Origin of the sequence: Oceanobacillus caeni (assembly GCF_019037185.1) — a bacterium.
In the GTDB taxonomy this organism is placed as follows: Bacteria; Bacillota; Bacilli; order Bacillales; family Amphibacillaceae; genus Oceanobacillus; species Oceanobacillus caeni.
This window is the reverse complement of record NZ_JAHHXM010000002.1, coordinates 173,014-216,775: the sequence shown is the minus strand read 5'-3', so window position 1 is coordinate 216,775 and position 43,762 is coordinate 173,014. Positions and strand designations below refer to the sequence as shown.

Annotated in this window: 44 protein-coding genes (1 of these 44 cut by a window edge); 39 read left to right on the top strand and 5 right to left on the bottom strand. The window is 33.9% G+C overall.

What is annotated here, in order from left to right; all coding sequences use genetic code 11:
- Positions 1-266: 266 nt before the first annotated feature.
- From KM885_RS02490 to KM885_RS02470, 5 genes are all read left to right on the top strand, one after another.
- Positions 267-890 (top strand): DUF2953 domain-containing protein, encoded by a 624-nt coding sequence (locus tag KM885_RS02490; RefSeq protein ID WP_128723426.1) that lies wholly within the window; start codon positions 267-269, stop codon positions 888-890.
- A gap of 13 nt (positions 891-903) precedes the next feature.
- Positions 904-1,422 carry a GerW family sporulation protein gene (ytfJ, locus tag KM885_RS02485; protein ID WP_047185410.1) on the top strand — a complete coding sequence of 173 codons (519 nt, stop codon included), beginning with the start codon at positions 904-906 and terminating at the stop codon, positions 1,420-1,422.
- A 93-nt stretch (positions 1,423-1,515) separates the two neighbouring features.
- Positions 1,516-2,016 carry a thiol peroxidase gene (tpx, locus tag KM885_RS02480; RefSeq protein ID WP_047185409.1) on the top strand — a complete coding sequence of 167 codons (501 nt, stop codon included), beginning with the start codon at positions 1,516-1,518 and terminating at the stop codon, positions 2,014-2,016.
- Positions 2,017-2,181: 165 nt separating this feature from the next.
- Complete coding sequence (locus tag KM885_RS02475; RefSeq protein ID WP_047185408.1) at positions 2,182-3,168, top strand: class I SAM-dependent methyltransferase; 987 nt, start codon at positions 2,182-2,184, stop codon at positions 3,166-3,168.
- Between the two features lie 26 nt (positions 3,169-3,194).
- A complete protein-coding gene (locus KM885_RS02470) occupies positions 3,195-4,382 on the top strand; it encodes an acetate kinase (RefSeq protein ID WP_047185407.1) in 1,188 nt (395 codons plus the stop codon).
- A gap of 76 nt (positions 4,383-4,458) precedes the next feature.
- On the opposite strand, the gene KM885_RS02465 is transcribed toward KM885_RS02470, so the two are convergent.
- Positions 4,459-4,887 carry a universal stress protein gene (locus KM885_RS02465; protein ID WP_083452507.1) on the bottom strand — a complete coding sequence of 143 codons (429 nt, stop codon included), beginning with the start codon at positions 4,885-4,887 and terminating at the stop codon, positions 4,459-4,461.
- A 126-nt stretch (positions 4,888-5,013) separates the two neighbouring features.
- Between KM885_RS02465 and KM885_RS02460 the strand changes: the two genes are divergently transcribed.
- The 10 genes from KM885_RS02460 (at position 5,014) to KM885_RS02415 (ending at position 12,711) form a co-directional block, all read left to right on the top strand.
- Positions 5,014-5,202, top strand: coding sequence for a hypothetical protein (locus KM885_RS02460; protein ID WP_047185406.1), 189 nt, complete (start codon positions 5,014-5,016; stop codon positions 5,200-5,202).
- 174 nt (positions 5,203-5,376) lie between these two features.
- Entirely contained in the window at positions 5,377-5,895 is a 519-nt protein-coding gene (locus KM885_RS02455) for a DUF4178 domain-containing protein (RefSeq protein WP_047185405.1), read from the top strand.
- 13 nt (positions 5,896-5,908) lie between these two features.
- Entirely contained in the window at positions 5,909-6,574 is a 666-nt protein-coding gene (locus KM885_RS02450) for a PspA/IM30 family protein (RefSeq protein ID WP_047185404.1), read from the top strand.
- A gap of 54 nt (positions 6,575-6,628) precedes the next feature.
- On the top strand, positions 6,629-7,300 hold the full coding sequence (locus KM885_RS02445; RefSeq protein ID WP_047185403.1) for a DUF4247 domain-containing protein: 672 nt from the start codon (positions 6,629-6,631) through the stop codon (positions 7,298-7,300).
- 14 nt (positions 7,301-7,314) lie between these two features.
- Positions 7,315-7,710: a DUF350 domain-containing protein gene (locus KM885_RS02440; protein ID WP_047185402.1), complete on the top strand. Its 396-nt coding sequence runs from the start codon at positions 7,315-7,317 to the stop codon at positions 7,708-7,710.
- A gap of 87 nt (positions 7,711-7,797) precedes the next feature.
- Entirely contained in the window at positions 7,798-9,354 is a 1,557-nt protein-coding gene (locus KM885_RS02435) for a polyamine aminopropyltransferase (protein ID WP_244986881.1), read from the top strand.
- Positions 9,355-9,420: 66 nt separating this feature from the next.
- Positions 9,421-10,101, top strand: coding sequence for a metal-dependent hydrolase (locus tag KM885_RS02430; protein ID WP_047185400.1), 681 nt, complete (start codon positions 9,421-9,423; stop codon positions 10,099-10,101).
- Positions 10,102-10,208: 107 nt separating this feature from the next.
- Positions 10,209-10,964 carry a prepilin peptidase gene (locus tag KM885_RS02425; protein WP_047185399.1) on the top strand — a complete coding sequence of 252 codons (756 nt, stop codon included), beginning with the start codon at positions 10,209-10,211 and terminating at the stop codon, positions 10,962-10,964.
- Positions 10,965-11,105: 141 nt separating this feature from the next.
- Entirely contained in the window at positions 11,106-11,333 is a 228-nt protein-coding gene (locus tag KM885_RS02420; protein WP_047185398.1) for a hypothetical protein, read from the top strand.
- 70 nt (positions 11,334-11,403) lie between these two features.
- A complete protein-coding gene (locus KM885_RS02415; RefSeq protein WP_047185397.1) occupies positions 11,404-12,711 on the top strand; it encodes a DRTGG domain-containing protein in 1,308 nt (435 codons plus the stop codon).
- A 45-nt stretch (positions 12,712-12,756) separates the two neighbouring features.
- On the opposite strand, the gene KM885_RS02410 is transcribed toward KM885_RS02415, so the two are convergent.
- Positions 12,757-13,053: a YtpI family protein gene (locus KM885_RS02410; RefSeq protein WP_047185396.1), complete on the bottom strand. Its 297-nt coding sequence runs from the start codon at positions 13,051-13,053 to the stop codon at positions 12,757-12,759.
- 101 nt (positions 13,054-13,154) lie between these two features.
- Between KM885_RS02410 and KM885_RS02405 the strand changes: the two genes are divergently transcribed.
- Positions 13,155-14,108 (top strand): DHH family phosphoesterase, encoded by a 954-nt coding sequence (locus KM885_RS02405; protein ID WP_047185395.1) that lies wholly within the window; start codon positions 13,155-13,157, stop codon positions 14,106-14,108.
- 24 nt (positions 14,109-14,132) lie between these two features.
- Here the strand turns inward: KM885_RS02405 and ytrI are convergent, their stop codons facing one another.
- Positions 14,133-14,636, bottom strand: coding sequence for a sporulation membrane protein YtrI (gene ytrI / locus KM885_RS02400; RefSeq protein ID WP_047185394.1), 504 nt, complete (start codon positions 14,634-14,636; stop codon positions 14,133-14,135).
- Positions 14,636-14,968 carry a sporulation membrane protein YtrH gene (ytrH, locus tag KM885_RS02395; RefSeq protein ID WP_047185393.1) on the bottom strand — a complete coding sequence of 111 codons (333 nt, stop codon included), beginning with the start codon at positions 14,966-14,968 and terminating at the stop codon, positions 14,636-14,638. Before ytrH ends, ytrI begins: the two co-directional genes overlap by 1 nt.
- 149 nt (positions 14,969-15,117) lie before the next feature.
- On the opposite strand from ytrH, the gene dnaE reads away from it, so the two are divergent.
- The 8 genes from dnaE (at position 15,118) to KM885_RS02355 (ending at position 26,058) form a co-directional block, all read left to right on the top strand.
- Positions 15,118-18,459, top strand: coding sequence for a DNA polymerase III subunit alpha (gene dnaE, locus KM885_RS02390; RefSeq protein WP_204797700.1), 3,342 nt, complete (start codon positions 15,118-15,120; stop codon positions 18,457-18,459).
- A 157-nt stretch (positions 18,460-18,616) separates the two neighbouring features.
- Positions 18,617-19,846, top strand: a complete 1,230-nt coding sequence (gene ystJ / locus KM885_RS02385; protein WP_047185391.1) for an NADP-dependent malic enzyme — start codon at positions 18,617-18,619, stop codon at positions 19,844-19,846.
- Between the two features lie 43 nt (positions 19,847-19,889).
- Positions 19,890-20,501 carry a FadR/GntR family transcriptional regulator gene (locus KM885_RS02380; RefSeq protein ID WP_225344046.1) on the top strand — a complete coding sequence of 204 codons (612 nt, stop codon included), beginning with the start codon at positions 19,890-19,892 and terminating at the stop codon, positions 20,499-20,501.
- 295 nt (positions 20,502-20,796) lie between these two features.
- Positions 20,797-21,654, top strand: coding sequence for an acetyl-CoA carboxylase, carboxyltransferase subunit beta (gene accD, locus KM885_RS02375; protein ID WP_047185389.1), 858 nt, complete (start codon positions 20,797-20,799; stop codon positions 21,652-21,654).
- Position 21,655: 1 nt separating this feature from the next.
- Positions 21,656-22,612 carry an acetyl-CoA carboxylase carboxyl transferase subunit alpha gene (gene accA / locus KM885_RS02370; protein WP_047185388.1) on the top strand — a complete coding sequence of 319 codons (957 nt, stop codon included), beginning with the start codon at positions 21,656-21,658 and terminating at the stop codon, positions 22,610-22,612.
- A gap of 212 nt (positions 22,613-22,824) precedes the next feature.
- Positions 22,825-23,787, top strand: a complete 963-nt coding sequence (gene pfkA / locus KM885_RS02365) for a 6-phosphofructokinase (protein WP_047185387.1) — start codon at positions 22,825-22,827, stop codon at positions 23,785-23,787.
- Between the two features lie 24 nt (positions 23,788-23,811).
- Positions 23,812-25,572, top strand: coding sequence for a pyruvate kinase (gene pyk / locus KM885_RS02360; protein WP_047185386.1), 1,761 nt, complete (start codon positions 23,812-23,814; stop codon positions 25,570-25,572).
- Positions 25,573-25,668: 96 nt separating this feature from the next.
- Positions 25,669-26,058, top strand: coding sequence for an FxsA family protein (locus tag KM885_RS02355; protein WP_047185385.1), 390 nt, complete (start codon positions 25,669-25,671; stop codon positions 26,056-26,058).
- A 5-nt stretch (positions 26,059-26,063) separates the two neighbouring features.
- Here KM885_RS02355 and ytvI read toward each other — a convergent pair whose 3' ends face one another.
- Positions 26,064-27,170 (bottom strand): sporulation integral membrane protein YtvI, encoded by a 1,107-nt coding sequence (ytvI, locus tag KM885_RS02350; protein ID WP_047185384.1) that lies wholly within the window; start codon positions 27,168-27,170, stop codon positions 26,064-26,066.
- A gap of 307 nt (positions 27,171-27,477) precedes the next feature.
- Here ytvI and citZ point away from each other — a divergent pair, with 307 nt between their 5' ends.
- The 15 genes from citZ to ytxC all read left to right on the top strand — a co-directional run.
- A complete protein-coding gene (gene citZ / locus KM885_RS02345; RefSeq protein ID WP_047185383.1) occupies positions 27,478-28,599 on the top strand; it encodes a citrate synthase in 1,122 nt (373 codons plus the stop codon).
- A gap of 127 nt (positions 28,600-28,726) precedes the next feature.
- Entirely contained in the window at positions 28,727-29,998 is a 1,272-nt protein-coding gene (icd, locus tag KM885_RS02340) for an NADP-dependent isocitrate dehydrogenase (protein ID WP_047185382.1), read from the top strand.
- Positions 29,999-30,111: 113 nt separating this feature from the next.
- Complete coding sequence (gene mdh / locus KM885_RS02335) at positions 30,112-31,050, top strand: malate dehydrogenase (RefSeq protein ID WP_047185381.1); 939 nt, start codon at positions 30,112-30,114, stop codon at positions 31,048-31,050.
- A gap of 334 nt (positions 31,051-31,384) precedes the next feature.
- Positions 31,385-32,083, top strand: a complete 699-nt coding sequence (locus KM885_RS02330; RefSeq protein ID WP_047185380.1) for a response regulator transcription factor — start codon at positions 31,385-31,387, stop codon at positions 32,081-32,083.
- Positions 32,080-33,447, top strand: coding sequence for a two-component system histidine kinase PnpS (pnpS, locus tag KM885_RS02325; protein WP_047185379.1), 1,368 nt, complete (start codon positions 32,080-32,082; stop codon positions 33,445-33,447). The genes KM885_RS02330 and pnpS overlap by 4 nt, the downstream gene beginning before the upstream one ends.
- A gap of 116 nt (positions 33,448-33,563) precedes the next feature.
- On the top strand, positions 33,564-36,203 hold the full coding sequence (gene polA / locus KM885_RS02320) for a DNA polymerase I (RefSeq protein ID WP_047185378.1): 2,640 nt from the start codon (positions 33,564-33,566) through the stop codon (positions 36,201-36,203).
- A 12-nt stretch (positions 36,204-36,215) separates the two neighbouring features.
- Positions 36,216-37,043, top strand: coding sequence for a DNA-formamidopyrimidine glycosylase (gene mutM / locus KM885_RS02315; protein ID WP_047185377.1), 828 nt, complete (start codon positions 36,216-36,218; stop codon positions 37,041-37,043).
- 12 nt (positions 37,044-37,055) lie between these two features.
- Positions 37,056-37,655, top strand: a complete 600-nt coding sequence (gene coaE / locus KM885_RS02310; RefSeq protein WP_047185376.1) for a dephospho-CoA kinase — start codon at positions 37,056-37,058, stop codon at positions 37,653-37,655.
- Positions 37,656-37,818: 163 nt separating this feature from the next.
- Positions 37,819-38,844: a glyceraldehyde-3-phosphate dehydrogenase gene (locus KM885_RS02305; protein ID WP_204797699.1), complete on the top strand. Its 1,026-nt coding sequence runs from the start codon at positions 37,819-37,821 to the stop codon at positions 38,842-38,844.
- Positions 38,845-39,051: 207 nt separating this feature from the next.
- A complete protein-coding gene (speD, locus tag KM885_RS02300) occupies positions 39,052-39,432 on the top strand; it encodes an adenosylmethionine decarboxylase (protein WP_047185374.1) in 381 nt (126 codons plus the stop codon).
- A 161-nt stretch (positions 39,433-39,593) separates the two neighbouring features.
- Entirely contained in the window at positions 39,594-39,971 is a 378-nt protein-coding gene (locus KM885_RS02295) for a hypothetical protein (RefSeq protein ID WP_047185373.1), read from the top strand.
- 38 nt (positions 39,972-40,009) lie between these two features.
- Positions 40,010-40,477 (top strand): transcriptional regulator NrdR, encoded by a 468-nt coding sequence (gene nrdR, locus KM885_RS02290; protein WP_047185372.1) that lies wholly within the window; start codon positions 40,010-40,012, stop codon positions 40,475-40,477.
- A gap of 30 nt (positions 40,478-40,507) precedes the next feature.
- Positions 40,508-41,863 carry a replication initiation and membrane attachment family protein gene (locus KM885_RS02285; RefSeq protein ID WP_047185371.1) on the top strand — a complete coding sequence of 452 codons (1,356 nt, stop codon included), beginning with the start codon at positions 40,508-40,510 and terminating at the stop codon, positions 41,861-41,863.
- A gap of 17 nt (positions 41,864-41,880) precedes the next feature.
- A complete protein-coding gene (gene dnaI, locus KM885_RS02280; RefSeq protein WP_047185370.1) occupies positions 41,881-42,807 on the top strand; it encodes a primosomal protein DnaI in 927 nt (308 codons plus the stop codon).
- Between the two features lie 135 nt (positions 42,808-42,942).
- A protein-coding gene (gene ytxC / locus KM885_RS02275; protein ID WP_047185369.1) for a sporulation protein YtxC crosses the window boundary here: on the top strand, positions 42,943-43,762 show its 5' portion. It continues 38 nt past the right edge of the window; only the first 820 of its 858 coding nucleotides appear in the window; it begins with the start codon at positions 42,943-42,945; its stop codon lies off the right edge, out of view.

The following is a 43,762-nucleotide window of genomic DNA, read 5'->3' as shown; positions in this document are numbered from 1 at the left end:
AAAATTCCTATTATTAATAATATTGACACAAAAGGTTTCGCTTGACTTTTTCCTGAAAACTTTATGCAACACTAGTGGTTTATTTACTAATTCAAATAAGGGTTCCAGTTTATTAACAATTTCTTCGCATTTATGATAGTAAAAATGAATATTATTCCTCTTCGTCATTTTTCATCCTCCAGTTTGTATGTAAAAGGTTTATCCGTACATCTATACTATCATGCTTCTATATGCTTGTCCTAAACGATGAAAAATCATGAGTAAAATTGGAAAAGAGTAGCAAAATAAAAAGAAAGGCAAAATTAGAGGTGCGTATTATGTTGCTGCTTATAGCTGGAATAGTGCTAGTCCTTTTATTCTTGATCGTCTTCCTTATTTGGTTTTTAAGAATTTATATTACGATTCATTATTCCTATGAAGGAAAAGAACAACTGTTTCATATATCATTATCATTAGCCAAAATTAAATTAATAAATAAAGATTTTCCCCTAGAGGATTTAGATAAATTACCAATTACAAAAGATCTTGAGCCTATGTTAGAAGACCCAAAAATAGATTCGATTTTAAAAACAATTAGAAAAGGATTAGAAGTAGTACAATCTATTTTACATAATACGACGCTTCACCAACTTAATTGGACAACCAACATAGGGACGGGAGAGGCCAGCACTACAGGAGTAATGAGTGGAGTTCTTTGGTCAATTAAAGGAACTATAATGGGGTATTTTGCCGAAAAGCTTATTCTTATGTGTAATCCCGATATTCAAGTTCTTCCAAAGTTTCAACAGGAATTTTTTGAAACCAACTTGAATTGCATGGTTTCCATTAGAATAGGTAAAGCTATACAAGGAATTATTAAACTTACACGCATATACAAATCTAAATATTAGGAGGTTATTACTTATGGAAGAGCATCCAATACAAGGTTTAATGACAACAGCAATGGAAAACTTAAAAGATATGGTTGAGGCCAATACAATTGTAGGGGATCCAGTAGAATCACCCGATGGAAGTATTATTATACCAGTTTCAAAAGTAGGGTTTGGATTTGCAGCAGGAGGAAGTGAATTTAACTCAGGTGGTGGCGAGGATTCCCAACTCCCATTTGGTGGCGGTAGCGGTGGTGGTGTATCGATTACACCAATTGCATTTTTAGTGTTAGGTAAAAATGGAATTAAAATGGTGCATTTGGATCAACAAACACATCTGTATGAGAAATTATTAAATAATGCCCCACAAGTCTTTCAGAAAATTCAAGAGATGTTGAAAGAATCTGGATTAAGTTTACCAAAACAAAAAGATCATAAGAAACACCATCAAGAAGAGAAGCCAAAGAGTGAATATAGGACGGAAACAGCCGAGGAATCAGAGCATGAAGAGAAAAAGGGGAAAAAAGAAGAAAATATAAATTATGATATATAATAACATTTTATGAATAAACTACCTTTTCATTGGACACAAGTAGGGGTTATATTCATAATAAGGTTGAAGGAATAATTAGAGAGGGGTTATCATATGGCAAATGTAACATTCTCGCAAGAACCGGTTACTTTAGTAGGAAATGAAGTGAAAGTCGGAGATAAGGCTCCTAATTTCACTGTATTATCTAATGAACTTAAAGAAGTAACATTGGATAACTACGAAGGAAAAGTAAAATTAATTACAGCAGTCCCTTCTGTAGATACAGGGGTATGTGCTGCTGAAACTAGACGTTTTAATGAAGAAGCAGCTAAGATGGAAAATGTACAAGTACTAACAATCAGTATGGATTTACCTTTTGCTCAAGCGCGCTGGTGTGCTGCAGAAGGGATCGAAAACGTAGATACATTATCAGATCACAAAGATGCATCTTTTGGTGAAAGTTACGGTGTACTAATGAAAGAAAATCGTTTACTAGCAAGAGCTATTTTTGTTGTAGATTCAAATAATCAAGTTACTTATGTTGAATATGTACCAGAAGTTACTGATCACCCAAATTATGAAGCTGCAATTGAAGCTGCTAAAAATGCAAAATAACTAGTGATGGCCCCCAATTTTATTGGGAGGCCATTCTTGTGTTAAAACCTTTTTCGTCTTCCCAACATTTTTAGCAATTATTATTACTTATGAAATCTTTTTACATAATTGTACTTTATTGTTACAATAAGTTAGTTGTCGAGGAAGCGATTGGAGGATTTTGTCATGGAAAAGGTGAATGTTGAAAAACTTTTTAGCTGGTTAGATCAGACAGCGTTGACCATTCAACAATATTTAAATGAACCATATCTAGATAGTTTAGCTGATACAATGGATTTATTATTCTACGAAGAAGTACATGAGGATATGGATCAACATATAACAAAGACATTACAAAATGCTTTAAATGATATAGATCTTTCAACTTTTTCAACGATTGAGATTAGAAAAGCCGTACAACTAGCTATATTAAAAGGTATGAAAGACTCTACACAACAACAGCATTTAATTACACCTGAGACAGTATCTATGATTGTTGGGTATTTAGCAGATAAGTTAATGGAGAAAAAGGAACACATTCGTTTATTTGACCCAGCAGGTGGGACAGCCAACTTGTTGACAACAGTACTCGAACATTTGAAACAACAAGTTGATGCCTATGCTAGTGAAGTGGATCCGACACTAATTCATTTAGCTGTATCCAATGCAAATTTGCAAAAGAAGCAAATTGAGTTTTTTCAACAAGATAGTTTACGACCGTTTTTGCTAGATCCAGTAGATTTGGTTGTTTCTGATTTACCAGTAGGATATTATCCTGATGATATACAAGCAAGCAAATATGAATTAGAAGCCGATAATGGACATTCATATGCGCATCACTTATTTATAGAGCAAAGTATAATGTACACAAAGGAAGCTGGATATTTAATTTTTATCATACCTGAGTTCTTGTTTGACAGTGATCAGTCAGATAAACTTAATCAATTCCTTCATAAACATACCCATATTATTGGAGTTATACGTTTGCCAGAAACTGCCTTTAAGTCAAAAAACAACACAAAAAGTATTTTGATTTTACAAAAGAAAGGTAGTCATACGAAAGAAGTAAAACAACCCTTACTCGTGCAATTACCTTCATTTAAAAACGCAAACGCGATGGCTGATATTTTAGGTCAAATGAATGTATGGTTTAAAAAGTATCATACTAAATAATGAAATGAATAGTAGGAGTGACATCAATGAGTAACGTATTAGCAGTAAATGCTGGGAGTTCATCTTTAAAGTTTCAATTGATTAAAATGCCAGAGGAATCAGTGACTGCAATCGGCTTAGTAGAAAGAATTGGCTTAAACGATTCTATTTTTTCGATTGAGGTAAATGGTAATAAAGAAGAAAAAGTAGGAGATATTCCCGATCATGGAATAGCGGTTAAAATGTTATTAGATTCCCTAATTTCTACAGGAGTTATGAAATCATTTGACGAGATTGATGCAGTTGGACACCGTGTTGTACATGGTGGTGAATATTTTAATGACTCCGTATTAATTACAGATGAAGTGATTGAAAATATCGAGAAGGTTTCAGAACTTGCACCATTGCATAATCCAGCAAACTTAACTGGTATTCATGCGTTTAAAGATATTTTACCAAATGTACCTATGGTAGCAGTATTTGACACAGCGTTCCATCAAACAATGCCACCATCATCCTATTTGTATAGCTTACCTTATGAATATTATGAAAAATATGGCATTCGTAAATATGGTTTCCACGGTACATCGCATAAATATGTTACACATCGTGCGTCAGAAATGATGGGAGTTCCTTTAGAAAATCTGCGCCTATTATCTTGTCATATTGGAAATGGGGCTAGTATAACAGCAGTACGAGGTGGAAAATCTATAGATACTTCCATGGGATTCACACCACTTGCTGGTGTAACAATGGGAACTCGTTCAGGTAATATTGACCCTGCATTAATTCCTTACATTATGGAAAAAACAGGTCAAACTGCAGAAGAAGTTGTTGATGTTTTAAATAAGAGAAGTGGACTACTTGCTTTATCTGGCTTTTCAAGTGATATACGTGATATTGAAGCTGCTGGAGCCGAAAATGAACGTGGTCAACTAGCATTAGACGTATTTGCGGGAAGAATCCATAAATATATTGGGTCTTACGCTGCGAAAATGTCAGGTGTTGATGCAATTATCTTCACAGCAGGTGTCGGAGAAAACAGTATTACGATGCGTGAAAAGATTCTAACTGGATTAGAATTCATGGGCGTTTATTGGGATCCAAGCCGCAATAATGTAAGAGGAAAAGAACAGTTTATAAACTATCCACATTCCCCTGTAAAAGTCATTGTTATTCCAACAAATGAGGAAGTAATGATTGCAAGAGATACAGTACGTCTAGCGAATATGTAATGTTAAAAAAGGTTTTGTTTACTTAAACAAAACCTTTTTTAAACATAATTAAGTTGTGATAAAAGGGATATAGAAATTAACGAACAACTAAAACATCACATGTTGAATGTCTAGTTATACTTTCGGATACACTTCCAATAATAAAGCGTTCAACAGCATTTAGGCCAGTTGCACCACAAATAATTAAATCTGCATGATAATTTTTCGCTATTGATTTTGAAATTTTTATTTTCGGGGAACCATATTCAATACATTGTATTACTTTAGAAACTCCTGAAGCTTTAGCGTCATTCGCGTAATTATTTAATAAATCTTTAGCATACTCTTCAGCCCGCTCAGCTAAAGAACGATCATAAGTTTCAGCGGTAGCAAAAGTGCGTGAATCTACGACATGCGCAAGAATTAGACGAGCATCATTTCGGATTGCTATCTCGATAGACTTCTTAAAAGCTTTTTCCGCCGCATCTGAACCATCAACTGCAACTACAATATTTTTATATTCCATTTGGATCTCCCCTTTCACTTCTCATTATAAACCCATAAAGTAAGCGCTACAATATATTGTTGGTAAAGAATGTTACAACATTAGTACAAAATATTGGGACATACTAATCATACGGAGGTGATTGTGGTGACAAAAGTAAATAAAAATAACATCGATACTCAAATGATCAATAATCAAAAACGTGTATTTATTGAAGATAAAGATGGTATTCAAGCTGTACAGAATCAACTGATGGAAAGCTATCAAAGTGGCGTCGTAGAAGATGAATTGGAAAATAATATTGGGATTCATCATTTTAATAACCGAAAAGCATGAAATGAAAAAGGAAGCCTTAAGTAGGTTTCCTTTTTTATTTAAAAAACAACACTCGACTTGCCATACAGCACTTTCTGTATGGTAAAATAAAAAGAAGAAAAAATTTTGAAACCTTTTTAAGACAGTACCGTATTACTTATTAAAGAAGATATGAAAATGAATTGAGGTGAACTTGTGGGATTATTTTCAAGACTTTTTTCTACTAAAAAAGTCGATAAAGCAGAGCCGAAAGAGAGAAATGCTTTAAACATACAAATTGGTGATATTATTACTTACGATCTAAAAGATTATGAAGTGGTAGGAAAATTAACATACCGTGATGGTGGCTATGAGTGGTTAAGCTATCAATTGCTTGAGGAAGGTGGACATCAGACAATCTGGCTAGCTGCTGAAATGGATGATGAGTTAGAACTAGGTATTTATAAAAGAGTTCAAGTTCCAATATCTAAACCATACCCTCAACAGATAACATATGAAAATAAAGCATATTATAAAGAGGAAGAAGGAACAGCAAGGGTGCTTGGTGAAGGAAGAAGTTCTAACCTTCAAGGAATGGAAACCCATTATGCGGACTATGTTGATGGGGAAGAGAAAAGTTATTTAAGTGTTGAATCATGGGGGACCGAGATTGAAGTTAGCTTTGGTTATTCGATTGAACCCTATGAATTAAAAATTATAGCAGGATCATATTAAGGAGGAAAAATAGATGTTTAAATTTTTCAAACGTGTTAAAACAGTTGTTAGTTCAGAGTTGAATTCAGTACTTGAAAAAGCGGAAGATCCAGTGAAAATGCTTGATCAATATATGCGTGATATGGCAGAGGACATTCGCGAAGTTGAAGCCGCAGTTGCCAAACAAATTGCCAATGAAAAAATGTTAAAACGTAAAGCGAATGATGCAAATGCAATGGTAGAAAAAAGACAGGAACAAGCTGTAAAAGCTATTGAAGTGGGTAATGATGAATTAGCACGTCGGGCATTACAAGATAAAAAAGACCATGAAGCAACTGCTCAAAGTTTAAACGAATCTTGGGAGCGTGCAAAACAGGATGCAGACATGCTTCGTGATAAGTTAGACGAAATGAAAAAAGAATATAATGAAATGAAACTGAAGAAGGATTCCTTAAAAGCTCGTGCAGAATCGGCAAAAACTAGAACGAAAATTAACCGTACTATGTCTTCCATAGGAAATGATGAATCTAAACAAGGATTTGAACGCATGGAAGAGAAAGTATTACGTTACGAAGCAGAAGCTGAGACAAGTGAAGATTTATCAAGAGAAAGTCGTTCCCTTGATGATGAATTTAAGGAATTAGAAACAAACGATATTGACGATGAATTAGCGGCACTAAAAGAAAAGCTTGGGAAATAATAGAATGGAGCAGTTTTTTCTGCTCCTTTCCTTTTAGTCAAGGGGGGACTACTTTTGTATAAAAAGTGGATAGTTTGGATTGGACTTATTTTGTTTTTATTACTTATTACAGCATGTTCATCCCCTATGCCAGATAGTTCGAACCGTGGAATGGAAGAAAATATGGAGATAACAGCTGAAGATATTCCAGAAGAACCATCGAAGGAAAATATTATCAACAACCTTAAAGAGAGTCCTAGTAATCAAATAGATGCACTTATTGCTTCCAACTTTCCTCAAGTAGATGTCGTAATGGAAGATGATAGTATGGCTGAAATTTATGCTACAAAACAATTTCAATTAAATGAATTAAGTTCATTGTTAACTGAAAAAGTGAAACCAAATGAGGAAAGTGAAGTTGTAGACGATTCACAAATGTTTATTTATCCTGATTACTTTATCACACTAAAACAAAGTGAAATTGATCGTGATGTTTTATTAATTGAGGTAGCTAGTGAAACATTCGTTAAGAGGAATTATTCGCCAAGTTTTTTAAGTACATATTTTACGATACGAATGCTAGACAGTTTATTTGGGAATAATTGGAGTTCAAGAAGATCCCAAGACTGTGTAAATGAAGGTTGTTATGGTGGTTACAAAGGTGGATATTATGGCGGTTCCACGTCTAGCCCACCTAAACGCGGAAACTCCACTTACCGTGGTGGTGGACCAGGAGCTGGTAAATAAGAGGAGGTTTATAAATGAACACGTTTATAGCAACAATTTTGTATTTTTTTATTTCGATAGTAATCGTACTAATTGGTTTATTTATTTTTGAAAATATTACTCGGAAATATAAAGATTATGAAGAAATTAAAAATGGGAATGTTGCAGTTGCTTTATCTGTAGCTGGAAAAATACTAGGAATTTGTTTAATTCTTGCTTTTGCGATTTATAATAGTGCACATATTTATGACACAATCATTTGGGGACTTGTTGGGGTTGTTTTACAAATGGCTGTATATGTTATTGTGGAACTATTAACACGTACATTTTCGATGGAGGAACAGTTAAAAAACAATAATATAGCTGTTGGTATATTGTCTATGAGTGTTTCGATTGGACTTGGTTTCGTAGTGGGTGCATCAATTACATAGTATCATTGGTAATGGCCAGGCAAACGCTTGGTCTTCTTTATTCGTTGATTAGTTAAAATAGTATTTTGGTTTCGGAGTGAAATAATAATGAATTATGAGGCAACAAGAAAAAGTAATATTATTTATTGGTCTAGTGGGATTGTTTCTATTTGTGGAATTATTTTTGAGGTATTATTTGGTGCATTAGGTTCATATATTTTAGGGGATGGGGTAAAACAATATACCTTAACAATCTCCTTATTTTTAACTGGGATGGGAATTGGAGCTAGTCTCAGTGAAAAGGTAATGAAAAACTTAATTTTAGCGTTCATTTGGATAGAACTTTCAGTAGGATTAATTGGTGGTTTTTCTAGCTTTATGATGTTCGGAATGACCGCATTTGCACCAGAGGGAACGGACGCCTTTTTCTTATATGCAATTACTATAATTATCGGTGCATTAACAGGGTTTGAATTACCTATTCTAATTCGTAAGGCTAACGAAATTGGTGTGCAGTTAAATCGTAGTACAGCAAGGGTTTTATTTTCCGATTATGCAGGTGGGTTAATTGGTGGTTTACTCTTCGTCTTTTTACTCCGCCCACAATTTGGTTTAGTAAAATCTGCCTTTTTAGTTGGTTGCATTAATGTAATTATTGCACTCGGTGTCCTATGGCTATTCCGTAATGAAATAAAAAGGTTTAGTATTCATATATTCTTTGGAATAGTTATCTTGGTTGCTCTCATTATTGGTATATTTTTTGGAGAAGAAGCGGCCTTTCATTTTGAACAGAAATTATATAAGGATCCGATTATACATATGGAAGAGAGTAGTTATCAAAAAATTATTCTTACCCAAGATTACCATACAAATGATGTACGTCTTTTTTTAAATGGTTCTCTACAATTTAGTTCCGCTGACGAACATCGATATCATGAGGTATTAGTCCATCCACCAATGTCTTACGTTAAACATCCAAAAAATATTCTTATTCTAGGTGGGGGGGATGGAATCGCTGCGAAAGAATTACTAAAATATGATGAGGTGGAAAAGATTACCCTCGTAGATTTAGATCCTGCAGTTATTGATTTAGCGAATACCAATCGTCTAGTTTTAGAACTAAATGAGGGTTCACTTAAAAATGAAAAAGTTGAGGTGGTAAACACCGATGCTTTTCAGTTTCTCGAAAATAGTAATGTCATATATGATGTCATTATTGTGGATTTACCGGATCCAAATGATGAAAGTTTAAATAAGCTGTATACGTGGGAGTTTTATTCATTGGTAAGGAATCATTTATCACCGGACGGGGCGGCAATGGTTCAAAGTACAAGTCCTGTATTTGCACCAGGAGTATATTGGACGATTTCAGAAACTATTGCTTCAACAGGATTACATGTAGAAAATTTCCATGTAGACATACCTAGCTTTGGTAATTGGGGGTTTGTCATGGCCTCCAGGCAGAAAATAGATGTAGATGAAATCGACATCCATGTTCCAACGCAATTTTTGACGACTGATTTATTACCTAGTTTAACCTATTTTGGAAAAGATGAAGATCAAGAGATTGAATCTACAAATGGAGAAATCGTCGAGCTTAAACCAAATACTCTAATTGATCCACATTTAATTGGTATTTATGAGAGTTCCTGGCAAAACTATTAAATATTGGAAGAATTAGTAATCTTCTAGTAGAATTAAAATATACATTCTTAAAGGAGTTGAACAAACATGAAAGTTTCTTATCATGGACATTCAGTTGTAAAAGTTGAAACAGCGAATCATACAATTTTATTTGACCCATTTATATCTGGAAACGAAGCATGTGATTTGGATGCAAATACGATTAAAGCTGACGTTATTTTATTAACTCATGCACATAACGATCATGTTGGAGACACCTTTGAAATAGCAAAACGTAATGATGCATTAGTAGTTGCGCCAAATGAATTAGCTAATTATCTGTCTTCTAAAGGTTTAAATGCACATCCGATGCATATTGGAGGTTCCCGTGAATTTGACTTTGGAAAAGTAAAATTCTCACAAGCGTTTCACGGTTCTTCATACACAGAAGAAGACGGTAATGTCGTTTACGGCGGTATGCCCGCAGGAATTTTACTAACGGTAGAAGGTAAAACCATTTATCATGTTGGTGATACGGCATTGTTTACAGACCTAAAAATGTACGGTGAAATGAATGATATTGATGTTGCCTTTATTCCAATAGGTGATAACTTTACGATGGGGCCGGAAGATGCATTGGTAGCAGCCGACTGGATAAATGCGAAGATTGTTGTTCCTGTACATTATAATACGTTCCCAGTTATTGAGCAGGATCCGGATGATTTTGTAAGTAAGGTAAGGACTGGGGAAGGAAAAGCATTGAAGATTGGAGAAGGAATAGAATTGTAAAAAAACGTGAGCTGATTAGCTCACGTTTTTAATTTCTCTTCTATTAAAAAAGTTGGTATAATGACCTAGAACTAAATTCTCATGATTATAAAATAAGGAGCAATCGAATGGACACGATGATAACCATTTTCTTTTTTGTATTCGGAATAACTTTTGGTTCTTTTTTTAATGTAGTAGGACTACGCCTACCTAAAAATGAAACATTTGCTAATGACCGTTCCTACTGTCCATCATGTAAGAAGCAACTACAGTGGTATGAATTGATTCCTGTTTTTTCTTTCTTATTTCAAGGGGGAAAGTGTCGAAATTGTAAAGCGAATATTTCTTTTATTTATCCGGTAGTTGAATTATTTACTGGATTCCTTTTTGCGTTTAGTTATTTTAGGATAGGTTTGCAAACGGAATTAATTACTGCTATTTTACTAGTTTCTATGCTTAATATTATTTTAGTTTCTGATATAACCTACATGCTCATTCCAAATAAAGTGTTATTATTTTTCCTACCGTTCTTTCTTATAATGCGTATGGTTCATCCGCTTGATCCATGGTGGTCACCGATTATTGGTTCGATTGTCGGATTTGGTATTATCGCTATTATTATTCTTTTTAGTCGCGGGGGTATGGGCGCTGGGGATATGAAATTGTTCGGTGTACTTGGGATTATACTTGGAACGCAGAAAGTACTGCTTGCATTTTTTTTAGCATGTCTTATTGGCGCAATTATAGGAATGCTATTCATGATATTTAAAGTAATTGCTCGAAAACAGCCTGTTCCTTTTGGTCCTTCTATCATTCTAGCTGCACTTATTTCATATTTTTATGGTGATATGTTGATTAACTGGTATTTACGTTTTTTATTATAGAAATTAATACGGGATTAGTAGAGTTTTATTATGAAAAAACTATTTTATTCTAAGTCTGCCAAAGACGAATACCAAGTTTTTATACAACTAAGTTCTAAAGAGTCATGATTTTCATAATTATAGAATAGAAAGGGGGATTTTATGAAAAACTATGCAATTTTACGTTTACTATTGGCTGCCTTTTTCCTTTATGTAGCATGGCCATATTTTCCTTATGCTGTAACAACGTTAGAACAAGTATTTTGGGGGAGCTGGCTCGTATTTCTATTCCTTGTGATAGGGGCTAATTTAGCTACACTTTTACAAATGACCAAACCACCTGTAATGGAACAGAAGGAGCTGACATCAAGGCAAGTAGATATGCATTGAGATTCTGTTGCTTCAACTGTATAATAAGATTTAAAAGTTGAGATAGTACAGTTGAAAGCTGGTGATGTAAATGGTAACAACAAAACATGAGCAAATCATTCAACATATCATTTCATTAGATGTTGGCCATAAGATTTCTGTACGGCAAATTGCCAAACAATTAAATGTAAGCGATGGAACTGCATATCGAGCGATTAAAGATGCTGAAAATCAAGGACTCGTTAGTACGATAGAACGTGTAGGGACGATTCGTATTGAGCGTAAGAAGAAAGAAAACTTTGAGAAGTTAACGTTTGCTGAAGTCGTTAATATTATTGATGGACAAGTGTTAGGTGGTAGTAATGGGCTTCATAAAACGTTAAGTAAGTTTGTTATTGGAGCAATGCAACTTGAAGCTATGATGCGTTATACGGAAGCCGGTTCATTGCTTATTGTTGGGAACCGCATCAAAGCGCATGAGTTAGCTTTAAATGAAGGGGCTGCTGTTTTAATTACTGGTGGCTTTGATACAGAAGGACATATTAAAAAATTAGCGGATGACAAAGAATTGCCAATTATATCCACAAGTTACGACACGTTTACTGTTGCAGCTATGATTAACCGTGCAATTTATGACCAATTAATTAAGAAAGAAATTATTTTTGTTGGGGATATTGCCACTACATTGGAAGAAACAAGTTATTTAAAAACAAAGGATACGGTTGGAAAATGGTATGAGCTTAATGAAAAATCGGGACATTCTCGTTTTCCGATTGTAGATGAAAAATTACGTGTAATTGGAATGGTTTCTTCAAAAGATATCGTAGGAAAAGATAAAAATATCCCTATTGACCGAGTGATGAGTAAGAAACCTTTAGTTGTAAAATCCAAAACATCTCTTGCTTCGGTTTCTCATACAATGGTTTGGGAAGGAATAGAAGTAGTGCCAGTAGTTGATAATTCCGGAATTTTAAAAGGGGTTGTCTCTAGACAAGATGTCTTAAAGGCACTTCAGCAAATACAAAGACAACCGCAAGTAGGAGAAACGATTGATGATATCGTTTCACGTAACTTGCAATTTTCAGCGGATGAAGAGGTATATACGACAGAAGTAATTCCGCAAATGACAAACCAGTTAGGAACATTATCAAATGGTGTCTTCACAGCGCTTATGACAGAGGCTAGTTCTAGATTATTACAAAAAGACAGAAAAGCGGATATTACAATAGAAAATATAACCGTTTATTTTAATAAGCCTGTGCAGATTGAAAGTATATTAACCATTAAACCGACTGTATTAGATGCAGGACGATTATACGCAAAGATAGATGTTGAAGTATTTAGTGAAAATAAATTAGTCGGAAAAGGATTAATCATGGCCCAACTCATCCATCGTTAAAATGTATGCTAAAAAAGTAAAAACCAAGCTGAATTTCAGCTTGGTTTATTCATTTGGATTTAATTTTTTCCACTCATTACGGTAATGTTTATCTTGTTTGAACCCATCATACATTTGATATAACCCAAGTAATACAAAAATAATTCCAATAAATAAAGAAATACGAGTTAAATAGAAAAAGTATTGATTAATCCCGAAACAAAAAACAAAACTTCCAAGACAGATTTTCGATCTCGCATTAAAGTAATGTTGAGTAAGTCCATCTTTACTCTTAATGATGGCAACCTTATAATAAACATAGAGTACAAGTGATAAAACAATAAGAATTGGTAAAATAATCATGATATCTCTCCTAGGTAAAATGGGATCAGTCTTATTGTATCTTTTTTTTATCTAGGATGCTAGATTTTAACAATGAATTTACTGAAAAGAGGGGGATTTACATGTCTATCAAGAAAATAATTGAATCGATCCAATCCTATGAAACCATCATTATTCACCGTCACATTCGTCCCGATCCAGATGCAATAGGTTCTCAAGGTGGATTAAAAGAAATAATAAAAGCATCTTTTCCCGAAAAAAAAGTTTATGCTGTTGGTGAAGATGATCCTGATTTAACTTTTTTAAATCGAATGGATAGGGTTGACGATTCCAATTATGAAAATGCTCTAGTTATTGTGTGTGATACAGCAAACTCGCCTCGTATTGACGATCAACGATACAACATGGGTCAAAGGTTAATTAAGATTGATCATCACCCAGTTGTAGATAAATATGGTGACATTCGCTGGGAAAATACAGATGCAAGTTCAGTAAGTGAAATGATTTATGAATTTTATAAACAAGGTAAGGAATATGGTTTGAAATTAAATTCTGATGCTGCAAGACTATTGTTTGCTGGAATAGTTGGCGATACAGGGAGATTTATGTTTCCCAATACAACTGAAAAAACATTTCAATACGCTGCAGAACTAATTACATATGATTTTAATAGAACAAAACTATTTACGGATTTATATAGCGTAAAAGATAATATTTCAAGATTAAAAGGATATATACTACAAGAATTTAATTTATATTCATCAGGATTATGTGTTATTAAGTTAACAAAAGAAATCCTGGACAAATTCGGTGTCACTGCTTCCGAAACTGGGCAGATGGTTAATGTGATTAGTGATGTAGAAGGAATACAGGCTTGGGTGTTTTTTATTGAGGAAGAAGAACAAATACGTGTTAGATTACGTTCAAAAGGACCTATCATTAATACCGTAGCGGCAAAATATAATGGTGGAGGCCATCCATTAGCATCCGGTGCAACGATTTATTCATGGGATGAAGCAGAAGCAGTAATTCGTGACTTAGATGAGGTATGTAAGAATCAACATAAAATGGAGTAAAAGGAGATGTATTTCCATCTCCTTTTACTCCGTTAATTTAGCTTTTAACGTTAATTTTAATGTTTCTGAAATAGTCATTTTAGAAATGTTAAAATAATACGTAACGTCATTCATTTTATAACTCTTATTTTCAATGGCTCGTTCTAAAAGAAAATCACTTTCGGCAATATTGGAAACTTTTTCTCCAATTAAATGTTTAATTTCTTCTTTAACTAATTCTTCGAGTTCATATACGGTTAATCGATCCATTTTATATTTTTCCCAGTTATCAATATTTATTTCAATACTCTCAATAGTAGGAGCTTTATTTGTCTTTTCGTTAAGATCTTCGTTACTTTTTGTTAATGCATCGTTCTGTAAAGTTAATTCACTAATCTTAGACTTTAATTGTTGATTTTCTTCTAATAACGATTCATACATCGATCCATACATATAAATTAGAATTATATATGCAATGATTCCACCGAATACTGCACCAACAAAAAAACGTTGCCATGAGGGTTTCTTATGATAAGGGGGAATATGCATTACGAAATTTCTCCTTGGATAAGCCATTCTAATAGTAAGGTTGCTGATTTTACCCCTCCCATAGCAGAGAGTATTAATAGAACTTGTTTGAATAAGTCAAATGTTGATCCATCAAGCAATCCCTTTTGAAAATTTTCTATTGCGTCAAATGTTCCGCCAATTGCCGCAACAATTGCCCATATTCGTAGATTATTCGCAATTCGAGTAATGGAACTGACTGGTGCATCCCCGACTGCAAATGCTGCAATACTTCCTATTATCGCACCGCCTATAATTACACCAAATGCAATGAAGTAACAATGGATAAAAGTATCAAAAAAACGCTCTTCCATATTTCTCCTCCTTTATCGAGGGTTCTAACATATCTTATGAAAACAAAGGACAAGTTATGATATCCCCCATAGATCAAAATGGAATCCTATCTAATGCATGTTCTTCTTAAATTGGTATAATGGGGTATAGAAAGAAGGCGTGATTTTAAATGGCTTTTACACATTTACATGTTAGAAGTAGCTATAGTTTAATGGATAGTACAATAACGATTGATAAATTAATTGATAAGGCTAAAAAGCTGCAATTTGATGGACTAGCCTTAACGGATGAACATGTTCTTTATGGGGTTATTCCATTTTACAAAGCATGTGTTGAAAATGGTATAAAGCCCATTATTGGTATGACTGTATTTGTAGAACAGAATGAAAATATGTTCGAGTTAGTTTTATTAGCAAAAAATAATAAAGGTTATCAAAGCCTTACTCGATTAAGTTCACAAATACAATTAAATCAACAAAAGGTTATTTCAATAGAGAAGCTATCAGGATTCACTAATGATTTAATAGGAATATTACCAACAAATAATCCGATTTTGGAGAATTTGTTGATACATAAGTCGCATGAAGAAATAAACCAATACCTTAGAAATTGGTTGGGGTTATTCCAAAGAGATGATTTTTATTTAGGAGTTCAACCGGATGAACAACGACTCTTTCTATCATTAAAATCAATTCAAGATTTATCAGGAATTTCCGTTGTTTCTTTATGTGATGTACGGTATTTAGATGAAAAAGATGATATGGCTTTTGATATATTGCAATCCATGAAAAAAGGAAAACAATGGGACATGAAATTGTCCTCACCAAACGTAAAACGAAAACATTTAAGGTCAAGCATGGAAATGGAACAAATTTTCCAAAATGATTGGCCTGAAGTGTTACAAGAAACAGAGATTATAAAAAATAAATGTCATGTATCTTTTGACTTTAATCAGAAGTTATTACCGTCATTTCCTCTTCCTGAAAATATAAAGGCCGATCAATACTTAGAAAAGCTTTGCTGGGAAAATGTGGGGAAGAAATATACTACGGTTACAGATGTTATTTCTCAAAGATTGGCATATGAAATACAAACGATTCAAAAGATGAAATTTAGTGATTACTTCTTAATCGTAGCTGATTTTATATGGTACGCGAAAGAAAATAATATATTGGTTGGACCGGGAAGGGGATCATCTGCCGGATCCCTTGTTGCATATCTTTTAGGTATCACGGACGTTGATCCAATTAAATATAATCTTATATTTGAACGATTTTTAAATCCCGAAAGAAAAACAATGCCCGATATCGATGTGGATTTTTCTGATGAACGTCGTGATGAAGTAATTGAATATGTACGAAATAAATACGGAGTCGAACATGTAGCACAAATTATTACGTTTGGTACATTTGCTCACCGATCATTAATTAGGGAACTTATGAAAACGTTGAATGTGGAACAACAAGATATGTATTATATTTTAAATAAATTACCACAACAGTCATCCAAGAAATTATCCAACATTTTAAAGGAATCAGAGGAATTAAACGAGTATATTAAATCCTCTAAAAAATTAAAGATACTTTTTACAGCAGCAATAAAATTAGAAGGGATACCAAGACATATATCAACTCATGCTGCTGGTGTCGTTATAAGTAATAAACCATTACTAGAACATGTACCACTGACTATTGGTACGAACGAAACAAGATTAACTCAATTTACGATGAATGATTTGGAGTCATTAGGTTTATTAAAAATGGATTTTTTAGGATTACGTAATCTATCCTTTATAGAAAAAATCCTAAGATCTATCCATTTTACTGAACATAAAGAAGTAACTCTTGATCAACTTCCAGAACATGATCAAAAAACGTATTCTTTATTACGTAGTGGGAAAACAAATGGAATCTTTCAACTTGAATCACAGGGAATGAAAAGAGTATTAACAGAATTAAAACCAGATTCCTTTGAAGATATTGTAGCGGTAAATGCGCTTTTTCGTCCTGGTCCAATGGATTTTATTCCTGTTTATATTGCGCGTAAAGAAAAGCGTGAACCGATTCATTATCCACATCCGGACTTAGAACCTATCTTGAAACCAACATATGGTGTATTAGTGTACCAGGAACAAATTATGCAAATTGCTAATAAAATTGCTGGATTTAGTTTAGGAGAAGCGGACATTTTAAGAAGGGCTGTCAGTAAAAAGAAACAACAAGTAATGGAAGAGCAAAAAGAGGCCTTTATAGAAGGGTGTATCAAGAATGGGTATGAAAAAATAGTTGCTAGCGAAATCTTTAGTTGGATTGTTAAATTCTCTAATTATGGTTTTCCTAGAAGTCATGCAGTGGCATATAGTAAAATTTCGTATTATTTAAGTTACTTAAAAGCACATTATCCAGCAAATTTTTTTGCGGAATTATTAAATTCTTTCGGAAATCAGCAGGAAAAATGGAACCTTTACTTGAAAGAAATAAGAGAAATAAATATAACTATTCTCCCACCTTCTATAAATAAAAGTTATGGCAGATATTCCGTTGAAAATGGACAAATTCGCATCGGTCTTGCAGCGATTAAAGGGGTAGGTAATCAAGCGATTAAGGAAATAATAAACGTTAGGAAAAATGGTGCCTTTAAACATTTATACGATTTTTGTTTACGGGTAGACCTGAAACTGGTTAATCGTCAAACGATGGAGAATTTAATTATGGCCGGCGTTTTCGATGATAGTTATTCAAATCGAGCAAGTTTATTAGCATCTTTAGATCGAGCGAGAGAACAAGGAGAGTTATTTAGTGAGTTTTCTAGTCAATCTAGTTTCTTTCAAGATGAACTTTTATTCGAAATGGATTATGTACAAATAGAAGATTTTAGTATAGCGAAAAAACTAGCAGACGAGAAAGAGCTAATCGGGACATTCGTTTCGAGTCACCCATTAAAGGAACTCCGTCCAAGCCTAAGAGGGAATGGCTATATAACTATGCGGGAAGTGCAGAGATTTATTGGGAAACGTCGTATTTCTTCCGCTGTACTTGTTCAATCACTTAAAACAATTAGAACAAAGCGCGGAGATCCGATGGCTTTTCTAGTAATTGGCGATGAGACAGGAGAGGTGGATGCTGTCGTATTCCCAGAACTTTACCGTAACATTAACCAATGGCTTAAAGAGGAGTTAATGATTACTGTTAAAGGAAAAGTAGAATACAGGAATAACAAACTCCAATGGGTTTTAGAAGATGTTCAACCATTTAGTGAAAACCAGTTAGACCAAAAATCTAGTAAAATAATGTTTGTTAAAGTTACACCAAATAAAAGAGATACTGCTTTACAAACGATTCAACAAATTGCGAATAAATACCCAGGGAGTACATCTATCATTATTTATCATGAGGAAACGAAACGAACGTATCAACTTTCTCAGGGTTATAATATCCATGCTAATTATGATAGTTTAAAAGCATTAAGGCATTTTTTTGGTAACGAAAATGTAGTATTGAAAAATAATTAAAAAAAGTACATTTGCAAGTAGTTTTTTTGATAAATTAAATGGGCGTTACTTTACATGATTCATCCATCTGATATAATGTAGGATTATAAGTGGTCAGACCACTAGGGGTTATTATTATTGAATTTTATTTATAAAATCAAAGGGGCGAATAATAAAAATGGCAAGTCTAAAAGACGAATCACTACACATGCATAAAGTAAATCAAGGGAAATTAACGATTCAATCCAAGGTTCCGGTTAGAAATTCAAAAGATTTAAGCTTAGCATATTCACCAGGCGTTGCAGAACCTTGCAAAGAAATACATGATCGAGAAGAATCTGTATATGATTATACAATGAAAGGTAATATGGTAGCTGTAGTGAGTGATGGATCAGCGGTATTGGGTCTTGGTAACATAGGTCCAGAGGCAGCTCTTCCTGTAATGGAAGGTAAATCAGTATTATTTAAAGCATTTGCAGGTGTGGATTCATTCCCAATCTGTTTAGATACGCATGATGTAGATAAAATTGTGGAAACAGTTAAATTAATGGAACCAACCTTTGGTGGTGTTAATTTAGAAGATATTGCCGCTCCTAATTGCTTTATTATTGAAGAACGACTTAAAAATGAAACAAATATACCTATATTCCATGATGATCAACATGGTACAGCAATTGTAACTGTAGCGGGATTAATTAATGCATTGAAACTCGTGGGAAAATCTTTTTCGAATATACGTGTAGTGGCTAATGGTGCAGGAGCTGCTGGTATAGCCATTATTAAGCTACTAAAACATTTTGGTGTGCATGATGTGATTATGTGCGATTCCAAAGGTGCTATATATGAAGGTAGGCCGTATGGAATGAACAGCGTGAAGGAACAAGTAGCAAAATATACAAATAGAAATAAAATAGAAGGTAGTTTGAACGAAGTAATAGAAGGTGCCGATGTATTCATCGGGGTTTCAGTAGCTGGTGCTTTAACAAAAGAAATGATTACAAAAATGAATGATGATCCTATTATTTTTGCAATGGCAAACCCGGATCCAGAAGTAATGCCTGAAGTTGCAAAAGAAGCGGGAGCGAAAGTTATCGGTACAGGGCGTTCTGATTTTCCGAATCAAGTAAACAATGTTTTGGCATTTCCGGGAATCTTCCGTGGTGCTTTAGATGTTCGTGCTACAAGAATTAATGAGGAGATGAAAATCGCCGCTGCAGAGGCTATAGCTTCACTGGTTTCTGAAGAAGAACTTCATGATGATTATGTGATTCCAGCTCCTTTTGATGATCGTGTTGCTCCTACGGTTGCAGCAAGTGTTGCCAAAGCTGCAATGGAAACAGGCGTTGCAAGAATTACATTGAACCCGGAAGAAATTGCTGAAAAAACAAGAAGATTAACAAAAAATTAAAATTCCGTCGAATCCTTTAAAGGAGAAGTTACTGATTGTGTCAATGCTACCAAATCAGAAAGCTTACCATGGTGTACTAGAGCAAATTCGTATTTTTATTCACGAAAATCAATTGAAACCGGGAGACAAGCTCCCATCCGAAAGAGAACTAGCGGAATCTTTAGGAACAGGAAGGTCTTCCGTACGAGAAGCGCTTCGTGCACTTGAACTATTAGGAATTATCGAAACAAGACACGGGGAAGGAACTTTTCTTAGCTCGTATCGTTCTTTTCAAACAGTTAAAATATTAGCATCCTTTATTCTAGGTAATAGTAGTACGAAAGAAAGTATTATTACTACACGCAAATTAATTGAAAAAGAAGCGGCAAAACTAGCTTTACAAAAAGTTGAAGATAAAGATATTACACAATTTAAAAAGATAATTCAGGACTTAATTAATAATCCAAAGCAAATGCACATCGATTTTTTCACTCTTATTTTAAATAAAACAGAGAATGAACTACTGTTGATAATCTGGCAACTGATCTTGGAATTCTCCCAAATATTCGATAAAGGATTTTATGACTCTCCATTCTATCAACAGTTAGTTGATCTTTATGAAAAAGAAGATTATTCACGAATAGAAGATTTATTTATGAAACAGTTTTTCAGTTAAATATATTCTTATACCGGTAAATTATGACAAAATTTTTAAAAGCCCTTTGTTATACTTTAGGAAAATTTATCCCACCTAAACGGGTAGTAAGACTCCCCCTCAAACTTCTAGGGGGGATCAACAGCTCGTAAAGGTCCGATAAGTGCGACTAACCATCAGTGGCGGATGAAGGCCCCCACTAATGGAAGTCTTCTTTAAAGGATTAAAAAATATTATCTCGCTATTTTGACGACAACCTAGTTTTTAATCAACACATAACAAAGGTAAAGATGTGCAGAGCAAAGGAGGAAACATTTTGCAGCTTAAGGAAATTTTTACAAAGCGAAAGAAATATGCAACAATCCCAAATGAAAATAGTAAAATTGATGTTCCACAAGGACTCATGCAAAAATGTAAAAATTGTAACAAAATATATTATCGTAAAGAAATGAAAAAATCTTTAAATGTTTGTCCAAATTGTGGTTATCATCATCCACTTTCAGCTTGGGAACGAATTGAAAGTTTATTTGACGAAGATACCTTTAAAGAATGGGATGCAAATATAACTTCGTCTAACCCTTTAAATTTCCCGGAATATGAAGAAAAAGTATTAAAAGACTGTGAAAAAACCGGACTCAATGAAGGGGTAGTAACTGGTAAAGGAATGATTAATGGGCAAGAAACTGCATTCGCAGTAATGGACTCGTACTTTAGAATGGGGAGTATGGGTTCTGTAGTCGGCGAAAAAATTGCTAGATCAGTTGAAAATGCACGTAAAGAATCTCTTCCTTTTATCATTTTTACAGCTTCAGGTGGAGCAAGAATGCAAGAAGGAATACTTAGCCTAATGCAGATGGCAAAAACCTCTGTAGCTATTAAGAGGTTTAGCGATGATGGTGGTCTAATGATCTCTGTTATGACTCACCCAACAACTGGTGGAGTCTCAGCTAGTTTTGCATCCATTGGGGATTATAACTTTGCAGAGCCAGGAGCATTAATAGGATTTGCTGGAAGAAAAGTAATTGAACAAACCATTCGGGAAAAACTTCCTAAAGATTTCCAAACATCGGAGTTCTTAATGGAACATGGACAGTTAGACAAGATTATTCACAGACATGAAATGAAAAACCTTCTTACTACGATTCTAGAGATGCATCAAAAGGAGGTTAATTGACGTGAAGCAAATCCTTGAATTTGAAAAACCAATTATTAATTTGAAGGATAAAATTGCTGAATTAAAGAAGTTTACAGCAGATAGTGAAATTGATTTAACCGAAGAAATAAATAAATTGGAAGATAGGTTGGAACAATTAGAAGACGACATATATGGTAATTTAAAACCATGGGATCGGGTTCAAATGGCAAGGCATTCTGAACGACCAACAACTCTAGATTATATCCACCAATTATTTACCAACTTTATTGAATTTCATGGCGACCGTCGTTATGGAGATGATCAAGCTATTGTGGCAGGAATTGCCTATTATAAGGACAAACCTGTAACAGTTATAGGACACCAACGAGGAAAAGACACAAAAGAAAATATTAAACGTAATTTTGGTATGCCACATCCAGAAGGCTATCGTAAAGCTTTACGTCACATGGAACAAGCTCAAAAGTTCAATCGCCCAATCATTACATTTATTGATACAAAAGGTGCATATCCTGGAAGAGCGGCTGAAGAGCGGGGGCAAAGTGAGGCTATTGCCAAAAACCTTATGGAGATGGCTGGATTTACTGTTCCTATTGTATGTATTGTGATAGGTGAAGGTGGTAGCGGAGGGGCTCTAGGTTTAGGTATTGGTGATCATATCCATATGTTAGAGAATTCTACATATTCCGTTATTTCACCAGAAGGAGCAGCTTCTATTTTATGGAAAGATGCTAGCTTAGCTAAAAAAGCAGCAGAATCTATGAAAATCACTGCTAATGATTTGAAAGAACTAAATGTCATTGATCAAGTTATTCCGGAGCCCAAAGGTGGAGCACATCAAGACATAAAAGTACAAGCTGAAAAAATAGATGTCGTTCTCGAACAATCGATTCGAGAATTAAGTAAATATACAACTGATGAATTATTAGAAAAAAGATGGGAAAAATATAAAAATATAGGTGATTATAAACTGTTATAATCAAAATCGATTAAAGACTGATAGAGTATTTATCAGTCTTTCATTTTTCACTTTATTTCAAAAAAATATTTTTCGACCTTTTTCAATGATATTTGTTGATATTTGTGGAGTTTTAATTTATCTTAAACATATATCGATTATATGAAACAGCTGTTTAAAATGAATTAGTACAGCTTTTATAAATTAAATTTAAGTCTACTGAGGTGGAAAAAATGCTTAAAAAAATCGGTGTATTAACGAGTGGTGGAGATGCACCCGGTATGAATGCTGCAATTCGTGCTGTAGTTAGAAAAGCAATATACCATAATATTGAAGTATACGGAATTAGATATGGTTATCAAGGATTAATGGAAGGTAACATTAAAAAGATGGATCTAGGTTCTGTTGGTGATATTATTCACCGTGGTGGTACTATATTAGCTACGGCCAGAAGTCAGGAATTCAAAACAGAAGAAGGACAACAAAGGGCTATCGAGCAACTAAATAAATGGGGTATCGAAGGTCTTGTTGTTATTGGTGGAGACGGTAGCTTCCGTGGTGCACAGAAATTAACAAGTAGAGGATTTCCTTGTATCGGGGTTCCAGGAACTATTGATAACGATATACCAGGAACTGATTTTACCATTGGGTTTGATACGTCTTTAAATACAGTCTTAGAAGCAATTGATAAAGTTCGTGACACAGCAACATCTCATGAGCGTACATATATTATTGAGACTATGGGAAGAAACGCTGGTGATTTAGCATTATGGGCTGGATTAGCTGGTGGTGCAGAAAGTATTATAATTCCAGAGGTAGATGAAGAATTTTCGAATATAATTCATCGGTTGGAACGTAGTCGCGAAAGAGGTAAAAGACATAGCATTATCGTATTAGCGGAAGGTGTTGGTAATGCTTTTGAATTTAGTGAACGGATAAAGAAAGAAACTGGAATAGAAACAAGAGTTACTGTTTTAGGGTATATTCAACGTGGAGGTTCTCCGACTGCTCAAGATAGAGTTTTAGCAAGTCGTCTCGGTGCTAGGGCTGTAGAACTTTTAATTGAAAATAAATCCGACCGAATGGTTGGAATACGAAATAACGAAATAGTGGATAATGACATCGATGATATTTTATCGGGTAAACACCATTTAAATAAGGGAATGTATAATTTATCCAAAGAATTATCGATTTAATTACCGCTTAGGAGGAATACAATAATGAGAAATACTAAAATCGTTTGTACAATTGGACCTGCTTCAGAGTCTGTTGAAACATTGGAAAAGCTAATCGATGCTGGAATGAATGTGGCTCGATTAAATTTTTCACATGGGGATTTTGATGAACATGGTGCTAGAATAAAAAATATCCGTATGGCAGCTGAAAATAAAAAGAAAACAGTAGCGATCCTTTTAGATACGAAAGGTCCAGAAATAAGAACAGGTAGTTTTGTAAATGGTCAAGACGAAATCGTTGCTGGGCAAACAGTATATATTTCTATGAATGAAATGGAAGGAACTGCAGAACGTTTTTCAGTTACATACCCAGGTTTAATTGATGATGTTCACGAAGGATCTAAGATTCTCCTAGATGACGGATTGATTGAATTGGAAGTAACTGCTATAGATAAACATACTAATGAAATTAGAACAACTGCATTAAATAGCGGAACGATAAAAAATAAAAAGGGCGTAAACGTACCAAATGTTTCTGTTAAACTTCCTGGATTAACTGAAAAAGATAAAAAGGACATTGAATTTGGGATTGAACAGGATGTTGATTTTATTGCAGCTTCATTTGTTCGTCGTGCATCTGATGTGTTAGAAATTAAAGAGGTATTAGAAAATAATAACGCAACACATATCAAAATCATCCCTAAGATTGAGAATCAAGAAGGGATTGACAACATCGATCGCATTTTACAAGTTAGTGATGGTTTAATGGTAGCTAGAGGAGATTTAGGTGTTGAAATTCCTGCCGAAGATGTTCCATTAGTACAAAAAGAATTAATTAAAAAATGTAATAATGCAGGAAAGCCAGTTATAACAGCTACACAAATGTTAGATTCTATGCAACGTAACCCACGTCCTACAAGAGCTGAGGCTTCAGACGTAGCGAATGCTATTTTTGATGGGACAGATGCCATTATGTTATCTGGTGAAACAGCAGCGGGTAATTATCCAGTAGAATCGGTTCAAACAATGAATAACATTGCATTAAAAGCAGAATCAGCACTAGACTATCATGCTGTGTTAGAAGAACGCTCCAAAGAGGTAGATATGAACATTGCAGAAGCAATTACACAATCTGTTTCCCATACGGCAATGAACCTAAATATTGATACAATCATTGCCCCTACAGAAAGTGGACATACTCCAAGTATGATCTCCAAATACCGTCCGAAAGCAACTATATTAGCTGTGACAGTTAATGAAAAAGTAAATCGTCAACTTTCACTTGTGTGGGGTGTTCATGCAGTGATGGGAAGACAAACAACTTCTACTGACGAGATGTTAAGTGTTGCCATAGACAAAGGTCTTGAGTCAGGGTTATGTCATCGTGGAAATCGTGTCATTATCGCGGCAGGAGTTCCGGTTGGGGAAAGTGGAACAACCAATTTGATTAAAGTTCATGTCATTGGTGATGTTATTGCTAAAGGTCAAGGAATTGGTAAGCAAAGTGCATATGGAAAAGCAGTAAAAGTGAAAAATGCAGATGAAGCTATTTCAAAAGTTCAACAAGGTGATATTGTTGTTGCCTATGGTACGGATCGAGAAATGATGCAAGCATTAGAAAAAGCGAGCGGAATTGTTACTGTAGAAGGTGGACTAACATCACATGCTGCCGTTGTTGGCTTAAACCTTGGAATTCCAGTAATTGTAGGTGTTGATAATGCATTTGAAATAATTGAAGATGGCCAAGAACTTACAATTGATGGTTCTAAGGGTGATATTTATAAAGGTCATGCTAAAGTACTTTAAGAACTGTACAATACTTTTTGAACGACTTAAATAATATAAACAATAAAAATCGGCTGTTTTGCCGATTTTTATTGTTATAATAGGGGGATTAGGTAAATGCGATGGTTATTACTAGCTTTATTCATTCTTCCAGCTTGTGAAATTGGTGTTTTTGTTTGGATTGGTGGAAAGATTGGCCCATGGTGGGTAGTATTACTAATTTTATTGACAGGGATCATAGGTATAACGATTGCTAAGATACAAGGTACCTATACGTTACAAAAAGCAAGGATATCCATAAATAATGGGCAAGTCCCAACAGAACAAATCATGGATGGAATTTGCATTTTGATAGGTGCAGTATTTTTATTATCTCCAGGTTTTATTACAGATACCATTGGCCTTTTACTTGTTTTACCGATATTGAGAAAGCCGCTAAAAAGGGTTTTGTATCATTTTATAAAAAGAAAAATGAGTAACGGAACTTTTATTTTTCGAAGATGGTAAATGGTTTACCCTTTAACAAATGTTTTAACTAATTTAAATATACCTGTTTGATAACATACATTAATTAGAATAAGAATAAATGGGGTAATAATTAATCCAACTAGTCCCCATATTTTAAATCCAATAAAATAACCAATGAGTGCTAAAAGAGGATGTATCCCCATATTAGATGATAAAATCTTAGGTTCCAAAATTTGCCTGCTAATAATAACAATCATATAAAGGATGGATAAACCGATAGTTAGGGTGTAGTTTCCGCTAACAAATAAATAAACAATCCAAGGAATAAAGATAAAACCAATACCAACAAAAGGAATTAAATCAACAAGAGCACTAAATGCCGCAATGGTTAGGGCTTGGTCAACTTTAAGAATGAGAAGCCCGGTAAAAATGGTTATGCCAGAGATACCGATTAATGTAAACTGCGCCTTCATAAATCCCCCTATTCCTTTTTTAAAATGAATATTAAGTTGTTTGGTGATGGAATTAACTTTATTGGGTATTAATTTAATTATTTTTTTCCTTAACGAATACCATTCATTGGAAATAATAAATGTTCCAATAATAATAAAGATCAAAATGGCAATGGAATTGGGAAGATGGCTTAAGAAATTTGGAATAAAAATAAGAAAATCTTGTAAAAAGGTTGACCCTTTTGATCCAATATGGTTCATTATTTCTTCCAGGGTATTTTTTATGGTAGTTTGTTGTGTCGTGTCTAGTGACAAGAAAATTGATAGTATTTTTTGTTGAATTGGTAAAACAGAAGTATTAAAGAAATCTTTCATATAAATAACCAATTCTTGAAAATAGATTGGCAATTTTTCTGCTAGAAATAATGTTCCTTGATAAATTTCTAAAAACGCTATAAAAAGAATACCAAGTAAACTAAAAATAATGATACAAATACTGATTATTACAGAAAGAGCCCTTGGGAAATTTAGTGTTTTTTGCAAGAAATCTACTAAAGGGTTCATAAGGTATGCTATTAAAAATGCAATAATGATTGGATATATATATGGAAGTGTATTAACAAAGATAAAATAACCAGTCAACAATAAAATCATTAAAAGTAAAATACGAGAAAATTGCATCCAATATCGTTTATACATAGGTATCCCCCAATGAGCTGCATCTACAATCTCCTTTTTACTTTACTTATGCTACTTGGAAGAAAAATAGACATATAAATTACCATACTAATTTGTACTATTTTAATAGGTATTTTACGTTAAATTAAAAAGTTAAACGGTTTCAATTCACTTTCTCTTCGTTTTACTTTATAATTGATTTTGGGGAAGGCAATATTTATATAAAAATAAATGAATATTTCCTAAAAAACGAATTAATGATATACTAAGTAATATAAATATTGTCTGAAAGTTGTAAGTAACATATATAGAAAAGGAGATGTTTCATATGACAACAACTACGAAAGGGCTTGAAGGGGTAGTAGCATCAAGATCACAAATTAGTTCGATCATAGATGATCAACTAACGTATGTTGGGTATACGATTGATGACTTAGCCGAAAATGCTAGTTTTGAAGAAGTAGTTTTTTTATTATGGAATAAAAAATTACCGAATCAAAAAGAACTAGATGCTATTAAAAAAGAGCTGGCGGAGAATATGGAAGTTCCCAATGAGATTTATGAACATTTAAAATCTTACGACATGTCAAAAGTACATCCGATGGCTGCTTTAAGAACTGCTGTATCGATGCTTGCTTTATACGATGACGAAGTAGATGTTATGGAAGCGGATGCAAATAAGCGCAAAGCAATTCGTATTCAAGCTAAAATCGCAACAATTGTAACAGCGTTTTCTAGAATTCGTAAAGGGAAAGAACCGGTTAAACCTAAAAAGGACTTAAGCTATTCAGAAAACTTCTTATATATGTTGAACGGAAAACAAGCAAATTCCATCGAAGTTGAAGCAATTGAAAAAGCATTAGTATTACATGCTGACCATGAATTAAATGCTTCTACATTTACTGCAAGGGTATGTGTTGCTACATTATCTGATGTTTATTCTGGTATCACTGCCGCAATTGGTGCATTAAAAGGACCATTGCATGGTGGAGCTAACGAAGCAGTTATGAAAATGCTATTAGAAATTGGCGAAGAAGAGAATGCAATCCCATATATTGAGAAGAAAATTGCAAATAAAGAAAAAATAATGGGAATGGGACACCGTGTGTATCGTACTGGTGATCCGCGTGCTAAACATTTGAAAGAGATGTCTAAACAATTAACTAAAATAACAGGACAAGAGAAATGGTATAACATGTCTGTTGAAATAGAGGACTATATTAAGAAAAATAAAGGATTGCCTGCAAATGTTGATTTCTATAGTGCTTCTGTTTATCATAGCTTAGGTATAGACTATGATTTATTTACACCTATTTTTGCGGTGAGCCGTACTTCGGGTTGGTTAGCGCATATACTAGAACAGTATGAAGATAATCGTTTAATTCGCCCAAGAGCTGAGTATATTGGCCCACAAAAACAAAAATATATACCTTTATCACAACGTTCATAGTCTAAATATTATTAAAATCATTATTATTTTACCATTTCTTATGAATCTATTAGAATATTGAATAGTAGGTAAAAGCTATTCCTACTATTCAGTTTGTATATTTGTATAATACTAGGAGGTAATTTTTATGACACAAGGAGAAAAAATTGTAGTAGAGAATGGACAAATGAATGTACCGAATAATCCTATTATTCCGTTCATTGAAGGGGATGGAACGGGTCCGGATATTTGGGCAGCTGCGAAAAAAGTAATTGAAGCAGCAGTTGAAAAAGCATATGATGGCTCTAAAAAAATCGATTGGCTAGAAGTGTATGCTGGTGAAAAGGCTTATAATAAATTTGGTGAATGGCTCCCACAAGATACGTTAGATAAAATTAATGAGTATAAAATTGCAATTAAAGGACCTTTAACTACTCCAATCGGTGGGGGAATTCGTTCATTAAACGTTGCGCTTAGACAAGAACTTGATTTATTTACATGTCTTCGCCCAGTTCGTTACTTTGAAGGGGTACCTTCTCCAGTTAAACGTCCTGAAGATGTAGATATGGCAATTTTCCGTGAAAATACAGAAGATATTTATGCTGGTATTGAATGGCAAAAAGGTACAGACGAGGTTAAAAAGGTAATCGAATTTTTACAAAATGAGATGGGTGTACATAAAATCCGTTTCCCAGAAACATCTGGAATTGGTATTAAACCTGTTTCTGAAGAAGGGACAAAACGTCTAGTTCGTTCTGCAATCCAATATGCTTTAGATGAAAATCGTAAGAGTGTTACATTAGTACATAAAGGTAACATCATGAAATTTACAGAAGGTGCATTTAAGCAATGGGGTTATGAAGTTGCTGAAGAAGAGTTCGGTGATAAAGTATTTACATGGTCCGAGTACGATCGAATTGTTGAAAAAGATGGAAAAGATGCTGCTAATAAAGCACAAGATGAAGCATTAGCTCAAGGTAAAATCCTGGTTAAAGATGCTATAGCAGATATTTTCTTACAACAAATTCTAACTCGTCCAAAAGAGTTTGATGTAGTAGCAACCATGAATTTAAATGGTGACTATATTTCTGATGCTTTAGCTGCTCAGGTAGGTGGAATTGGTATTGCTCCTGGAGCTAATATAAACTATGACACTGGACACGCTATTTTCGAAGCTACTCATGGTACAGCACCTAAATATGCTGGACTTGATAAAGTAAACCCATCATCAGTTATCTTATCTGCGTGCTTAATGCTAGATCACTTAGGATGGAGAGAGGCATCACAATTAATTATGAATTCTATGGACAAGACAATTGCATCAAAAGTTGTTACTTATGATTTTGCACGTCTTATGGATAATGCTACAGAAGTTAAATGTTCTGAATTCGCTGATGAGCTAATTAAAAATTTAGGATAATGAATCCTGAAAAATAATGGGTATCACCACGAGTTTTGTGGTGAACCCATCCTTTCTATATGGAAGGAAACCAACTGGAATTTTCAATCAAAACAAAAAGGGGTTAATCTTTTATGGGATTAAAACGTAATAAAATTTCTGTTATCGGTTCTGGATTTACCGGGGCAACTACCGCTCTAATGATTGCACAAAAAGAATTGGGAGATGTTGTATTAGTAGATATTCCAAATATGGAAAACCCTACTAAAGGTAAAGCGCTAGATATGGCTGAAGCAGCTCCAGTACAGGGGTTTGATGCAAGGGTAATAGGTACAGCTGATTATGCGGATACTAAAGATTCCGATCTTGTCATTATTACTGCAGGTATTGCACGTAAGCCAGGTATGAGCCGTGATGACTTAGTAAATACTAATGCTAAGATTATGAAAAATGTTACACAAGAAATCGTCAAGCATTCTCCAGAAACAACAATTGTTGTTTTAACGAATCCTGTTGATGCAATGACTTATACAGTTTATAAGGAATCTGGATTTCCTAAAGAACGTGTTATTGGTCAATCTGGTGTTTTGGATACAGCAAGGTTTAGGTCGTTTGTTGCGGAAGAACTGAATGTATCGGTAAAAGACGTAACTGGCTTTGTTCTTGGAGGACATGGTGACGATATGGTCCCACTCATCCGTTATTCCTATGCAGGTGGCATTCCTTTAGAGAAATTAATTTCCAAAGAGCGCCTTGAAGCGATTGTTCAGCGTACTCGAACTGGTGGAGGGGAGATTGTTAATTTACTTGGAAATGGAAGCGCCTATTATGCTCCAGCAGCATCTTTAACGGTTATGGCAGAGGCTATACTAAAGGATCAACGACGAATTCTTCCATCTATTGCTTACTTAGAGGGAGAATATGGCTACCAGAATATTTATTTAGGTGTTCCAACTATATTAGGTGGAAATGGTATTGAAGAAATTATCGAGTTAGATCTAACCGAAGAAGAGAAAGCTGCACTGGATAAATCAGCCGAATCAGTAAAGAAAGTACTTAACGTTTTAGAATAAGAGATAAATGAACTTCTACTTATATATAAGTAGAAGTTTTTTTGCAGATGGGAAAGTATAAATTCTTTCCCATCTGGCGCTCCAATTATTCGCCTCTACATATTTACAACTAAGGCATACCCCCGAACTAATAGAGGATGCCAAGTTATCTAATAAAGAAAACTGCCATCAATGGGGGAACTTCATCCACCACTGATGGTTAGTCGCACTTACGGAGCAGTTGATCTCCATAATGTAAAGAAAGTGTAAAATTCACCTAACTTTTCCCTGTTTGCTATCATTCAATGGTAATATTAGAATTAAAGAAAACTTTACTTCTATAGGGGGTATTTAGGTGGCGCAAAAAATTCTAATTGTAGATGACGAAAAGTCCATTGTAACATTATTAAATTATAATTTAGAGAAAGCTGGCTATATAACCGATACTGCATTTGATGGAAAAGAAGCTATTCAAAAAATTGAACAAAATAATGATTATAATTTGGTAGTTTTAGATTTAATGCTCCCTGAAATAGATGGGATGGAAGTTTGTAAATATTTGCGCAGTAATAAAAACGATACACCAATCCTCATGTTAACAGCTAAAGATGATGAATTTGATAAAATACTTGGTTTAGAGCTAGGAGCTGATGACTATTTAACGAAGCCTTTTAGCCCGAAAGAAGTTATTGCACGTATTAAAGCAATTTTGCGTAGATCAAATATGACTCCAGCCTCGCAATTTTCTACCATCCGCATAGGTGAGTTAATTATATACCCGGAAAGATATGAAGCGGAAATAAATTCAAATAGTATTACCTTTACAAGAAAGGAATTTGAACTCCTATATTTTCTAGCAACTAATAAAGGAAAGGTCATTTCAAGGGATCAGTTATTAAGCGGTGTTTGGGATTATGATTTTGTTGGCGATACGCGAATTGTTGATGTGCATATAAGCCATTTACGTGAGAAAATCGAACCAAATTCAAAAAAGCCAGTTTATATTAAGACGGTACGTGGTCTTGGTTATAAGCTGGAGGAACCAAGGGTATGAAAAGTCTTATTAAAAAACCACTTTCATATTATATGCTTATCATTTTTGTCCTTTCCGTGATTAATGGATTGCTTTTATTTCCTATTGTAGATAATGTAATTATACTTATTGCTATATTAATTATTAACTTTTGTATATTAACATTATTTCTGCAATTTTTTAACGTTAATCATATGAAGCCGTTGAGTAAAGCAATTACTATTCTCTCTGAAATAAATCAAGGGAACTATCGGGTAAGGTTTCACTTTTCAGGGAACAATATTATTGGAACAATAAGCAAAGAAATAAATTCTTTAGCAAGAAATATGAATGAATATTCTATCCAAGAAAAAATGCAACGGGAACAATTAACTACCATTATAGAAAATACAGAAAATGGATTAGTATTAATTGATGAAAAAGGCTATATTCATTTAGTGAACAGGAAATTTTTAACGATTTACGGTAAAACTATGAAAGAATATAAAGGTTATCTTTATTATGAAGTGCTGGAAGAAGAAGTGTTTCATAAAACGATTCAAAATGCCTTTTTATATGAAGAAAATGTTAAAAATGAATTTACGCATTATGAAGGAACAGAAAAAGTATATTACCAAATCATTGGAGTTCCAATTTTTAACGAAAAAAACCGACTAAAGGGTGCTGTTCTTGTCATTCATGATATAACAGAATTGAAAAAGTTAGAATTAATGCGAAAAGACTTTGTTGCTAATGTTTCTCATGAATTAAGAACCCCAATTACTTCTATACGCGGTTTTGCTGAAACATTATTAGAAGATGATTTAAAAAATAAAGAAGTTGCGAAAGAATTTTTAACCATTATATATAACGAAAGTGATCGAATGCAACTGCTTATTGAAGATTTGCTTACCTTGTCTCGCTTAGAGCAGGAGAATTTTCAGCTCATTGTAAATGAAATTGATGTGGAAGGGTTATTAAAAGACATCATTCCGGCTTATCAAATGAAGGCAAGGAAGAAAAAGATAAGCATTGCTTTTTCTGTGGATGAAAAATTAAAGTTTAAAGCAGATAAGGAAAAAATTAAACAAATTATTATTAATTTATTAGATAATGCCATTCATTATACACAAGAACAAGGTAAAGTCTCTCTAGCGATCAATTCAACCGAAGAATACGTACACATCCATGTTTCAGATACTGGTATGGGAATTGATAAGGCTGTTTTACCGCGTATCTTTGAACGATTCTATCGAGTGGACAAAGCGCGAAGTAGGAACACCGGTGGGACAGGATTAGGGCTTGCAATTGTTAAACACATTGTAGATGTCCATGATGGTAAAATTGAAATAGATAGTGAAATCAATAAAGGTACACATATCCATATTTATCTACCTAGGAAATAACATCTACTGACACAAAGTAGGTGTTTGTTTTTATTTCCTTCAGATTAAATGATAAAATAAGCTTTAAGCGATTGTTCACACGCATTTTAAGTGTAATGATAATTGGAGGATTATACATGACAACAAAAAAACTAGTCTTGATTGATGGAAATAGTATCATCTACCGTGCATTCTTTGCGCTTCCATTATTGAATAATGATAAAGGGGTTTATACAAATGCCGTTTATGGATTTACAACGATGTTATTAAGGATATTACAAGAAGAAAAACCCACCCATCTATTAGTAGCTTTTGATGCCGGAAAGACTACCTTTAGGCATGAAACGTATAAAGAATACAAAGGAGGGCGTCAAAAAACTCCGCCAGAACTTTCCGAACAGTTTCCGGTTTTGAAAGAATTGCTTGATGCCTTTCAGATTAAGCATTACCAATTGGAGCAATATGAGGCCGATGATATCATTGGAACACTTTCTTTACAAGGAAAGGAAAAGGGTTACGATGTAACAGTCATATCGGGTGACAAGGATATGTTGCAACTCGTATCTGATAAAGTTACCGTAAGTGTTACAAAAAAAGGGATAAGCGAAGTGGATCAATATACCCCAGAGTTTTTAATGGAAAAAATGGAGATTACTCCCGAACAAATTATTGATTTGAAAGCCTTAATGGGGGATAGTTCGGATAATATTCCAGGGGTACCCGGAGTAGGACAAAAAACAGCTACTAAACTACTTAAGCAATACCCAACTTTAGAGGAAGTTTACGAACATATCGATGATGTTAGTGGAAAGAAACTAAAAGAAAAATTGGCTACTCATAAAGATGATGCTTTTATGAGTAAAGATTTAGTGACTATTAATCGGGACTCTCCTATAGAAATAAAAATAGACGATATTGTATATGAAGGTTATTCGGAACATGAGGTAAGTACAAAGTTTAAAGAATTGGGATTTTTATCGCTTTTAGATAAAGTATCTGCAGATTCAATAGATAGTGATGCACCAACAGAATTAAAAGAGATTGAATTTACGATAGTTGATGAAGTAAAAGAGGAACTATTTACGAATCAGGATGCATTTATCGTAGAATTGGCTGGAGAAAATTATCATTCTGACGATATTTTAGGATTTAGTATTGTAAATGAAAATAAAAAATTCTTTGTACCTGTTGATGTTGCTTTACATTCAGATGTGTTTAAAAAATGGGCAGAAGATGAAACAAAGGAAAAACAAGTTTTTGACGCTAAAAAGACATTAGTTTCTTTATTACGAAATGAAATTCATATTAAAGGGATTCGTTTTGATATGTTATTAGCTTCTTACTTGTTAAACCCTTCAGAAAATAACCATGATATACCTGCCATTGCAAACCGGATGGGATATAGGGATGTCTTGTTTGATGAAGAAGTATACGGAAAAGGTGCAAAGTGGAAGGTTCCTGAACAGGAAAAACTAGCTGAGCATATTGTTCGGAAGGCAAATACATTATTTCATTTAAAAGATAAAATGGAAGAGAAATTAAAAGAAAATGAACAATTTACCTTATTAAATGAATTGGAAATGCCCATTGCACTCATTTTAGGAGAAATGGAGCATCAGGGAGTACTAATTGATACGAACAAAATTAAAGAAATGGGCGAAGATTTAAAGGCAAGACTAGATACTCTAGAAAAAGAAGTACATGAACTGGCGGGGGAAACATTTAACCTTAATTCTCCAAAACAACTAGGTCCGATTTTATTCGAGAAATTAGGGCTTCCCGTTATTAAGAAAACAAAAACAGGATATTCTACTGCTGCAGATGTTCTGGAACGACTTGTAGATGAGCATGAAATCATCCCGAAATTATTGCTTTATAGACAATTGGGCAAACTCCAATCAACTTATATTGAAGGATTATTAAAGGTAATCAATAAAGAAACAAATAAAGTTCATACCCGTTTTAATCAAGCGTTGACACAAACTGGCAGATTAAGTTCTGTTGATCCTAACTTACAAAATATTCCAATCCGATTAGAGGAAGGTAGAAAGATCCGTAAAGCATTTGTGCCGTCGGAAAAAGATTGGGTCATGTTTGCTGCGGATTATTCTCAAATTGAATTACGTGTTTTGGCCCATATATCAAAGGATGAAAAACTAATTCAAGCATTCCAGAATAATCTAGATATTCATACGCAAACCGCTATGGATGTTTTCCATGTTGAAGCGGACGAAGTGACTGCGAATATGCGTAGGCAAGCAAAAGCAGTAAACTTTGGAATTGTTTATGGAATAAGTGATTTTGGATTATCACAGAATCTAAAAATTTCTAGAAAAGAAGCAAAACAATTTATTGATCGTTATTTTGATATTTATACCGGTGTACAAAACTACATGGAAGAAATTGTTCAAGAAGCAAAATTAAATGGTTATGTAACGACAATTATGAATCGCAGAAGATATCTACCAGAAATAAACAGTAGAAATTTTAATGTGAGAAGTTTTGCTGAACGGACAGCAATGAATTCTCCTATTCAAGGAAGTGCTGCAGATATTATTAAAAAAGCAATGATTGATTTGCATACGAAATTGAAGGAAGAGAAAATGCAAGCACGCATGTTGCTACAAGTACACGATGAATTAATTCTCGAAGCTCCAAGGGAAGAAGTGGAAAAGTTAAAGGTAATCGTACCGGAAATGATGGAAGGTACTGTAGAATTAAGGGTTCCTCTTAAAGTGGATTACGCTTTTGGGGATAGTTGGTTTGATGCAAAGTAAGGAGTAGTAGCGATGCCTGAATTACCAGAAGTAGAGACGATAAGAAAAACACTTATACCACTAGTCTCTAATAAAACAATAGATAAAGTAGAAGTATACTGGCCAAAAATGGTGAAAGTCCCAGATGATGTCGAGAGATTTAAATTATTGTTGCAAGGGCAAACGATTCAAAGAATGGGAAGAAGAGGGAAATTTTTATTATTCTATTTAAATGATGTCGTTCTAATTTCTCATTTAAGGATGGAAGGCAAGTATGGAGTTGTTTCTTCAGCTGAACCGATAGAGAAACATACTCATGTTATTTTCACATTTACTAATGGTGAAGACCTTCGTTATAATGATGTTCGCAAATTCGGTACGATGCATGTTTATCCTATTGGCCAAGAGTTCGAAAGTGAACCATTAAAAAAGTTAGGACCTGAACCATTTGATGAAGGTTTTACGCTAGACTATTTATACCAGAAGTTGAAAAGGACAGAGCGCCCTATTAAGGCAGTATTATTAGATCAAACTGTCGTTACAGGTCTTGGAAATATCTATGTTGATGAGACATTATTCCGTGCCAAAATACATCCTTCAAAAAAAGCAAGTCACTTAACAAAAAAAGAAGTAGAACGAATTCGTGATGAATCCATCCATACGTTAGCCGATGCGGTTAAACAGGGCGGAACAACAATCCGTTCTTATGTTAATGGTCAGGGAGAAATGGGGATGTTTCAACAAGAGTTGTTTGTTTATGGACAGGAAAATAAAGAATGTAAACGATGTGGAAATCTAATTTTAAAAACGAAAGTTGCTGGACGTGGCACGCATATTTGTCCTAATTGCCAAAAAGAATAGAGGGATTATGAGATGGCACTAATTATTGGCCTAACAGGTAGTATTGCAAGTGGAAAGAGTACGGTTAGTTTAATGTTTGATGAATTTCGAATACCAGTTGTGGATGCTGATAAAATAGCCAGGGAGGTAGTGTATCCTGGTGAAGAAGCGTATAACAAAATTATTGAGACATTTGGAACCCATTTATTACGGGAAGATAAAACATTAAATCGTAAAAAACTTGGAGAAATTGTATTTGATGACCAAGAAAAATTAGAAACTTTAAATCAAATAGTTCATCCGGCAATACGTAAAAGGATCATAGAAAAACGTGATGGGTTTGTTCAAGATGGGGCTTCATGTGTGGTATTAGATATTCCATTATTATTTGAAAGTAACTTAACAAATTTTGTTGATAAAACAATTGTCGTTTATGTAGACGAGAACGTACAGTTACAAAGATTAATGGAACGAGATGAATTTGGTGAAAGTGAAGCATTAAAGCGTATTAAATCACAAATGCCTGTTAAAGAGAAAGCAAAATTAGCTGATGCTGTCATTAATAATAACAGTTCAAAAACAGCCACTTTTGAACAACTGGAAGATATTTTAAGGAAATGGGATGTCATATAGGAAGTCTAGACTTATTGTCTAGACTTTTTGCTTAAGTTTTTGACCTATTTTAAAGAAAATCCGAAAAAACTTATAAAAACAGAATCACATTCATCTGAAATATGTTATACTATTTATTATAAAGGGGTATTAAGTATAACATAAATAGGAGGAAGAGATTCTGATGGGGAAGACGCGTGTTGCAATTAATGGTTTTGGAAGAATTGGAAGAATGGTTTTTAGGCAGGCTATTGTAGATGAGGATGTCGAAGTGGTTGCAATTAATGCAAGATATCCTACCGAAACGCTTGCACACTTAATTAAATATGATAGTATTCATGGTATTTTTCATGGTGAAGTTACTGCGCTTGAATCAGCTATTAAAGTAAATAACAAAATAGTTGAGGTTGTAAATTCAAGAGAACCTAATAAACTACCGTGGAAGGAATTAAACATAGATGTAGTAATTGAAGCTACAGGAAAATTTAAAACGAAAGAAAGTGCTGGATTACATATCCAAGCTGGAGCGAAAAAAGTCGTAATCACAGCACCAGGTAAAGAAATAGATAAGACAATCGTGATGGGAGTAAACGAACATACGTATCAACCAGAATTGGACCATGTCATTTCTAATGCTTCCTGTACAACGAACTGTTTAGCACCGGTAGTAAAAGTATTAGATGATCATTTTACAATTAAAAACGGATTAATGACTACTGTTCATGCGTACACGAATGATCAAAATAATTTAGATAATCCTCATAAAGACTTAAGGCGTGCAAGAAGTTGTGGCCAATCCATTATACCTACATCTACAGGGGCAGCAAAAGCGTTAGGTGAGGTTTTACCACATTTAAACGGTAAATTACATGGAATGGCATTAAGGGTTCCTACACCGAATGTATCATTAGTGGATCTTGTTGTAGACGTGGAAAAGAGTGTAACGGTTGAAGAAGTGAATCGTGTATTTAAACAGTCTTCAAAACAAGAAATGAATGGCATCATTCATTATAGTGAAGAACCACTTGTTTCTATTGATTATACAACAACGGATTTTTCATCTATTATTGATGGCTTATCTACCATGGTTATAGACGGAAATAAAATAAAAGTTTTGGCTTGGTATGATAATGAATGGGGCTATTCGAAACGAGTTCTTGATCTAACCAAATTAGTTGGGATTAGTTTAAAGGAATTTGCTAGAATTTAATACTTTTAAAACCATCTATTTCCACAGTGAATAGATGGTTTTTCTAGTTGCAAAAGATTCATAAACATTATATACTTCTCATGTTACGATTTGAAAACGAAATGATGTTTTCTGCTTAAAGGGTTAGGACCTCATCCGTACTAACTTTCCCCCGTGGCAGAAAATAAAATAAAAGAAGTTTCTAATGTCTTAAGGGGGAATGTAGTAATGGATACAATGGGAAGACACGTAATAGCTGAACTATGGGGATGCAATATAGACAAATTAAATGATATGGGGTTAATCGAACGTATTTTTGTAGATGCTGCTTTAAAAGCAGGGGCAGAGATTCGTGAAGTTGCCTTTCATAAATTTGCGCCACAAGGTGTTAGTGGTGTCGTGATTATTTCGGAATCCCATTTAACGATTCATAGCTTTCCAGAACATGGATATGCAAGTATTGATGTATTTACTTGTGGAGATATTATTGATCCGAATGTTGCAGCAGATTTTATTGCTGAAGCGTTGGAATGTAAGTCTTATGATCGTGTGGAGATACCGCGGGGAATGGGCCCAATAAAAGAAAAAGACTTTGAAAAAGTATATTAATCATAATAAGTTAATCGAAAATCCGATTTTAAATAAGAATAAAAGGGCTGACTCTTCACGTCAGCCCTTTAATTATGTAATTCACTATTACTTTTTTTGTTAGAGGAAATTGTTAAAACGTGTTACAATATAGGGTAAACAATAGGTCGGGGAGAATGGATATGTCGATTAATAGCAAATTTCGTACTTTTTTTGGTAACCATTTAGAAACGGGTGAGGATCGCTTAGATAAGTCATTGAAAACACGTTATTATAAAGCAATGAAAGATAAGGTTTTTCAAACGCTTGAAAACTTCTTTCAAGCTAGTTCTGAATTCGAAATAAATTCTTTATCAAAAGAACGTGGGGAAATGAGTGTTATTACAAAAAAAGGAAAAAGAGCTTTTATTGTAGTAACAGTCATTATGGTAAGCCCTAATAAAACTGCTGTTGATTTTTCGGTATCTTTAGATTCCGCGATTCCATTGAATTTTGGATATATTACTAAATTAATTAATCGACTATATGATAATTTAAATAAAGAGTTACCGCAACTTTAAATACACCAAGTTTGATAACGATGAATGGGGTTGTAAGGATGAAGTGTCCCAACTGTCAATATAAAAACACAAAAGTTTTTGATTCGCGTCCCACTGATGAAGGAAGATCCATACGTAGACGCCGAGAATGTGAAAACTGTAATTATCGTTTCACTACTTTTGAAAGAATGGAAGAGCCACCTTTAATTGTTGTGAAAAAAGATGGAGTAAGACAAGAATTTTCAAGAGATAAATTAATAAGGGGATTAATAAGGGCTTGCGAAAAAAGACCTGTTCCGTTAGAAAAAATTGAATCAATTGCTTTAGATGTTGAAAAAGAATTGAGAAATGCAGGTTATTCTGAAGTAGATAGTAAGGATGTTGGCGAGAAAGTGATGGATCGCTTGGCGGAAATAGATGAAGTTGCTTATGTAAGGTTTGCTTCTGTTTATCGTCAATTTAAAGATATCACTGTATTTTTAGAGGAATTAAAAGACCTTATTAACGTTGACAGGAAAAATGAATAAAGAGTACTACATAGATAAGGGTGAGAAGATTTGAACTTTATTGGACAAATATTACCGGTTGATGGGTACTATGTATTATTAAAGGATCAATTAACCGCTGATTATACAACATCATTAACTCATCTGTATCAACCGTTAATAGGGATGCAAGCAGTTATGCTGTATCAAACTCTTTTACATGAATTAGAATTCCAGAAAGATTCTCCACAAACACATCATACGTTAATGAATTATTTAAACATTCCTTTGGATGAACTATATAAAGCAAGATTAAATTTAGAAGGAATTGGTTTATTAAAGACCTATAAAAAACAATTAGAGCAGTCAACTATGTTTACTTATGAAATACAATGTCCTTTTTCACCTAATGATTTCTTTCATGATGCAATGCTATCTCAATTACTATATCATCAATTAGGGCATGAGAAGTTTTCTATGCTTAAAAATAGATATAAAGTGACTACTCATGGGGATTTAGGAGAAAATATTACGGCATCCTTTAACGATGTATTTCAAACTTTTACTCCAACGCTAGAAGTTGTAAAACCTATATCTAGTAATGATTTAAATAATGATACAACCAATTCTGTTGATTTGCATTGGATGGAACAAATGTTAAAGCAAAGAATGATCCCAGTTGGACAAGTTTTAACACCTGATAATCGGAAATTAATTTCACAAATGATGGAATTATATGATTTGGATAACTATGAAATAGAAAAATCTATTTTATGGGCATTAAACGAGGAAAACCTCTTAGATTGTGATGAATTCAAAAATGCCTGTCATGATTTATTTAAATCTAAGCATAACAATGCTACTATAAAATTAACGGAAAGAATTACTTTTCCTAAGCAGAAGGAACAAACGGAACCGAAAACCAAAGAGGAAATGTTAATTCAAAAATTAGAAACTATTTCGCCTAAACAGTTGTTAGAAGATTTGTCTGGTGGCCATCAAGCTTCCGAACAGGATATGAAGATTATACGCGATGTCATGACTTCTCAAGGATTACCTTCACCAGTAATGAATGTTCTTATACATTATGTTTTATTACAATCAGATATGAAATTATCCAAAGCCTATTTAGAAAAAATTGCTAGTCACTGGTCACGAGCGAAAATTAAGACTGCAAAAGAGGCAATGGAATTCGCTAAAAAAGAAAGAGATAAATTTCAAAAAACGAATAATAAAAAACAAAATTACAATTATACCAAAAGAAATACAAAGGAAATTATTCCGGATTGGTTTAAAGAAAGAAAGGGTAATCGTAAGGAAAGTCAAACAGAAAATCCACCAATAAATTCCAAACAACCAATAGTAAACTTAGAAGAAGAAAAGGCAAAATTACATGCTTTGTTAAATCAAAAGCAGAAAAATAATTGATCTCAAGGATGGTTTATATGGAACCTATTCAAAGCTCTTTATCAAAGTGGATGAAAGAGAATAAAAATTTTCAGGAAAATTACACTAAAATAAGGAGTGAAGTTTTAAACGACCCTGAAATTAAGGAGTTTTTATCTTTACATCCAGAAATATCAAATAGTGAACTAAATAAAAGTTTAGTAAAGCTGTATGAATATAAGACCCAATCTAAGCAATGTGATCAATGCAGCTCTTTTAATGAATGTCAAAACATGTTGCAAGGGTACTCGCCTATTCTGCAAGTGGAAAATGGCGAAATTCATCTTGCTTATGAAAAATGTCATAGCCGTATTATGATAGAAAAAGAACAATCTCAACAACAACTTGTTCAAAGTGTCCATGTGCCCAAAGAGATATTACAAGCATCGATAAATAACATTGATGATGATAAAAATCGAAATAACGGGGTTATGGAAATGTTTAATTTTTTACGTGAAGCAAGTAATAAGTTGCCACGTAAGGGTATTTACTTTTATGGACCTTTTGGGGTTGGTAAAACATATTTCCTCGGTGCATTAGCGAATGAGTTAAAGAAAATGAACATCTCATCTATGATTATTTATATGCCAGAGTTTGTCCGCGAAATTAAGTCATCTTTTAAAAATGATACAACAAATGAAAAGATAGAATACTTTAAAAAAGCAGATGTACTTATGTTGGATGATATTGGTGCAGAAATGCAGTCATCTTGGTTTCGGGATGAGATTTTAGGTTCTGTATTACAATACCGAATGATGGAACAGTTACCTGTTTGTTTTACAAGTAATTATAGTTTAGAACAGTTGGAAGGAGTTTTGGCTTCTACTAGGGATGGTGTAGAGAAAGTCAAAGCCGGAAGAATTATCGAACGAATAAGACAAGTAAGTAAAGAAGTGCCAATATATGGAGAAAATAGAAGAAACTAACGTAAACTAGTATGTAAAAGTACTAGTTTTTCCTTTTTGGCAGTAAGAAAAATACTAGTTTCTGTGGTTTAATCATTTTTTTACACCTTTGTCCATATAATGTAACAGTTTGATTGTGGATGAGGGTGATGGTATTTGCTTGGGGTATATTTTGAATCAGAAAAAGAAGTACTAATATTTTGTGAAAAATTATTCCAACGTGATAAAAATATTGAATTGCATTGGAAACATCAAGAAGAATGGGGGATTCTTCTCCAAATTGAATCAGAAATACATGATTGCAAATTCGTAAATGTAATGGCGAAATTGATGGCTGAAGTATTCATTGGACATCGATTAGGAAACATGATTAAAGACATTATTAAGAAAAAATATTATTTTTCAGATTATGAAGAGATAAAAAGGATTCATGAAATAACAAATTGGATATTGTCAGGGAATAATGCTGAAAGTTTTCTGCACCTAGAAAGAACTGAAAGGGATCACCCGAAGGATTTATTGGAAGGATTATTTTTAAATCATATAAAAGATACAGATACTATACATTATGATTCCATCGTAAAGTTTGGGCTAAAAGAATTCAGGAATGAAATGATTGATTATGTAGGACTAGCGATAGACGAATATAAGAGAGAAGAAGAACATCAAGCGTTTATTAACTCTTTACGCACATATATTAGCCAAAAGGATCCTGGAATTCCAGTCATTCATATTTTACAAGGTAGTTCATTTTCCTTTTATTCAGAAGATGGAGAAGTCCTTTCAAAAATGGATTTACAAACTTTAATGCAGAAAGAACCCTTATACCTATTTGGATTAGATGAAACTGAAATGAATTTATCGCCACTAATTGCGATGGCGCCAGAGAAAGTAAAAATCTACGGTGATGATCCCGCCGAACCAAAAACATTAACCGTCATTAATGTTTTCCAAGAAAAAGCGGAATTCCAACCTA

Coding starts and splice junctions, on each gene's coding strand:
- ytfJ (WP_047185410.1), top strand. CDS start 904: ATGGAAGAGCATCCAATACAAGGTTTAATGACAACAGCAATGGAAAAC.
- tpx (WP_047185409.1), top strand. CDS start 1,516: ATGGCAAATGTAACATTCTCGCAAGAACCGGTTACTTTAGTAGGAAAT.
- KM885_RS02475 (WP_047185408.1), top strand. CDS start 2,182: ATGGAAAAGGTGAATGTTGAAAAACTTTTTAGCTGGTTAGATCAGACA.
- KM885_RS02470 (WP_047185407.1), top strand. CDS start 3,195: ATGAGTAACGTATTAGCAGTAAATGCTGGGAGTTCATCTTTAAAGTTT.
- KM885_RS02465 (WP_083452507.1), bottom strand. CDS start 4,887: ATGGAATATAAAAATATTGTAGTTGCAGTTGATGGTTCAGATGCGGCG.
- KM885_RS02450 (WP_047185404.1), top strand. CDS start 5,909: ATGTTTAAATTTTTCAAACGTGTTAAAACAGTTGTTAGTTCAGAGTTG.
- KM885_RS02440 (WP_047185402.1), top strand. CDS start 7,315: ATGAACACGTTTATAGCAACAATTTTGTATTTTTTTATTTCGATAGTA.
- KM885_RS02435 (WP_244986881.1), top strand. CDS start 7,798: ATGAATTATGAGGCAACAAGAAAAAGTAATATTATTTATTGGTCTAGT.
- KM885_RS02430 (WP_047185400.1), top strand. CDS start 9,421: ATGAAAGTTTCTTATCATGGACATTCAGTTGTAAAAGTTGAAACAGCG.
- KM885_RS02425 (WP_047185399.1), top strand. CDS start 10,209: ATGGACACGATGATAACCATTTTCTTTTTTGTATTCGGAATAACTTTT.
- KM885_RS02420 (WP_047185398.1), top strand. CDS start 11,106: ATGAAAAACTATGCAATTTTACGTTTACTATTGGCTGCCTTTTTCCTT.
- KM885_RS02415 (WP_047185397.1), top strand. CDS start 11,404: ATGGTAACAACAAAACATGAGCAAATCATTCAACATATCATTTCATTA.
- KM885_RS02410 (WP_047185396.1), bottom strand. CDS start 13,053: ATGATTATTTTACCAATTCTTATTGTTTTATCACTTGTACTCTATGTT.
- KM885_RS02405 (WP_047185395.1), top strand. CDS start 13,155: ATGTCTATCAAGAAAATAATTGAATCGATCCAATCCTATGAAACCATC.
- ytrI (WP_047185394.1), bottom strand. CDS start 14,636: ATGCATATTCCCCCTTATCATAAGAAACCCTCATGGCAACGTTTTTTT.
- ytrH (WP_047185393.1), bottom strand. CDS start 14,968: ATGGAAGAGCGTTTTTTTGATACTTTTATCCATTGTTACTTCATTGCA.
- dnaE (WP_204797700.1), top strand. CDS start 15,118: ATGGCTTTTACACATTTACATGTTAGAAGTAGCTATAGTTTAATGGAT.
- ystJ (WP_047185391.1), top strand. CDS start 18,617: ATGGCAAGTCTAAAAGACGAATCACTACACATGCATAAAGTAAATCAA.
- KM885_RS02380 (WP_225344046.1), top strand. CDS start 19,890: ATGCTACCAAATCAGAAAGCTTACCATGGTGTACTAGAGCAAATTCGT.
- pfkA (WP_047185387.1), top strand. CDS start 22,825: ATGCTTAAAAAAATCGGTGTATTAACGAGTGGTGGAGATGCACCCGGT.
- pyk (WP_047185386.1), top strand. CDS start 23,812: ATGAGAAATACTAAAATCGTTTGTACAATTGGACCTGCTTCAGAGTCT.
- KM885_RS02355 (WP_047185385.1), top strand. CDS start 25,669: ATGCGATGGTTATTACTAGCTTTATTCATTCTTCCAGCTTGTGAAATT.
- ytvI (WP_047185384.1), bottom strand. CDS start 27,170: ATGTATAAACGATATTGGATGCAATTTTCTCGTATTTTACTTTTAATG.
- citZ (WP_047185383.1), top strand. CDS start 27,478: ATGACAACAACTACGAAAGGGCTTGAAGGGGTAGTAGCATCAAGATCA.
- icd (WP_047185382.1), top strand. CDS start 28,727: ATGACACAAGGAGAAAAAATTGTAGTAGAGAATGGACAAATGAATGTA.
- mdh (WP_047185381.1), top strand. CDS start 30,112: ATGGGATTAAAACGTAATAAAATTTCTGTTATCGGTTCTGGATTTACC.
- pnpS (WP_047185379.1), top strand. CDS start 32,080: ATGAAAAGTCTTATTAAAAAACCACTTTCATATTATATGCTTATCATT.
- polA (WP_047185378.1), top strand. CDS start 33,564: ATGACAACAAAAAAACTAGTCTTGATTGATGGAAATAGTATCATCTAC.
- mutM (WP_047185377.1), top strand. CDS start 36,216: ATGCCTGAATTACCAGAAGTAGAGACGATAAGAAAAACACTTATACCA.
- coaE (WP_047185376.1), top strand. CDS start 37,056: ATGGCACTAATTATTGGCCTAACAGGTAGTATTGCAAGTGGAAAGAGT.
- KM885_RS02305 (WP_204797699.1), top strand. CDS start 37,819: ATGGGGAAGACGCGTGTTGCAATTAATGGTTTTGGAAGAATTGGAAGA.
- speD (WP_047185374.1), top strand. CDS start 39,052: ATGGATACAATGGGAAGACACGTAATAGCTGAACTATGGGGATGCAAT.
- KM885_RS02295 (WP_047185373.1), top strand. CDS start 39,594: ATGTCGATTAATAGCAAATTTCGTACTTTTTTTGGTAACCATTTAGAA.
- nrdR (WP_047185372.1), top strand. CDS start 40,010: ATGAAGTGTCCCAACTGTCAATATAAAAACACAAAAGTTTTTGATTCG.
- dnaI (WP_047185370.1), top strand. CDS start 41,881: ATGGAACCTATTCAAAGCTCTTTATCAAAGTGGATGAAAGAGAATAAA.